At 37.2% G+C, this 57,671-nt stretch carries 64 protein-coding genes and 2 riboswitches (2 of these 66 cut by a window edge); of the genes, 44 read left to right on the forward strand and 20 right to left on the reverse strand.

The genetic code is table 11. The annotated features are described in order from the left end of the window. Positions 1-793: the 5' portion of a sigma-54 interaction domain-containing protein gene (locus M3175_RS08880; protein WP_251517961.1), read on the reverse strand. The gene continues 629 nt to the left of window position 1, outside the view; only the first 793 of its 1,422 coding nucleotides appear in the window; its start codon is at positions 791-793; its stop codon lies off the left edge, out of view. 212 nt (positions 794-1,005) lie between these two features. On the opposite strand from M3175_RS08880, the gene pruA (M3175_RS08885) reads away from it, so the two are divergent. From pruA (M3175_RS08885) to M3175_RS08930, 10 genes are all read left to right on the forward strand, one after another. Next, positions 1,006-2,550 (forward strand): L-glutamate gamma-semialdehyde dehydrogenase, encoded by a 1,545-nt coding sequence (gene pruA, locus M3175_RS08885; protein ID WP_251517964.1) that lies wholly within the window; start codon positions 1,006-1,008, stop codon positions 2,548-2,550. 17 nt (positions 2,551-2,567) lie between these two features. Next, positions 2,568-3,773: an ornithine--oxo-acid transaminase gene (locus tag M3175_RS08890; protein WP_251517967.1), complete on the forward strand. Its 1,206-nt coding sequence runs from the start codon at positions 2,568-2,570 to the stop codon at positions 3,771-3,773. Positions 3,774-3,818: 45 nt separating this feature from the next. Continuing rightward, positions 3,819-5,111 carry a Glu/Leu/Phe/Val family dehydrogenase gene (locus tag M3175_RS08895; protein WP_251518011.1) on the forward strand — a complete coding sequence of 431 codons (1,293 nt, stop codon included), beginning with the start codon at positions 3,819-3,821 and terminating at the stop codon, positions 5,109-5,111. Positions 5,112-5,194: 83 nt separating this feature from the next. Next, positions 5,195-5,452 carry a biotin/lipoyl attachment domain-containing protein gene (locus M3175_RS08900; RefSeq protein ID WP_251518055.1) on the forward strand — a complete coding sequence of 86 codons (258 nt, stop codon included), beginning with the start codon at positions 5,195-5,197 and terminating at the stop codon, positions 5,450-5,452. A 190-nt stretch (positions 5,453-5,642) separates the two neighbouring features. Then, the gene (locus tag M3175_RS08905) at positions 5,643-7,067 is read left to right on the forward strand and encodes an amino acid permease (RefSeq protein WP_251518059.1); all 1,425 of its coding nucleotides are present in this window, start codon (positions 5,643-5,645) and stop codon (positions 7,065-7,067) included. A gap of 82 nt (positions 7,068-7,149) precedes the next feature. Next, positions 7,150-7,416, forward strand: coding sequence for a DUF3949 domain-containing protein (locus tag M3175_RS08910; protein WP_251518063.1), 267 nt, complete (start codon positions 7,150-7,152; stop codon positions 7,414-7,416). A 157-nt stretch (positions 7,417-7,573) separates the two neighbouring features. Continuing rightward, a complete protein-coding gene (locus tag M3175_RS08915; protein ID WP_251518066.1) occupies positions 7,574-9,238 on the forward strand; it encodes an ATP-binding protein in 1,665 nt (554 codons plus the stop codon). Between the two features lie 30 nt (positions 9,239-9,268). Further along, positions 9,269-9,802 carry a DinB family protein gene (locus tag M3175_RS08920; protein WP_251518071.1) on the forward strand — a complete coding sequence of 178 codons (534 nt, stop codon included), beginning with the start codon at positions 9,269-9,271 and terminating at the stop codon, positions 9,800-9,802. 94 nt (positions 9,803-9,896) lie between these two features. Then, positions 9,897-10,481 (forward strand): CBO0543 family protein, encoded by a 585-nt coding sequence (locus tag M3175_RS08925; protein WP_251518074.1) that lies wholly within the window; start codon positions 9,897-9,899, stop codon positions 10,479-10,481. A gap of 181 nt (positions 10,482-10,662) precedes the next feature. Further along, complete coding sequence (locus tag M3175_RS08930; protein ID WP_251518078.1) at positions 10,663-11,403, forward strand: TerC family protein; 741 nt, start codon at positions 10,663-10,665, stop codon at positions 11,401-11,403. A gap of 56 nt (positions 11,404-11,459) precedes the next feature. On the opposite strand, the gene M3175_RS08935 is transcribed toward M3175_RS08930, so the two are convergent. Next, on the reverse strand, positions 11,460-11,765 hold the full coding sequence (locus tag M3175_RS08935) for a DUF5634 family protein (RefSeq protein ID WP_251518081.1): 306 nt from the start codon (positions 11,763-11,765) through the stop codon (positions 11,460-11,462). A 168-nt stretch (positions 11,766-11,933) separates the two neighbouring features. On the opposite strand from M3175_RS08935, the gene M3175_RS08940 reads away from it, so the two are divergent. After that, a complete protein-coding gene (locus M3175_RS08940; RefSeq protein ID WP_251518085.1) occupies positions 11,934-12,941 on the forward strand; it encodes a DUF3231 family protein in 1,008 nt (335 codons plus the stop codon). Between the two features lie 134 nt (positions 12,942-13,075). Here M3175_RS08940 and chrA read toward each other — a convergent pair whose 3' ends face one another. The 3 genes from chrA to M3175_RS08955 form a co-directional block, all read right to left on the reverse strand. Further along, positions 13,076-14,254, reverse strand: a complete 1,179-nt coding sequence (gene chrA / locus M3175_RS08945) for a chromate efflux transporter (protein WP_251518088.1) — start codon at positions 14,252-14,254, stop codon at positions 13,076-13,078. 131 nt (positions 14,255-14,385) lie between these two features. After that, a complete protein-coding gene (locus M3175_RS08950) occupies positions 14,386-15,288 on the reverse strand; it encodes an EamA family transporter (protein ID WP_251518091.1) in 903 nt (300 codons plus the stop codon). Between the two features lie 177 nt (positions 15,289-15,465). Continuing rightward, positions 15,466-16,434 carry an NAD(P)-dependent alcohol dehydrogenase gene (locus tag M3175_RS08955; RefSeq protein WP_251518095.1) on the reverse strand — a complete coding sequence of 323 codons (969 nt, stop codon included), beginning with the start codon at positions 16,432-16,434 and terminating at the stop codon, positions 15,466-15,468. 215 nt (positions 16,435-16,649) lie between these two features. On the opposite strand from M3175_RS08955, the gene M3175_RS08960 reads away from it, so the two are divergent. The 5 genes from M3175_RS08960 to M3175_RS08980 all read left to right on the forward strand — a co-directional run bounded on the left by M3175_RS08960 (position 16,650) and on the right by M3175_RS08980 (position 19,342). Continuing rightward, entirely contained in the window at positions 16,650-17,537 is an 888-nt protein-coding gene (locus M3175_RS08960) for a sulfite exporter TauE/SafE family protein (RefSeq protein WP_251518099.1), read from the forward strand. A 146-nt stretch (positions 17,538-17,683) separates the two neighbouring features. Continuing rightward, positions 17,684-18,139 (forward strand): RrF2 family transcriptional regulator, encoded by a 456-nt coding sequence (locus M3175_RS08965; RefSeq protein ID WP_251518102.1) that lies wholly within the window; start codon positions 17,684-17,686, stop codon positions 18,137-18,139. Further along, positions 18,117-18,302 carry a YezD family protein gene (locus tag M3175_RS08970; RefSeq protein WP_251518105.1) on the forward strand — a complete coding sequence of 62 codons (186 nt, stop codon included), beginning with the start codon at positions 18,117-18,119 and terminating at the stop codon, positions 18,300-18,302. Before M3175_RS08965 ends, M3175_RS08970 begins: the two co-directional genes overlap by 23 nt. A gap of 177 nt (positions 18,303-18,479) precedes the next feature. After that, the gene (locus M3175_RS08975) at positions 18,480-18,644 is read left to right on the forward strand and encodes a Fur-regulated basic protein FbpA (protein ID WP_251518108.1); all 165 of its coding nucleotides are present in this window, start codon (positions 18,480-18,482) and stop codon (positions 18,642-18,644) included. Positions 18,645-18,760: 116 nt separating this feature from the next. Next, entirely contained in the window at positions 18,761-19,342 is a 582-nt protein-coding gene (locus M3175_RS08980) for a DUF6944 family repetitive protein (RefSeq protein ID WP_251518111.1), read from the forward strand. 19 nt (positions 19,343-19,361) lie between these two features. Here the strand turns inward: M3175_RS08980 and M3175_RS08985 are convergent, their stop codons facing one another. Next, positions 19,362-19,967 (reverse strand): LysE family translocator, encoded by a 606-nt coding sequence (locus M3175_RS08985; protein ID WP_251518113.1) that lies wholly within the window; start codon positions 19,965-19,967, stop codon positions 19,362-19,364. A 487-nt stretch (positions 19,968-20,454) separates the two neighbouring features. Continuing rightward, positions 20,455-21,180: a MurR/RpiR family transcriptional regulator gene (locus tag M3175_RS08990; protein WP_251518115.1), complete on the reverse strand. Its 726-nt coding sequence runs from the start codon at positions 21,178-21,180 to the stop codon at positions 20,455-20,457. 203 nt (positions 21,181-21,383) lie between these two features. On the opposite strand from M3175_RS08990, the gene M3175_RS08995 reads away from it, so the two are divergent. The 5 genes from M3175_RS08995 to M3175_RS09015 all read left to right on the forward strand — a co-directional run bounded on the left by M3175_RS08995 (position 21,384) and on the right by M3175_RS09015 (position 28,086). Then, complete coding sequence (locus M3175_RS08995) at positions 21,384-22,838, forward strand: glycoside hydrolase family 1 protein (RefSeq protein ID WP_251518117.1); 1,455 nt, start codon at positions 21,384-21,386, stop codon at positions 22,836-22,838. 133 nt (positions 22,839-22,971) lie between these two features. Next, a complete protein-coding gene (locus M3175_RS09000; RefSeq protein ID WP_251518119.1) occupies positions 22,972-23,967 on the forward strand; it encodes a LacI family DNA-binding transcriptional regulator in 996 nt (331 codons plus the stop codon). 142 nt (positions 23,968-24,109) lie between these two features. After that, complete coding sequence (locus M3175_RS09005; protein WP_251518121.1) at positions 24,110-25,558, forward strand: sucrose-specific PTS transporter subunit IIBC; 1,449 nt, start codon at positions 24,110-24,112, stop codon at positions 25,556-25,558. A gap of 66 nt (positions 25,559-25,624) precedes the next feature. Next, positions 25,625-27,103 carry a glycoside hydrolase family 32 protein gene (locus M3175_RS09010; RefSeq protein ID WP_251518123.1) on the forward strand — a complete coding sequence of 493 codons (1,479 nt, stop codon included), beginning with the start codon at positions 25,625-25,627 and terminating at the stop codon, positions 27,101-27,103. 14 nt (positions 27,104-27,117) lie between these two features. Continuing rightward, a complete protein-coding gene (locus tag M3175_RS09015) occupies positions 27,118-28,086 on the forward strand; it encodes a carbohydrate kinase family protein (protein WP_251518126.1) in 969 nt (322 codons plus the stop codon). A 46-nt stretch (positions 28,087-28,132) separates the two neighbouring features. Here M3175_RS09015 and map read toward each other — a convergent pair whose 3' ends face one another. Further along, positions 28,133-28,876, reverse strand: coding sequence for a type I methionyl aminopeptidase (gene map / locus M3175_RS09020; RefSeq protein ID WP_251518129.1), 744 nt, complete (start codon positions 28,874-28,876; stop codon positions 28,133-28,135). A gap of 184 nt (positions 28,877-29,060) precedes the next feature. Between map and M3175_RS09025 the strand changes: the two genes are divergently transcribed. Together M3175_RS09025 and yoyE are read left to right on the forward strand one after the other, a co-directional pair. Then, positions 29,061-30,044: a ketoacyl-ACP synthase III gene (locus M3175_RS09025; protein WP_251518132.1), complete on the forward strand. Its 984-nt coding sequence runs from the start codon at positions 29,061-29,063 to the stop codon at positions 30,042-30,044. Between the two features lie 144 nt (positions 30,045-30,188). Then, positions 30,189-30,317, forward strand: coding sequence for a protein YoyE (yoyE, locus tag M3175_RS24875; protein ID WP_276131208.1), 129 nt, complete (start codon positions 30,189-30,191; stop codon positions 30,315-30,317). A 69-nt stretch (positions 30,318-30,386) separates the two neighbouring features. Here the strand turns inward: yoyE and M3175_RS09030 are convergent, their stop codons facing one another. Further along, a complete protein-coding gene (locus M3175_RS09030; RefSeq protein WP_251518136.1) occupies positions 30,387-30,818 on the reverse strand; it encodes a DUF2383 domain-containing protein in 432 nt (143 codons plus the stop codon). A 131-nt stretch (positions 30,819-30,949) separates the two neighbouring features. Continuing rightward, entirely contained in the window at positions 30,950-31,156 is a 207-nt protein-coding gene (locus tag M3175_RS09035; protein WP_251518139.1) for a hypothetical protein, read from the reverse strand. 131 nt (positions 31,157-31,287) lie between these two features. Here M3175_RS09035 and M3175_RS09040 point away from each other — a divergent pair, with 131 nt between their 5' ends. Both M3175_RS09040 and M3175_RS09045 read left to right on the forward strand, forming a co-directional pair. Continuing rightward, on the forward strand, positions 31,288-31,953 hold the full coding sequence (locus tag M3175_RS09040; RefSeq protein ID WP_251518142.1) for a serine/threonine protein kinase: 666 nt from the start codon (positions 31,288-31,290) through the stop codon (positions 31,951-31,953). Positions 31,954-32,068: 115 nt separating this feature from the next. Then, a riboswitch (purine riboswitch) is annotated at positions 32,069-32,168 on the forward strand. 42 nt (positions 32,169-32,210) lie between these two features. Continuing rightward, a complete protein-coding gene (locus tag M3175_RS09045; RefSeq protein WP_251518144.1) occupies positions 32,211-33,500 on the forward strand; it encodes an NCS2 family permease in 1,290 nt (429 codons plus the stop codon). Between the two features lie 104 nt (positions 33,501-33,604). Here M3175_RS09045 and M3175_RS09050 read toward each other — a convergent pair whose 3' ends face one another. Then, the gene (locus M3175_RS09050) at positions 33,605-33,751 is read right to left on the reverse strand and encodes a hypothetical protein (RefSeq protein WP_251518146.1); all 147 of its coding nucleotides are present in this window, start codon (positions 33,749-33,751) and stop codon (positions 33,605-33,607) included. A gap of 145 nt (positions 33,752-33,896) precedes the next feature. Between M3175_RS09050 and M3175_RS09055 the strand changes: the two genes are divergently transcribed. The 6 genes from M3175_RS09055 to M3175_RS09080 all read left to right on the forward strand — a co-directional run bounded on the left by M3175_RS09055 (position 33,897) and on the right by M3175_RS09080 (position 38,071). After that, entirely contained in the window at positions 33,897-34,403 is a 507-nt protein-coding gene (locus tag M3175_RS09055) for a CBO0543 family protein (protein ID WP_251518148.1), read from the forward strand. A 221-nt stretch (positions 34,404-34,624) separates the two neighbouring features. Continuing rightward, positions 34,625-35,572 carry a ring-cleaving dioxygenase gene (locus M3175_RS09060; RefSeq protein WP_251518150.1) on the forward strand — a complete coding sequence of 316 codons (948 nt, stop codon included), beginning with the start codon at positions 34,625-34,627 and terminating at the stop codon, positions 35,570-35,572. A 4-nt stretch (positions 35,573-35,576) separates the two neighbouring features. Further along, a complete protein-coding gene (locus tag M3175_RS09065) occupies positions 35,577-36,185 on the forward strand; it encodes a flavin reductase family protein (protein WP_251518153.1) in 609 nt (202 codons plus the stop codon). 19 nt (positions 36,186-36,204) lie between these two features. Then, complete coding sequence (locus M3175_RS09070; protein ID WP_251518156.1) at positions 36,205-37,152, forward strand: ring-cleaving dioxygenase; 948 nt, start codon at positions 36,205-36,207, stop codon at positions 37,150-37,152. Further along, complete coding sequence (locus M3175_RS09075) at positions 37,149-37,751, forward strand: alpha/beta hydrolase (protein ID WP_251518158.1); 603 nt, start codon at positions 37,149-37,151, stop codon at positions 37,749-37,751. The genes M3175_RS09070 and M3175_RS09075 overlap by 4 nt, the downstream gene beginning before the upstream one ends. A gap of 56 nt (positions 37,752-37,807) precedes the next feature. Beyond that, positions 37,808-38,071: a hypothetical protein gene (locus M3175_RS09080; protein ID WP_251518160.1), complete on the forward strand. Its 264-nt coding sequence runs from the start codon at positions 37,808-37,810 to the stop codon at positions 38,069-38,071. 86 nt (positions 38,072-38,157) lie between these two features. On the opposite strand, the gene M3175_RS09085 is transcribed toward M3175_RS09080, so the two are convergent. Continuing rightward, complete coding sequence (locus M3175_RS09085; RefSeq protein WP_251518162.1) at positions 38,158-38,619, reverse strand: DinB family protein; 462 nt, start codon at positions 38,617-38,619, stop codon at positions 38,158-38,160. A gap of 207 nt (positions 38,620-38,826) precedes the next feature. On the opposite strand from M3175_RS09085, the gene M3175_RS09090 reads away from it, so the two are divergent. Beyond that, positions 38,827-39,312 (forward strand): tetratricopeptide repeat protein, encoded by a 486-nt coding sequence (locus M3175_RS09090; RefSeq protein WP_251518164.1) that lies wholly within the window; start codon positions 38,827-38,829, stop codon positions 39,310-39,312. Between the two features lie 21 nt (positions 39,313-39,333). On the opposite strand, the gene M3175_RS09095 is transcribed toward M3175_RS09090, so the two are convergent. Both M3175_RS09095 and M3175_RS09100 read right to left on the reverse strand, forming a co-directional pair. Then, positions 39,334-39,489, reverse strand: coding sequence for a hypothetical protein (locus tag M3175_RS09095; protein ID WP_251518166.1), 156 nt, complete (start codon positions 39,487-39,489; stop codon positions 39,334-39,336). 611 nt (positions 39,490-40,100) lie between these two features. Beyond that, a complete protein-coding gene (locus M3175_RS09100) occupies positions 40,101-41,648 on the reverse strand; it encodes a sigma-54 interaction domain-containing protein (protein WP_251518168.1) in 1,548 nt (515 codons plus the stop codon). 168 nt (positions 41,649-41,816) lie between these two features. Between M3175_RS09100 and pruA (M3175_RS09105) the strand changes: the two genes are divergently transcribed. Continuing rightward, complete coding sequence (pruA, locus tag M3175_RS09105; protein ID WP_251518170.1) at positions 41,817-43,361, forward strand: L-glutamate gamma-semialdehyde dehydrogenase; 1,545 nt, start codon at positions 41,817-41,819, stop codon at positions 43,359-43,361. Positions 43,362-43,422: 61 nt separating this feature from the next. Beyond that, positions 43,423-44,337, forward strand: coding sequence for a proline dehydrogenase family protein (locus M3175_RS09110; RefSeq protein WP_251518173.1), 915 nt, complete (start codon positions 43,423-43,425; stop codon positions 44,335-44,337). A gap of 33 nt (positions 44,338-44,370) precedes the next feature. Here M3175_RS09110 and M3175_RS09115 read toward each other — a convergent pair whose 3' ends face one another. Beyond that, the gene (locus M3175_RS09115) at positions 44,371-44,721 is read right to left on the reverse strand and encodes a helix-turn-helix domain-containing protein (protein WP_251518175.1); all 351 of its coding nucleotides are present in this window, start codon (positions 44,719-44,721) and stop codon (positions 44,371-44,373) included. A gap of 176 nt (positions 44,722-44,897) precedes the next feature. Between M3175_RS09115 and M3175_RS09120 the strand changes: the two genes are divergently transcribed. The 3 genes from M3175_RS09120 to M3175_RS09130 all read left to right on the forward strand — a co-directional run bounded on the left by M3175_RS09120 (position 44,898) and on the right by M3175_RS09130 (position 47,546). Next, positions 44,898-45,902 (forward strand): asparaginase, encoded by a 1,005-nt coding sequence (locus M3175_RS09120; protein ID WP_251518177.1) that lies wholly within the window; start codon positions 44,898-44,900, stop codon positions 45,900-45,902. Continuing rightward, positions 45,899-46,744, forward strand: coding sequence for a YitT family protein (locus M3175_RS09125; RefSeq protein ID WP_251518179.1), 846 nt, complete (start codon positions 45,899-45,901; stop codon positions 46,742-46,744). Before M3175_RS09120 ends, M3175_RS09125 begins: the two co-directional genes overlap by 4 nt. A 223-nt stretch (positions 46,745-46,967) precedes the next feature. Then, a complete protein-coding gene (locus tag M3175_RS09130; protein ID WP_251518182.1) occupies positions 46,968-47,546 on the forward strand; it encodes a cell wall hydrolase in 579 nt (192 codons plus the stop codon). 27 nt (positions 47,547-47,573) lie between these two features. Here the strand turns inward: M3175_RS09130 and M3175_RS09135 are convergent, their stop codons facing one another. Further along, positions 47,574-48,401, reverse strand: a complete 828-nt coding sequence (locus M3175_RS09135) for an STAS domain-containing protein (RefSeq protein WP_251518184.1) — start codon at positions 48,399-48,401, stop codon at positions 47,574-47,576. Between the two features lie 197 nt (positions 48,402-48,598). Further along, a riboswitch (cyclic di-GMP riboswitch) is annotated at positions 48,599-48,686 on the forward strand. A 118-nt stretch (positions 48,687-48,804) separates the two neighbouring features. On the opposite strand from M3175_RS09135, the gene M3175_RS09140 reads away from it, so the two are divergent. Both M3175_RS09140 and M3175_RS09145 read left to right on the forward strand, forming a co-directional pair. Further along, entirely contained in the window at positions 48,805-49,674 is an 870-nt protein-coding gene (locus M3175_RS09140; RefSeq protein WP_251518186.1) for an NAD(P)-dependent oxidoreductase, read from the forward strand. Positions 49,675-49,970: 296 nt separating this feature from the next. Further along, a complete protein-coding gene (locus tag M3175_RS09145) occupies positions 49,971-50,567 on the forward strand; it encodes a cell wall hydrolase (RefSeq protein ID WP_251518188.1) in 597 nt (198 codons plus the stop codon). Between the two features lie 42 nt (positions 50,568-50,609). Here the strand turns inward: M3175_RS09145 and M3175_RS09150 are convergent, their stop codons facing one another. Together M3175_RS09150 and M3175_RS24880 are read right to left on the reverse strand one after the other, a co-directional pair. Next, positions 50,610-52,346 (reverse strand): sensor domain-containing diguanylate cyclase, encoded by a 1,737-nt coding sequence (locus M3175_RS09150; protein ID WP_251518191.1) that lies wholly within the window; start codon positions 52,344-52,346, stop codon positions 50,610-50,612. 161 nt (positions 52,347-52,507) lie between these two features. Beyond that, positions 52,508-52,639 carry a hypothetical protein gene (locus M3175_RS24880; protein WP_285852229.1) on the reverse strand — a complete coding sequence of 44 codons (132 nt, stop codon included), beginning with the start codon at positions 52,637-52,639 and terminating at the stop codon, positions 52,508-52,510. Between the two features lie 127 nt (positions 52,640-52,766). Here M3175_RS24880 and M3175_RS24885 point away from each other — a divergent pair, with 127 nt between their 5' ends. Together M3175_RS24885 and M3175_RS09155 are read left to right on the forward strand one after the other, a co-directional pair. Continuing rightward, positions 52,767-52,895, forward strand: a complete 129-nt coding sequence (locus M3175_RS24885; RefSeq protein ID WP_285852230.1) for a hypothetical protein — start codon at positions 52,767-52,769, stop codon at positions 52,893-52,895. A gap of 110 nt (positions 52,896-53,005) precedes the next feature. Further along, positions 53,006-53,614, forward strand: a complete 609-nt coding sequence (locus tag M3175_RS09155) for a LysE/ArgO family amino acid transporter (RefSeq protein ID WP_251518640.1) — start codon at positions 53,006-53,008, stop codon at positions 53,612-53,614. A gap of 126 nt (positions 53,615-53,740) precedes the next feature. Here the strand turns inward: M3175_RS09155 and M3175_RS09160 are convergent, their stop codons facing one another. Continuing rightward, positions 53,741-54,022: a hypothetical protein gene (locus M3175_RS09160; protein ID WP_251518193.1), complete on the reverse strand. Its 282-nt coding sequence runs from the start codon at positions 54,020-54,022 to the stop codon at positions 53,741-53,743. Positions 54,023-54,076: 54 nt separating this feature from the next. Further along, positions 54,077-54,703: a DUF2238 domain-containing protein gene (locus tag M3175_RS09165; RefSeq protein ID WP_371321679.1), complete on the reverse strand. Its 627-nt coding sequence runs from the start codon at positions 54,701-54,703 to the stop codon at positions 54,077-54,079. A 145-nt stretch (positions 54,704-54,848) separates the two neighbouring features. On the opposite strand from M3175_RS09165, the gene M3175_RS09170 reads away from it, so the two are divergent. From M3175_RS09170 to M3175_RS09180, 3 genes are all read left to right on the forward strand, one after another. Next, positions 54,849-55,418: a CBO0543 family protein gene (locus tag M3175_RS09170; RefSeq protein ID WP_251518198.1), complete on the forward strand. Its 570-nt coding sequence runs from the start codon at positions 54,849-54,851 to the stop codon at positions 55,416-55,418. 50 nt (positions 55,419-55,468) lie between these two features. Then, positions 55,469-55,837 carry a hypothetical protein gene (locus M3175_RS09175; protein ID WP_251518199.1) on the forward strand — a complete coding sequence of 123 codons (369 nt, stop codon included), beginning with the start codon at positions 55,469-55,471 and terminating at the stop codon, positions 55,835-55,837. A 92-nt stretch (positions 55,838-55,929) separates the two neighbouring features. Continuing rightward, on the forward strand, positions 55,930-57,671 hold the 5' portion of the coding sequence (locus M3175_RS09180; protein WP_251518200.1) for a sensor domain-containing protein. The gene runs 523 nt beyond the window's last position; the window shows 1,742 of its 2,265 coding nt (coding positions 1-1,742); its start codon is at positions 55,930-55,932; its stop codon lies beyond the right edge, outside the window.

Below are 57,671 nucleotides of genomic sequence, written 5' to 3' on the forward strand. Positions count from 1 at the left end.
GTAATACTCGTAATAATTTGGCTTGAAGATTGAGATTTAAGGAGTTGATTTCATCCAGTAATAATGTCCCGCCATTTGCTTGCTCAAATAACCCTGGTGAGTCAACAGCACCTGTAAATGCTCCACGCTTTGTTCCAAATAGTAGACTTTCTATTAAATTATCAGGTAGGGCGGCACAGTTTTGTGAAATAAAAGGAGCCGAAAATCGGTTGCTTGCATTATGGATGCTTTGCGCAAACAGCTCCTTTCCCGTTCCGGTTTCTCCAACAATTAATACATAGGATGAGGTTCGTGCAGCACGTTTCGCAAATTCAATGACTTCTTTAATCGCAGGACTATTGCCGATAATATGATCAAACGTAAACCGAGTCGTCCCTTTCGTATTCATATTTCCTTTGATAAGACGCTCTAGTTTCGTGACATCATTAGCAATTTCAACGGCCCCTTGAATTTTATCGCCTTTAAAAATAGGGAATGTATTGTTGATCGTCGTAATTTCACGACCTTTGTTGTTGAAGTATGTTTGTTTGACATTCGTGGTCTCTTTGCCTTCTTGAAGTGCTTGTACAAGAGTACTAGATTGATCGTCTTTAAACATAAACACATCTAGTAAATTTTTATCAATAACGTCGTGGAAATCCATTGATTCCATCTGCATCATTTTCTTGTTATAGATAATCGTCTTACCGGTTTCATCCACAGCGTGAACGCCAACCTCTACCTCGTCCAAAATTCTCTCATATAAATTATTAAGATATTGTAGATACGATAATGATTTCTTTGAATTCTCCATGAGCGTTCTCCCTTGATTTAGTCTCATTACCAACTATTTAATCAAAACAAACTTCATAACGCAAAATATTTTTTGCTATTTGTGACAAAAAATCGAAAATAGTGCAAAAAATCATTGCATCCATATAAAGAGAAACCTTTATATGACGCAAAAATAATAGTTGGCACGGAACTTGCAATAAACATGTTGAAGAATCAAAAGGGGGAAAAAGTATGAAACCTTATACACATGAACCATTTACCAATTTTTCGATTGAAAAGAATAAACAAGAATTTCAAGAAGCACTAGCTCATGTTCAAACACAATTAGGAAAAGATTACCCTGTAATCATTGGAGATGAAGAAATTACAACGGAGGAGAAAATCGTTTCATTGAATCCTGCGAGTAAGGAAGAAATAATTGGTACCGTTTCTATGGCCAATCAAGAGCTTGCGGAAAAAGCGATGCAGGCTGCTCTTACAGCATTTGAAAGCTGGAAAAAGTGGAAACCTGAGCACCGTGCAAACATATTGTTCCGTGCTGCTGCAATCATGCGCCGACGTAAACATGAATTTTCTAGTTATCTAGTAAAAGAAGCAGGGAAACCCTGGAACGAAGCGGATGCGGACACAGCTGAAGCGATTGATTTTCTTGAGTATTACGGTCGTCAAATGCTGAAGTTGAAGAACGGAATGGATGTGCAAAGTCGAGAAGGTGAGTACAATCAATTTCACTATATTCCACTTGGAGTAGGAGTCATTATCTCACCGTTTAATTTTCCGCTTGCCATTATGGCAGGAACGACGGTTGCAGCCATTGTCACAGGAAATACGGTGTTATTAAAACCAGCTAATTCAACACCAGTTATTGCGGCAAAATTTGTAGAGTTAATGTTTGAGGCGGGATTGCCAAAGGGAGTGTTGAATTACGTACCTGGTAGTGGCGCGCAAATTGGAGATTATCTTGTTGATCATCCGAAAACTCGCTTTGTTTCGTTCACTGGCTCTCGTGAAGTGGGCTGCCGAATCAACGAGCGTGCAGCCAAAGTTCATCCTGGACAAATTTGGATCAAGCGAGTGATTGCTGAAATGGGTGGAAAAGACACGGTAGTCGTTGATAAAGAGGCGGATTTAGATCTTGCTGCTGCTTCAATTGTTTACTCGGCATTTGGTTTTTCAGGACAAAAATGCTCAGCAGGATCTCGAGCGGTAGTTCATCAAGATGTGTATGAGGAAGTGCTAGAGAAAGCTGTTGCCTTAACTGGTCAGTTGACTGTCGGGAGTCCAGAATTACAAGAAACCTACATGGGACCTGTTATTGATGAAAAAGCATTCAAAAAAATCATGGAGTATATCGAAATCGGTAAACAAGAGGGCATGCTAATGGCCGGTGGTGAAGGAGATGATTCTAAAGGTTTCTTCATTAAGCCAACAATTTTTGCCGATGTAGATGAAAAGGCACGATTAATGCAAGAAGAGATTTTTGGACCCGTTCTAGCATTCTGTAAAGCTCGTGACTTTGACCATATGATGGAGGTCGCAAATAACACGGATTACGGACTAACTGGTGCTCTTATCTCTAACAATCGTGAGCATATCGAACGAGCTAGAGAAGAATTTCATGTGGGTAATCTTTATTTCAACCGAGGCTGTACAGGTGCGATCGTTGGCTATCAACCTTTTGGTGGATTTAATATGTCAGGTACTGATTCAAAAGCTGGTGGACCTGACTATTTACTATTGCATATGCAAGCAAAAACAACATCAGAAACTCTATAAAACAAGGAGGTAACACAATGAATCAATTAACTTCTAAAACTACTACAATTATTGAGCAAACTCAAAAATTTGGAGCAAACAACTATCATCCGCTACCAATCGTTATTGAAAAAGCAGAAGGGGTATGGGTGGAAAATCCAGAAGGCGATCGCTATATGGATATGTTGAGTGCTTACTCTGCTGTGAATCAAGGGCATCGTCATTCGAAAATTATCCAAGCCCTGAAGGATCAAGCGGATAAAGTCACTCTAACGTCACGTGCCTTTCATAATGATCAGTTAGGCCCTTGGTATGAAAAGATTTGTAAGGTAACGAAAAAAGATATGGCACTCCCGATGAATACAGGAGCAGAAGCAGTAGAAACTGCCCTAAAAGCTGCTCGTCGCTGGGGCTACGATGTGAAAGGGATTGCTGAAAATCAAGCAGAAATCATTGCTTGCACAGGTAACTTTCATGGAAGAACTCTTGGAGCGGTGTCTCTATCATCAGATCCGGAGTATAAGCGTGGCTTTGGTCCACTTTTACCAGGAATTACGTTAATTCCTTACGGTGATCTAGAGGCTCTAAAGGGAGCTATTACTCCAAATACTGCCGCATTCTTAATGGAACCAATTCAAGGAGAAGCGGGAATTCTTTTACCACCAGAAGGATTCTTAAAGGCTGCTTCGGACTTATGTAAAGAACATAATGTATTGTTTATTGCAGACGAAATCCAAGTTGGCCTTGCACGTACAGGTAAAATGTTTGCATGTGATTGGGAGGAAGTAGACCCAGATATCCTAATTTTAGGGAAAGCACTTGGTGGGGGAGTATTCCCGATCTCTTGTGTGGTCGCAAACTCTGATGTTCTAGGAGTATTCAATCCAGGTTCACATGGATCAACATTTGGAGGAAATCCTCTTGCTTGTGCCGTTTCGCTTGCTTCTCTAGAAGTTATTGAGGAAGAAAAATTAGCGGAGCGATCTTTAGAATTAGGGGAGTATTTCCTGAATCAGCTAAAAACGATCAACAATCCGAAGATAAAAGAAATTAGAGGGAAAGGGTTGTTTATCGGTGTGGAACTTACTGAAGCTGCTAGACCTTACTGTGAACAATTAAAAGAAGCTGGTTTGTTATGTAAGGAAACCCATGAAACAGTGATTCGTTTTGCACCACCATTAATCATAACAAAGGAAGAAATTGATTGGGCGTTTGAAAAAATTCAAAACGTGTTAGGTTCTTAATGTCATTCGTTAACCAATATTACTAAATCGACGAGGGGTAGAACTATGCCTAATAAAACTGTGGTAAATGCAATCGAAAAGGATCAACAAAAGGAACAAGAATCACTTAACTTGTTTTACTCAACACAAACGGTTATTCAAAAAGCCTTAAATAAGCTAGGATATACGCACGAAATGTATGAATTGTTAAAAGATCCAATCAGAATGTTAACGGTTCGTATTCCAGTCCGTATGGATGATGGGACGGTTCAAATTTTTACGGGATACCGTTCACAACACAATGATGCCGTAGGACCGACGAAAGGTGGCGTACGTTTTCATCCGGAAGTTGATGAGGAAGAGGTAAAGGCACTATCGATCTGGATGAGCTTGAAATGTGGGATCACGGATCTTCCTTATGGAGGAGGAAAAGGTGGAATTATTTGTGATCCCCGAAAGATGTCCTTCAGAGAACTTGAGAGATTAAGTCGTGGGTATGTTCGGGCAATCAGCCAAATTGTTGGACCAACAAAGGATATTCCTGCACCTGATGTGTACACAAATTCACAAATTATGGCTTGGATGATGGATGAGTATAGCCGTTTGCGCGAGTTTGATTCTCCCGGTTTTATCACAGGAAAACCAATCGTATTAGGGGGATCTAAGGGTAGAGAAACAGCAACTGCCCGAGGAGTGACGATTTGTGTAGAAGAAGCGGTAAAGAAGAAAGGCTTTGCGTTACAAGGAGCAAGAGTGGTTATTCAAGGGTTTGGAAATGCAGGAAGCTATTTAGCAAAATTTATGCACGATGCCGGGGCAAAGGTGATTGCAGTTTCAGATGTATACGGAGGGGTTCACGATCCAAATGGACTTGATATCGATTATCTCCTTGATCGACGCGATAGTTTTGGAACTTTTTCTAAAATCTTTGAAAACACGATAAGCAATTCAGAGTTATTAGAGCTAGACTGTGACATCTTAGTACCTGCAGCAATTTCAAATCAAATCACTGCTCATAATGCAGCCAATATTAAAGCCAAAATTGTGGTCGAGGCAGCTAATGGTCCTACCACCCTTGAAGCAACAACCATTTTAACAGAACGTGGAATATTGTTAGTGCCAGATATTTTGGCAAGTGCCGGAGGAGTTACGGTTTCCTACTTTGAATGGGTGCAAAATAATCAAGGCTATTATTGGTCAGAGGAAGAGGTTGATGAAAAACTGTCTAAAGTGATGATCCATTCCTTTGAAAATATATATCAAACAGCTGAGCTCCATCATGTAGATATGCGTTTAGCAGCATATATGGTGGGAATTAAAAAGATGGCAGAAGCGGCTAGATTCCGTGGTTGGGTATAAGATAAGCCGTATTTACTAAGGTTACTGAACCTATATTAGGCAGCCCTGTAAGTAAAAAAGATTTATAAAAGGAGTGAACCTAGTTGCTAGGTAAAGTATATGAATTTATTTATAGTCCTTGTTCCGGTACGATCGAGAGGGTTCTTACAGGGGAAAGTAACCATGTGTATGAATGGGAAAAGTTATTTGTTATTAAAAAGAATAACGGCAGTACAGAGGAAATATGTATTGGGATTAGTGGTCATATCACTTCTTTATATGTGAAAGAAGGCGAAGTTGTAAATCCTTTGACTGTCCTAGCTACCATTCAAGATGATTTAATAATAACCGGATCTGATTAGAAATGAAAACTCTTTCCGATCAAACGGAAAGAGTTTTTTGCATCCCTGATGCAAAAATTAATTTTAAATGCAAAAATAATTGGCATAACATGTTCGAAAAAAGTTCACAATTAAAGCTTTTTTATGTTGGCATGAAATTTGCATTGTAGAATATGTAAGCGCATACTTGCGAGGGGAAAAGGGGGATATAATGAATTTACCTGAAAACAACACTTCACATGAATTAAAAAGAACAATGAAGACTCGTCACTTATTTATGATCTCACTAGGAGGGGTAATAGGATCAGGGTTGTTCTTAGGGTCTGGCTACACGATTAGCGAAGCGGGTCCGATGGGGGCAATACTATCTTATTTAGTGGGTGGACTTATTATGTTTTTAACCATGCTGTGCCTTGGTGAGTTATCTGTTGCCATGCCAGTATCAGGCTCCTTTCAAACATACACGACCAAATTTATCGGACCAGGTACGGGATTTGCCCTTGGTTGGTTATATTGGCTCGGGTGGTCTGTAACGGTTGCGTTGGAATTCCTGGCAGCTGGGCAGTTGATGGAAAGATGGTTTCCAGATGTTCCGGTTTGGATATGGAGTGGGATTTTTGCTGTCGTCTTGTTCTCCTTGAATGCATTATCGGCTAGAGCTTTTGCGGAAGCAGAATTCTGGTTTTCTAGTATTAAAATATTAGCTATTCTACTTTTTATTGTGTTTGGTGGAGCAGCCTTGTTCGGATTCATCGATTTAACAGGTGGACAAGAAGCACCGTTTTTATCTAATTTTACGGCTCATGGCTTGCTTCCGAACGGATTTTCCGCGTTAATTATTACGATGATTGCTGTTAACTTTTCCTTTCAGGGTACAGAATTGATTGGGATTGCTGCTGGAGAAAGTGAAAACCCAGAGAAAACCATCCCTAAATCGATCAAGCAAACGGTTTGGAGAACTCTTGTATTCTTTGTCCTGGCGATTTTTGTAGTTGCTGGATTAATTCCGATGGAAAAAGCAGGAGTGATTGAGAGTCCTTTTGTTGTTGTATTTGATAGCATCGGAATTCCGTATGCGGCAGATATTATGAATTTTGTTATTCTAACAGCCTTACTGTCAGTTGGAAATTCAGGTTTGTATGCGGCTACTCGTATGTTATATGCCATGTCAAAAGAAAAAATGGCAAGTCCTGTATTAACAAAAGTAAACAAAAAGGGTGTACCGATGAATGCATTGATTTTAACAATGGGGATTTCTCTATTGTCACTGCTTTCAGGATTTTTCGCAGCAGAGACGGTGTTTGTTTGGTTACTTTCAATTGCTGGACTCGGTGCACAAGTCGGATGGATTTCAATTACAGCTTCTCAAATTGCTTTCCGTAGAAAATATATTAAAGACGGAGGTAGGCTAGAGGATCTAAAATTTAAAACACCGTTTTTCCCGGTACTTCCAATCATCGCGCTTACATTAAATATTATTGTACTTGCTAGCTTAGCGTTTGATTCTGAGCAACGATTGGCTCTTTATCTAGGCGTTCCGTTTGTCCTTGCGTGCTACTTGATTTATCACTTCAAGATAAAAGCACAACATGAAAATAAGGAAGAAGCAAATTACCAAGTACGAAAAGTACAATAACCATACAAACAAGATCATTCTTGAAACCTTTCCGGCTCCTTACGCGTATATAGTCGTAAGGAGCCGGAAAGGGGAAAGTGTGATGAGTGGATACGTAGGTGTTGGAATTATCGGTGCTTATATTTTATTAACCTTATTACTAGTACCAGTGCAGTATAAGTATATAAAACAATTAAAAGAGACTCAGAAAAGAAACAGGGAAAGAGGAGTTTCTGTAGAAGACCACTATGATCAAATGAGCTTTGAAACACAGCAGTTACACTTTAATGCGCAAGGAAATCTCTTGTTTATAGGGGCTAATCTATTGGCAACTCTTTTTTACAATTTGAAGACTAGAGGGAAGAAGTAATATAGCTTTATCAATGTAGATTATGTGCTGCCATTTATGGCAGTTTTTTTGATATAGAGAATTACTTTTTAATTAGTTTGTACTATTCATAATATTAGAAATGAAAAAATCCATTTTTTGCATTATACTTATCTTACTACGTATAGGTGAGGTATTTATGGAAAATAAAATTGTACCTTTAACGAATTTGATAGACTTAAAAAATCATGGACATATATTGTATACATACAATAAGGTTGATCATTATATTGAAAATGCTATCTCATATATCGTATCGGGGATTGACCAAGGTCATCACATCATTATCATTGAAAGCAAAGATACATATGAACAAATGAAGGTAATATTAAAAGGGATGTTATCGCAGGATGCACTGGACTGCATTTATTTTCTTGATAATTATGAATTTTATCGACTATATGATGATTTTCATTGCGACTTAATTGTCAGTCATTTTTCAGATGTCATTGCTCATTTTCAAGAAAAACATATGACCGTAAGAACGTGGGCGAATGTTTGTTGGAACAATGAAAGGGAAATTGAGTTGAAACTCGAGAGTTTTGAAAAAAATGCTGATCAATGTGTTCGCCATTCCAATCTAATATCGGTCTGCGCATATAACGGGAACAAAATTACCGCCTCTCTCCAAAACAGCATGCTAAAATCCCACGAGTACATTATGACCGATCATGAATTAGTAAAATCTTATTTTTACAAAAATAATTCCGTTCCTTTACCTTCATTAACTATCGCAAAAGAAACCCAACTAGAGGAAAAATTAATTGCAACAAAGCACCAATTGCAATCTTTTATCTTTCAAAATTTAGATCCTGTTGTCATCATTGATAAGTGGGACAAAGTCATTACAGTAAATGCAGCATTTCAGTCAACCTTTGGTTTCACCGCAATGGAAGTGTTAGGTCTAGATGCAAGTGAACTTCCTATCCTACCAGATGATAGAAAATTCGAAGTGATACTTAATAGAAGTTTTACTGTTCTCGGCGAAAAGGTAAAAGGGTATGAAACAATAAGAAAAACAAAGGATGGCAAAGTGCTTCAGGTACAGTTGTCTTGTTTCCCATTGCTTGATGAAAAGAATGAGTTAGATGGCTGGGCTGTAATCATTCGGGATATTACCGAAAGAAAGCAAGCTCAGGAGTTATTAATTAAGTCAGAAAAATTGTCCATTGCTGGAGAGCTAGCAGCGGGCATTGCTCATGAGATTCGGAATCCAATTACTTCTGTGAAAGGATTCCTTCAGTTGATGCAATCAAGTAACTTTGAAAAGCAGATTTATTATGACATTATGTCATCTGAAATTACTCGAATTGAGCAAATTCTTAGTGAACTTCTTATGTTAGCAAAACCGCAAGCCGTTCATTTTGCTCGCAAGGATGTAAGGGTCCTTATACGAGATGTAGTTACGTTATTAGGACCTCAAGCAACGCTAAATAATGTTCAAATCATCATCGATTTCAAAACGGAAGTAGCACAGATTATGTGTGAGGAAAATCAGATTAAGCAAGTTTGCATTAATTTTATTAAAAATGCAATAGATGCGATGCCGAATGGAGGAAATTTAACTATACAGTTGCTTTCTAGTGCAAATGAGGAGTTAATTATTCGTTTTATAGACGAAGGTAATGGAATTCCTGATGAACTAATCTCAAAGCTTGGTCAACCATTTTATACGACAAAGGAAAAAGGGACAGGCCTCGGGTTCATGGTGAGTAAAAGGATTGTAGAGAATCATCAAGGTACTGTTAACATATTTAGTGAAGTAGGAAAAGGGACAACCATTGAAGTGAAATTACCTAACTAAATTTCCTGTAACATGGAGAGGAGAACAAAAATGAAACAAATGCTAAAGTCAAATGAATATGCATCTTATTATTCCACATATGTAGACTTAGTACCTGAAGGAGATATAATTAGCATCTTAATGCAACAAATGGAAGAGACAACTGCCGTTCTTAAGGACTTAACAGAACAGCAGGCTCATTTTTCATATGGAGAAGGAAAGTGGAGTATCAAAGAAGTGGTCGGACATATTGCAGATACAGAACGAATCATGGGGTATAGGCTATTATCTTTTGCACGTGGCGAAAAAGCTGAACTACCAGGATATGATGATAATGAATACGTAAGAAATGCTAGGTTCAATGCTATATCCCTACAAGAATTACTTGAAAACTTTCACATAACTCGGAAATCTACCTTACAGTTAATAAAAAGCCTTTCGAATGAAGCTTTTTTACGAAGAGGAAACGCTAATGGTTCAGAGGTTTCCGTACGGGCGTTAGTGTACATTATAGCAGGTCATGAACTACATCACCGTAATCTTATTAAGGAGCGCTATTTTGGTTCAAAGGAATTTCCTAAATAATATATTTCCGAGTGGTATATCGCGTTTCTTAGGATACGATAGGTCAAAATGGGTAAGGATACAATTAAGATTGTATTTTTAAAGGATGATTTAATTGTCTAATACCCGTCTTGAACAATTCGATAAAGCCGTACAAATGAGAGAAGATTCTACTGATTTTTTAATTCATATTTGGAAAGAGTATCATTTGTACTCAACGTTGGAGTACTGGATTATGGCGTCAATACTTGTTTTTCCATTAATAATATTATTTTTAAAAATTGATAAAAGTAAAATCTTTTTAATTGGGTTTTACGGGTATAGTGTTCATGTTGTTCTTGCTTATGGTGATATATATGGAATGAATGAAGGTTTTTGGCACTATCCTTTTCAATTATTGCCTGCTTTGCCGAGTTTATCAGTTGATGCCAGTATTGTCCCTGTAGGATGTATGCTTATGTATCAATGGACGCTAAATCATAAAAAGAACTACTATGTTTATGCAATACTAACAGCAGGTGCCTTTGCGCTTGTATTCAAACCATTACTTGTTGGCCTTGGATTATTTAAATTGTATGGAAATATCAATTTTATACATTTATTTGTGGGGTACATTTTAATCCTACTTATGGCAAAATTTATGACGAATGTATTTTTATGGACTCAAAAAAAATATGGACCTCCAACCAACACATACTAAAAATACCTTTACAAAAAGTAAAGGTATTTTTATGTGGGAAAGTATGTAAAAGAAGGAATAATGTACCTCTATGTAGAAATAGTTAAACTTGTGTTTCTGCAAACAATAAAAGAAGAGGAAAGGGAAGTTTATCATCCGCTAGAAAAAGTAGTGGAACTGTTAAAATAGGGGGATTTAGTTAATGGAAGTATCATTACTGTTACAATATGGTTGGGTTTTGCTTATTTTGATTGTTCTTGAAGGATTATTATCTGCTGATAATGCCCTGGTTTTAGCTATTATGGCAAAGCATTTACCTGAAGAACAACAGAAAAAAGCGATAAATATTGGATTGCTTTTAGCTTTCGTATTTAGAATAGGGGCCATTTTTATCATTTCGTACCTATTCCATGTATGGCAAGTACAAGCCATTGGAGCAGCGTACTTAATCTATATTGCATTAAAGCATTTGTTCACGAAACATGAGCGTGAAAAAGATGCGAAGGGGAAAAGTTACCGTGCAACTGTAGCATCAATTGCTTTAGCCGATATTGCTTTTGCAGTGGATTCTATATTAGCTGCCGTTGCTCTTGTTCTTGCACTACCAGACACACCACTAGGAGATATTGGTGGAATGGATGCAGCTCAATTCATCGTTATTTTATTGGGTGCGATTGCTGGGTTAATTGTTATTCGATTTGCTGCAGCATTCTTTGTTAGAATCTTAACAGAACGTCCAAGCCTGGAGCGTGCTGCCATGCTACTAGTTGGTTGGGTAGGAATCAAGCTACTCATGCACACTCTTGCCCATCCATCGGTTCATATCATTTCACATGATTTTGTTGAAGGGCCGATTTGGAATACAATCTTCTGGTCAGTCATGTTATTAATCGCGCTCGGTGGTTGGTTCATGTCAGGTAAACAAAAAGCAGTTGGTCACTAAAGTAAAGGTGCATGAATCCTAATTGGGATTTGTGCACCTTTTACATTAATTAAGTATTAGTGCAAGTGGTGAAATGCTTCTTCAATGTTCTCATATCCTTTTTTATCATTGAAATTAGGTTCATCTGTTTCAATGGTCCATTCGTTAGTAATGAGTTCAAATTTCCCATTATGATTCGCCTTGTATGTTTGATGGAGCATGTACGTTCCACCATTTTGATTAATGGTATAGCCAAAATAATATTCTCCATTTGGCCCTTGCTCTTCAAATACACCTATATCTTCTAACTGATATGTATCCATCAACGAGTGAAAAGATTGTTGTAATGTGTTCATAATCTCCTCACGTGTACCATATTTCATTATTTATCATCCTTTCATGGTGTTTGTAAAATAAATCCTCTATCAGTAGTAATATCCTACAAAGTTCAATTTATTAGAAAAAAAGAGAAATAACGAACCTTTCCTAATAAAACCAATAGTTGTTTGGAAAGATAAATAATAACTCAAATATAAAGGGTGTTATTTGGAATGGATGACAAGACAAAAATCCGACTAACGGCAGCAGAGATGGCGGTGTTATGGACTCAATATATAAATGATACAGCTTCCATTTGTGTAAATAGTTATTTTTTAGAAAAAGTAGAGGATCATGAAGTCAAACCCGTTATTGAGTTTGCTCTCAACGGTTCGAAACAAAATATTTCTTTATTAAAGGAATTGTTTATAAAGGAAAGCTTTCCCATTCCGACTGGTTTTACTGAAAAAGATGTACACGTAAACGCCCCAAGACTATTTTCAGATACTTATTTTTTAATGTACTTAAGAAATATGTCTGTTCTGGGAATGGCAGCAGGAGGGTTAGCACTAGGGATTGCCACGAGACCAGAGGTAGTTCAATTTTTTAAAAGAGTTTTAAAAATGTCAGTCAGATTACAAGATTTAACACGTGATTTAATGCTAAAGCAGGGTACGTATGTCCGCCCACCATTTATTTCCACACCAGATAAAGTAGATTTTGTTGAAAGGCAGAGCTTCTTAACTGGCTTTTTGGGAGAAAAAAGGGCACTTGTGGCACAAGAAATTACAATGTTATTTAATAATATCCAAACAAATGCGATTGGAAAAACCTTAATTACTGGCTTTGCTCAAACAGCTCAATCAAGAGAGGTAAAAGAATTCTTTATAAGAGGAAAACGAATTGCTCAAAAGCATATCGACATTTTTAGTGACATATTAAAAAAGGAAGATTTACCTGCCCCGATGACATGGGATACGGCTCTTTCGGATTCGACTATACCTGTTTTCTCTGAAAAACTTATGATGTTTCACGTTTCTGGTATGATTGCGGCTGGTATAGGAAATTATGGTGCTTCCATGTCTGGGAGTCCTCGTAGAGATTTAGGACTAAAATATGCGTCGCTTATTCCGGAGATCGCCCTGTATGCAGAGGATGGAGCCAATATCATGATAAAGCATGGCTGGTTAGAGGAACCTCCTCAATCGGACAATAGAGAGAAATTAATAAATGGGGAGTAAAAAAGACCAATTGCAGGACCATAGATGTGGTCTTTTGTTCGTATTATTTGCTACTTTTTTCAAAGTGAAAAAAGATATTTGTGACCCATTTGGATATAAAAAAGGACCAGCGGGTAGCTTAGTCCTTTGATGAGTTATATAAATGTCATAAGTGCTCCACCAACTACACCTGTCACAACAATGATCCATGGAGGTAGCTTCCAATATACGAGCATACTGAATAAAATAGCCGCAAATGCAAAATCAATCGGAGCTAAAATAGAACTTGTCCAAATAGGCTGGTAGAAAGCGGATATTAGAATTCCTACCACCGCAGCATTTACTCCCATTAACGCCCCTTTTATTTTAGGATTACGACGTAAAGAATCCCAAAAAGGTAATGCTCCCAGCACCAGAAGAAAGGCAGGTAAGAAGATGGCGAAAGTGGCTAATAACCCACCTTGCCAACCGCTTATCACTGTTCCTAAATACGCAGCAAAGGTAAAGAGGGGACCAGGTACTGCTTGTGTAGCTCCATAACCAGCTAAAAATGCCTCATCTGACAACATTCCAGTAGGAACAAATTCTCGTTCTAGTAATGGTAAAACCACATGCCCGCCTCCAAATACTAGGGAACCTGATCGATAAAAACTATCAAACAAAGCTACCCAATGAAGGGATGTGGCCTCTCTTAAAATGGGTAGCAATAGCAAGAGGATGAAAAAAAGTAATAAAGAAATGATTCCAAAACGACGACTGATTGGAAATGCCATCTTTTGTTCATGTGTATCTATTTGTTGCCTGTAAAGAAAAAATCCTAGAATTCCTGCAATGGCGATTACTCCCACCTGAGTAAAGGCTGTTTGCCAAAGAAGAGTGACGATAAGTGCAAATAGTGCAAGTGCTTTTCTTTTTTTATCAGGAGTTAAATTGCTTGCCATACCTAAGATGGCATGTGCAACAACTGCCACAGCAACAATTTTTAATCCGTGTATCCAACCTGCTTCACCCACTTCAAATCCACGAAGTAAAAGAGCAAATACCATAAGGGCCACAACTGAGGGAAAAGTAAAACCGATAAATGAAACAATTCCTCCAAGTACCCCAGCTCTCATGACACCAATTCCAATCCCCACTTGGCTACTAGCTGGACCAGGTAGGAATTGACAAAGTGCAACTAAATCAGCGTAACTTTTTTCATCTAGCCACTTTCTTTTGCGAATATATTCATTGTGGAAATAACCTAAATGGGCGATTGGCCCCCCAAAGGATGTTAATCCTAATTTGGTAGACACAAGTAGAATTTCCAATAATGATTTCAGCTGATTCACCATATCACCTCTAAAGCTAATCTTTTATTTTATAAAGTTGTCCAAGTGAATTATTCTGGACTATTCTAAAATATCATTAATACCCGGTATTTCTGTTTATAACACGTATTATTTACAAAAAATTTATAAAAACTTTACAAAATCTTTACATTGTTCAAGGGTTTTGTTGCTTGATAGGTTACAATTTGTGGATAGGCAATGCCAGACAAAATAATTAAAACACCTAACCATTGTACCCATGTTACCTGTTCTTGAAGTACCCATACTGAAGCGATTACAGCAACTGGGAGTTCTCCAGCACTAAGAATACTAGCGAGCGCGGGACTAATCTTAGGTGCTCCAAGAGAAAACAGGATTATGGGAATAACTGTTCCGAAGGCACCTAAAAGGAAGCTGTAAAACCATATATCGTGTCCGAATGAAGAAAATAACACTTTAGGTGTGAAAATGGTTAGTAGTACTAATAAACCCCCAGTAGAAATATAGAAACTACGAGTAATTAAAGGGAGTTGTGTTTCTACTTTTCCACTTAATAAAATAAATAAAGACATCATAAACGCAGCAAGTAGACCAAAAATCAATCCTACCGTATCTATTTCCTTAACAGTTCCTCCAACCACTCCACCTGCTAAAATAGTGCCTGATATTAATAATAGGAGAGATAGTAGAGTTGATTTAGAAGGCCATTTTTTGGTTATTATTGAATGAATCAATATACCTATCCATGTAAATTGAAAAAGTAAAATGATCGCTATTGAGGCTGGAATAGTTTGTAAGCAATAGTAGTAAAAAACACCAGTCAATGCAGTACATGCACCCACTATGGCCAGACGTATAAACTGTTTCAAACTTATTTTTTGTCTTGAGAAAATAATCATTAGGATAAACATAATTCCCCATCCAAAACCATATTGCCCAGTGGTTACTTCTCGAAAGGTAAACCCTTCTTTGTAAGCCAATTTCACAAAGGTTGATAATATACCGAAGGAACATGCTCCTAGAAAAACATAAACAGAATTCAGGACCAAACGTAACAAGTTAGAACCCCTCCTAAAAATATAAAGAACCCATCTTTATTGTTTTAGTTTCCAGAAAACAATAAAAATGGGTTCTATGAGTTAACAAAATTATACTTTTTTTATAGCGATTGTGACAAGGGATATACTTCTATTTTTATAGATTCTGATGAGGAAATAAGCTTTTAATCATTCATGTCAAACTGTGATTACCACTTTACCTTGTGCATGACCTTCAGAGAAATAATTGAAAGCATCTGCAATCTCACTTAATTTATATGTTCTATCAATAACTGGTATTATACTACCTGTTTCAAGTAGTTCTTTAACATAGATTAAGTCTTTTTGATTGGCTCTCTGTAGTATGTTTCCGATCTTTTTACTTCCGATGATTGATGTCCAGGGTGCTTGTATCATGGTTTGAAATAACTGTTCTCCTGAACCTCCGACGTGAAGAAAGAGGCCATTTGGGTTCAATGCTCTCTTATAAACGGATAAGGGTTGGCCTCCATTCACACCTAATATCAAGTCATACTTTTCCTGTGTTTGGGAGAAATTCTCTTTCTGATAATCAATGACATGGTCAGCACCAATTGAAAGTAAAATGTTTACATTTCTCGTACTACACAACCCCGTCACTTTAGCACCCAGGGATTTTGCTATTTGTACAGCAAATGTTCCTACACCACCAGATGCCCCATATATCAACACTTTTTGTCCAGGTTGAATTTTCCCTTTATTCCGTAGTGCTTGCAAAGCAGTAACTCCAGCCATAGGAACTGCCGCTGCTTCCTCAAAGGACAGGTTTTTTGGTTTTAATGCCAAAGCGTCTTCTGGAACGCACACATATTCTGCAAAGCCACCCCAGCCATAGGCAGATAGGTCACCGAACACTTCATCTCCTAGTTGGAATTGGTTCACTCCCTTGCCTATGGATTCAACTTCACCTGCAATGTCGCCTCCAGGGATAGGGTATTTGGGTTTAAATAAACCAAAAGCCAATCGAGCTAAATAGGGTTCACCTTTTAAAAGAACGAGGTTTCCATAATTTACGGAAGAGGCATGTATTTTCACTAACACTTCCTTGTCCTTAGGAACAGGCTTATCTACCTCTTTTAATAAAAGTACATCGGAGCTTCCATACTTTGTACAAACTACTGCCTGCATGTAAATTCCTCCTATTAATCAATCAAACCCAGATAAATTTTCTAACACTTAAAGATATTCCAGGTTAGAGGTATTAAAAACCAAGGCAGTTCTTTTTAACAAACAAATGGATTAAAATAAAAAAATCCAATTTTTTTAAATTCCTAGTTTACAGGTAGGGATAATGTGGATTATAGTATAGAAACAAAGTTATTTAAGAAGTTGGAGGCTATGAAATGAAAAAGTTAATGGTATTTACGTTTATTGGTTTATTAGCACAGCTAATAGATGGGGCATTAGGAATGGCATACGGGGTGACGTCCTCATCCATGTTACTTGCGTTTAGTATTGCACCAGCAGTTGCATCCGCATCGGTTCATTTAGCAGAAGTGGTGACAACGGCTGCATCTGGAGCTTCACACATTAAATTTGGGAATGTTGATAAACAAACAGTACTCAGACTCGTCATACCAGGATCGATTGGAGCATTTTTAGGGGCTACATTTTTGAGTAATATTCCTGGTGACCTTGCAAAACCCTATATTTCTATTTTTTTACTTGCCCTTGGTGTATATGTTTTGGCTAGATTCTTATTTATGTTTAAAGTTGGAGAACAGAAAAATAATATTGGTTTATCAAGAAAAAAATCCATCCCTCTAGGATTGATCGCGGGTTTTGCTGATGCGACTGGTGGAGGAGGCTGGGGTCCCATTGCAACTCCTGTTTTGCTTTCTCAAAAAGGAATCAGTGCACGTAAAGTAGTTGGTACAGTTGATACAAGTGAATTTGCCATTGCCGTATCTGCTACTCTTGGATTTTTAATCTCCCTTGGTTGGGAACAAGTAAACTGGCTGTGGGTTGGAGGATTAATGATTGGTGGATTAATTGCTGCACCGATTGCTGCCTGGTTAGTACAAAAAATCCATGCACAATTAATGGGTGTGCTTGTAGGAGGGTTTATTATCCTAGTTAACTCTAGAACTCTTGTGACAACATGGATTGATCAAACAAGTGTTTATCCATTCGTTTACGCAGGTATTGCTGGTATCTGGATTGCTTCGATTGTATATATCGTATTAAAAATCAAAAATACAAATTCGAATGCAAGTGAAGTACTAAATTAAGTTTTGCGCCCCCATTAAAAATTAACGTAATTCATTTCTATATGCAAAAGTCGACTGGTTTAATCAACAATTAAAATTTTATGGTAAAATGTTGACTAGAATACTCGACTTTTCATTGAATGAGGGAAAAATAGGGGGCGAACTAAATGAAGGTTTCAAGTAAGGGAGAATATGCATTAAGAGCATTACTAGTTCTAGGGGAACTTCATGGAAAAGTGGTATCGATTCAAGAAATTTCAGATAAAACTTTAGTCACTGTAAGTTATTTAGAACAAATTTTATTAAAGCTTAAAAAATTAGGGTATTTAGAAAGTAAAAGAGGTACAAATGGCGGATATATCCTAAAACGGGAGACAAGGGACATAAACATTGGTGAAGTCATTCGGGTGTTAGAGGGACCACTTTCCCCTATGGGATGTGCATCCATTACGAAATACGAACCATGTCAATTAGAACCTTCTTGTCAACTAAAACCACTCTGGTCGCTTGTTAGAGATACGATCGCGTATGTGTTAGATCAAACCACTTTAGAGGACTTATTGGAGAATCGGATAGCTTTGAACAAAGGGGATGATTTTCTTGCTTTCAAAAGGACAAATTGATGAGCAAGTATTAGAAAAAGTGAAGATTTTACTCGAGAACTTAGAATATGGAACAGTACAAATAACTGTACATGACTCTCAAGTGACTCAAATCGATAAAATAGAAAAACACCGTTTACCATTACAAGCAAGAGGCAAAACACAACAAAAACATGCAAGATAAAAAAATAAATACATGCCAATCGGACAACCGAAGGCTCCTATTAGTTATCTGTTCATGAACATGGACCGTTGCTAAGGGGGCTTTTTTTTGTCGGATATAAAAAAACAGTTTGGTTTTCCAATAGTACAGTAGTAAGACTTGTTGGTAACTGAATAGACTAAACTGGAGGTATTGAGGATGTCAAAACAATTAAGATTGGCTGTAGAAAAGAGAAAGAATTATTTAATTAATTACTTAATCAAAGCAGGAATCTACAAGAAGAACGAGCAACATTTATTTGAGTTAACACTTACAGACTTAGAGCTAGAGTATAAAAAATGGAACAGAAATTGTAAGGAATAAGTGTGGACCTTCGTTAGATGAAGGTCTTTTTTATGTTGTATCAATATGACAAATTTTTGGGTAGCACGCCTATAAGATTTGAATATAATTTAACATACAACGGTAAGGAGTATGTTATGGACGATCAGGTCAAAGAATTATTTGGTGCGGTAATAACTGCAATAGGGACAATACTTTCAGCAATAGCAAGTATACCTACACAGTCCACTAGAATCACAGATTTATATAAAGGCTTAGATATTGTCGGTAATACACTTCAAGGTTCGGGCAATGCAATTCAAGCTGATGCACAAAGCCCCTCACTCGAGAAACTAGGTAATGAGATTCAAGCTATAGGAAATAGTACAGTTGTTGCTGGACTTATTTTGAAGGTTGAAGAAGAAACAGAAGAAAAATTAGTGATCACGGGCAATTTATTACAAGCACTAGGTGGTGGTGTAGCATTAGCTGAGGAAGTTGAGGACCCAACTGCTTCTGGTCAAATTTACAATATATATGGGAACCTACTCCAATCTACAGGGAATTCACTTCAAGCAATTGGTGGATCTATCAACTTAAAAGAAAAGCGAGAGTCGGAATCTGGTTCGTCTGGTGATGTAATTATCTTTACTGGAAGTTGGATTCAAGCAGTTGGTTCAGTAATCTCGATATTTGGTGCTCTTCCGGAAGAAAGCAAACGGGGTGTTCCTTCTCCTTAACACCCCATAAGTTCTTATACTACCTACTTAAAAGAAGTAATTTTATCCCCAACCCAGCAAAAATAGTTCCCTTAAAGTAATTAATAATGTTTGATACTAAAGCATTTCCACTCAATTTGTCTCTTAATCGCGAAGAGAATAATGACACAATAAAAAAGACAATAAAGGTTTCAATAATGAAGATAATGCCTAAGAAAAAGATTTGAAACGATTCATCCCCCGTACCTACATGCACAAATTGTGGTAAAAAAGTCAAAAAGAAAATGGGCATTTTTGGGTTAGCAATATTCGTTATAAAACCTTTTCTAAAAAAGCCCTTTAATTGAGTACCGTCCGGGTCCAATTGAGTAGATTCACTTTTTTCACGAAACGATTGAATCGCTAAGAATAGTAAATAAACAGCTCCGCCATATTTTATTACCTCGAAAACAAAGGGTGATTTTTGAACGATAATGGACAAGCCAAACGCAGCAAGTAATGTATGAATAAATGTCCCCGTTAAGGAACCTAAAATCGTACGGATTCCTGCTTTAATACCTGATGAAATACTTTGTGTAAGAACAAATATCATATCGGGACCAGGTATTAGAATGATAGATAATGACATGCAAATATAGAAAAACATCGTCCTACTCCTTCAATTTATTATTTTTACATATTAAAACATAGAAAAAGAAAATCTCTCAAGAGACTCTACTAATGTGTTAGCAGTCTACCAAACTAAAGAATGACTAGTATTTATATGTTTGTTCATTTAGAGGAAGTGGTTTTTTGATGAATAAATTAAATAAAAAAAGTTGATGAAGATCAAAAGTTGAAAAAGAAGGGAGGGAAGTGATCTTCATAAGGCTGATGAAGATCACAAGTTGATAAAGAAGGGGGAGTAATGATCTTCATAAGGCTGATGAAGATCACAAGTTGATAAAGAAGGGGGAGTAATGATCTTCATAAGAATAATGAAGATCAAAAGTTGATAAAAATCAGTTTGTAACGACCTTCATAAGTTAGGTAAAGCCCGAAAGTCAGAAAAGGAGGGTATGAAGCGGTCATAATAAAGCGGATTATGACCAAAAATCAGTTTGGTTAGCCGTGAGATTGGTTTTAATAATGGTTTAGCTTTGTTGCCTATGTACTTCACGTGCGAGAGATTCTAGAATATACACGACGGGCACTTGAGTGGTAATATTTGCTTTTTCATAAATTTCTTCCGTCACGTAATAGGCAATGTTTACATCAGATATTTTGGCAATCGTTGAACGTGTATTATTTGTGATGCTAATAATGGTACTTCCTTCTTGTTTCAATTGGTTCAAGTGTTCAATCGTAAAATAGTTTTCACCCGACACCGATAATGCGATCGTCACGCTTTTATCGTGGTGTTTGGAGTGAAGCTGTAAAAAAGGATCCTTTATATAAAGTGAGAATTTACCCAAACTAGAGAAGTATCTGGCTCCATATTCAGCAACAATACCTGAGCTGCCGCTCCCGATAAAAATAACATGATCGATTTCTGCAATCAGTTTTGCAGCCTCTTTAATTTTATTTTCTAAGTCTCCATTTAATGTCCGTTCGAAAAATTCAACTACTGAATGGTCTGAATACTTTAGTGTGGCTTTTTTCTCCTCACCTAAATGCATTTTAAGCTTAACTTTAAACTCTGAAAAACCTTCGCAATTAAGTTTACGACAAAAACGTAGTATGGTTGCTGTCGATACATGTGTTTCATCGGCTAATTCACGTATTCTCATATAAGCAACTTTCTCACTATGTTGGCAAACATAATTATATATTGATGTTTCTAATTCATTGAATGATTTAATGACCTCATTTGTAAACATAAAAGGAACCTCTCCTTAGAAATCGCAACTTTCTAATCATACATGTATTAATGTAACATAGTGTTACAACTTTGTAACGTATAACAACCGTTGTTATTAAAAACTAGATACTCCACAATTATTTACTATCATACCAATTAAAATTACTATATTCCTATAGACTAACTAATAACATTTTAGAGAATAGGCTAGGAGGAACAATCATGAAAAACAATCAATTCCCAGAAGGTTTTTTATGGGGTGGAGCTACGGCTGCAAACCAATTAGAAGGTGCATACAACGAAGGTGGTAAAGGATTATCTATCTTTGATATGGTACAATTTGTCCCAAAAGAAGAACGTGGTAATGATATAGAGATGGACGTAAAAAGTAAAAAGGAACTAGAAGATCTTTTAGCGGGTAAAGGTGGAGATAACTTCCCTAAACGTCGTGGAATCGACTTCTACCATCGTTATGAAGAAGATATTGCTTTGTTTGCAGAAATGGGCTTTAAAACATTCCGTATGTCTATCTCTTGGCCTCGTATATTTCCAAACGGTGATGATAGAGAGCCAAATGAAGAAGGACTAGCTTTCTATGACAAGGTTTTTGATGAGCTATTGAAGTATGGAATTGAGCCACTTGTAACTTTATCACATTACGAAATTCCACTTAGCTTAGTACAAAATTACAATGGTTGGGCAGATCGTCGAGTAGTTGAATTCTTTGTTCATTATGCAGAAACGGTGTTCAATCGTTATAAAAGCAAAGTAAAATACTGGTTAACTTTTAACGAAATCAATATCTCTACACTTTCACCGTATATCGGAAGCGGAATCTTAATCGATGAAGTAGAACATAAGGAACAAACGGTATATCAAGCACTACATCATCAATTTGTTGCTAGCGCAAGAGCTGTTAAAGCTTGTCATGAAATTATTCCTGAAGCTATGATTGGATGTATGTTAGCTCGTATGGAAGTATATCCAGAGACATGTAGTCCTGATGATGTTTTAGAAGCACAAAAAGAAGATCAAATGAACTTATTCTTCACTGATGTTCAAGTTCGTGGATATTATCCAAGCTATATGCTGAGCTATTTTGAAGAAAATGATATTAAAATTAACATGCTTCCTGGAGACGAAGAAATTTTATTACAACATCCTGTTGACTTCCTATCATTCAGCTACTACATGTCTATGGTTGCTAGTGGGGCACCAGGTAAGAAAAAGGAAAAAGGAAATTTCTTTAGCGGAGTGAAAAACCCTTACTTAGAGTCATCGGATTGGGGATGGCAAATCGATCCAAAGGGCTTGCGTATTACATTAAAGAAAATGTACGATCGCTATCAGGTACCTCTATTTATAGTTGAGAATGGTCTTGGCGCTTACGATAAAGTAGAAGAAGATGGTTCTATCAATGATGATTACCGAATTGATTATATGCGTGCTCATATTGAACAAATGAAAGAAGCCATCAAAGAAGGTGTTGATCTTATTGGTTACACAAGCTGGGGCTGCATTGATTTAATTAGTGCTGGTACGTCAGAAATGTCTAAACGTTATGGTTTCATTTACGTAGACCAAGACGATTACGGCAATGGTACACTAGCAAGAAGCAAGAAGAAATCGTTTAATTGGTACAAAAAGGTGATTGCTTCCAATGGGGAAGAACTATAAAAAGATTTTTATGAAGACATCTCATTTACTGGGATGTCTTTTTTGGTGAGGTAGTTTCTGTCGTACTCTATATTTGAAATATTCTTGATTAAAGAGGATAATTACATAGAAGAATTTATAACGGAGTGACAATATGACAACAATTGCAGATATTGCTCGTATGGCTGGTGTGGCGAAAAGTACCGTTTCGCGATATTTGAACGGTGGGTCGATTGGTGATGCGACAAAACTAAAAATAGAGAGAGTGATAAACGAGACGGGGTATGTTCCGAATACATTTGCTCAAAGTTTAAAAGCAAAGAAGACAAGTATTGTTGGAACCGTTGTTCCTCGGTTAGATTCTTTTGCTTCTGCAAGAACACTTATTGGGATTGATGAACAACTCCGTGAAGCTGGTTGCCAAATGGTCATCTCGAATACAAGTCAAGATGAAGAAAGAGAAATAGAAAGTCTTTATAGCTTTGCAAGACAAAAGGTTGCAGGAATTATTTTGTTGGCGACTAAAATAACCGATCAGCATCTAGAAGCTTTTGAAAAAATTGAGATACCGATCATTCTCGTAGGTCAACAGCATCAAGATGTATACAGTATTATTCATCAAGATTACGAAGCAGCAAAAGCAATGGGGAAACATGTTTTGGAAAAAGGCCATAGAAAAATAGCTTATTTAGGTGTAACACCAAAAGATATTTCTGTTGGTATACAACGGAGAGATGGCTTCAAAGATGCTGTTTCAGGTATGGAAGAGTGCGAGGTCAAATATTATCAGACAGGATTTGGGATGGGTGAAGCCCTCGAGCAAGCGACACGTATTATTGAAGATTTTCAGCCATCAATTATCGTTTGTGCAACAGATAATATTGCCCTAGGTGCTTGTAAAGCAGCCTTTATAAAGGGGTTAGATATACCAAAGGATTTATCTGTTACGGGATTTGGTGGATATGAGGTCACAGAGTACATTCATCCAAGCCTTACGACTGTCAAATATGAGTTTAAAAATGCGGGGAAAATAGCTGCGCAGAAAATGCTTAAATTAATTGAAGGGGAACAAATAGAAAAAATTACATACACAAATTTTGAATTAATTTCTCGTGGAAGCGTTGACAGTTTCATTAAACATGAATTATAATCAACTCATCGGAACCGGTTCCAAAGCAATGAACTTAGGAACCGGTGAATTAATACTTAAGAAAGGAACCGGTTCCAAAAAGGCGATATTTTTTTATTGAAGTTTGGAATCGGTTCCACATTTGAATAAGGAGGAAATACCAATGAATTATTTATTAATTGCTGAAGAGATTCTTAAAGCTATTGGTGGCAAGGAAAATGTTTCAGCTGCGGCACACTGTGCAACAAGACTTCGACTAGTGTTAGAGGATGAGAGTTTAGTAGATACAAATGTACTTGAAGAAATGGATGTTGTAAAGGGAACGTTCTCAACTGGAGGTCAGTATCAGATTATCCTCGGTTCCGGTACAGTAAATGAAGTTTATAAAGAGTTTACTAGGTTAACAAATATTGAAGAAATGTCTACGAGCGACGTAAAGGATGCTGGATCGAAGAAAATGAATCCGCTTCAACGTTTTGTAAAGATGCTCTCTGATATCTTTGTTCCTATTATCCCAGCGATTGTAGCCGGTGGTTTATTAATGGGGATTAACAATCTATTAACGGCTCAAGACTTATTTATCGCTGGAAAATCTCTTGTCGAAGCAAAGCCTGAACTTGCTGACTTAGCCGCACTTATTAATACGTTTGCGAATGCTGCATTTGTTTTCTTACCGATTTTAATTGGATTTTCAGCAACAAAACGATTTGGTGGCAATCAGTATTTAGGGGCAGCTCTTGGAATGCTGATGGTTCACCCAGACTTATTGAATGGGTATGGTTATGGAGATGCCTTGTTAAATGGCACGATTCCGGTTTGGAACATTCTTGGCTTAGAAATCGAAAAGGTCGGATATCAGGGTAGTGTTCTACCAGTTCTTGCAGCATCGTTTATTTTAGCAAAGATTGAAAACGGTTTACGCAAAGTGATTCCATCTGCATTAGATAACTTATTAACGCCATTATTAACTATATTTGTAACAGGTCTTTTAACATTCACGGCTGTTGGCCCTATAACACGTTCGGCAGGGAACTTACTAACTGACGGCTTAATTTGGTTGTATGATACCACTGGTTTTATCGGGGGAGCAATTTTTGGACTTCTATATGCGCCAATTGTTATCACAGGTATGCACCACAGCTTTATTGCAGTAGAAACACAACTTCTTGCAGATATGGCTAAAACAGGCGGTTCTTTTATCTTCGTTATTGCTGCCATGTCAAATATTGCTCAAGGTGCATCAACACTGGCGGTCCTTTTAATTACGAAAAATGCCAAGACAAAAGGTGTTGCTTCAGCAGCAGGTATCTCAGCCTTACTCGGAATTACGGAACCTGCTATGTTCGGAGTGAATTTAAAGCTGCGTTTTCCATTTATCGGTGCCATTATCGGAGCAGCGGTAGGGTCAGCGTTTGTAACACTATTTAAAGTAAAAGCTGTCGCTCTTGGTGCGGCAGGTCTTCCTGGCATTATCTCAATTAAGCCAGGATCCATTATCTCTTATACTATCGGTATGGCAATTGCCTTTGCAGTAGCCTTTGCTATGACCTATGTATTAGGGAAGCGTGAGGAAAAGAAAGAAAAAAAGAAAAACGGGCTTAAAGCAGCTTAAGACTGAAAAATGAGGAGGGAGAATCGCAATTTTGATTCCCCTCTGTTTGCATAAGGAGAGACTAACATGGAATGGACAAAAGAACGAAGATATCGAAGGTTGGAAGAAGTAAGTCAGGAAGAAGTATATGAGTTGGAACAAAGAGTGCATAGTTCAATATGGCGACAAACTTTCCATATACAACCGAATACTGGATTATTAAACGATCCAAACGGTTTTTCCTACTTTAACGGAGAATATCATTTATTTTATCAGTGGTTCCCTTTAGGACCGGTTCACGGGTTGAAATATTGGTATCATGTGAAATCAAAGGACTTGGTGAACTGGGAAGATGCAGGAATTGGGATCAAGCCAGGTGACTATTTTGATAGTCATGGAGCTTACTCAGGGAGTGCCATCGAACATGAGGGGAAGTTATATTTACTTTATACAGGAAACACGCGTGATAATGATTGGGGAAGGAATCCATATCAATGTTTAGCTGTGATGAATCATGATGGGGAAATAACAAAGCTTCCTCCGGTTATCTCTGAGGTACCAGAAGGATATACCGATCATTTTCGTGATCCGAAAATATGGAAAAAAGACGATCAGTTTTTTATGGTGATTGGAGCTCAAAGAACAAATGAAACAGGGTGTATAGTCCTTTATCAATCAAATGATTTATTGAGTTGGTCCTTTAAAGGTGAAATGAAAACAGAGCTTCCACAATTCGGTTATATGTGGGAATGCCCCGATTATTTTGAACTGGGAGATCAAGGAATTCTAGTTTTTTCACCACAAGGAATTGCTCCAAATGGTGATTTATATCAAAATATTTATCAATCTGGATACTTGATAGGAAATCAACTTGATGTGGAGACTGGTTTATTTTCCCATGGAGACTTTCAAGAACTGGATCGTGGCTTTGATTTCTACGCACCACAATCGATGGAGGATCATAAGGGGAGACGGATCTTAGTTGGATGGGTTGGTCTTCCGGAAATCGACTATCCGACGGATGCACATGGTTGGGCTCATTGTTTATCCTTACCAAGAGAGTTAACCGAAAAAAACGGGAAGCTACTTCAAAATCCAGTGAAGGAATTGGAAGGGTTAAGAAAAAATGAAAAACATTTGGAGGAAATCCTTCATGATGAAGGAAAATCCTATGCTGGTTTCACCGGTATGACGTACGAGCTAATCACTGAATTTCATAACCATGATGCAAAAACCTTTGGAATTGAATTTCGAACAGGAAAAAATGAAAAAACAATCATTATTTATGATACGATAGAAAAGAAGCTAGTCCTCGACCGGACACTTTCTGGAACATCCTTCGCCACGTCTTATGGGACAGTGAGAAAATGTACGTTGGACAGCAAGAAAATTAAACTTCAGATGTTTGTTGATGTATCCTCAGTTGAGATTTTTGTTAATGATGGAGAAGAAGTTTTTACAAGTAGAATCTTTCCTAGCCAAGAGAGTGAAGGAATCCGCTTTTTTGCTACAGGAGGGAAGGTTTCTTTTCAGGCAAAGAAATGGGAATTACAAAAAAATCAGTAGAAAGAGGTAGGAAAATGGGGAAGTTATTTTCTATCGGAGAAGTATTAATTGATTTTATCCCTTTGGAAAAAGGAAAAGCCTTGAAGGATGTTATTTCTTTTGAACGTGCACCAGGAGGGGCTCCAGCTAACGTAGCAGCAGCCGTGGCCAAATATGGTGGATCCTCTTCTATGATCACTAAACTTGGAGTAGATGCGTTTGGTGACTTTTTAGTGGAAAAGTTGGAAGAAGCCGGCGTAGAGACAGAAAAGATCAGCCGGACGACAGAGGCCAATACAGGTCTTGCCTTTGTATCTCTTCGACTAGATGGAGAGAGAGATTTTTCTTTTTACCGTAATCCATCCGCTGACTTACTATTAGATGAAGCAGAAATTGATGAAGAGTGGTTTAATGAGGGGGACATTCTCCACTTTTGTTCGGTTGATTTAGTTGAAAGCCCAATGAAACGCGCGCATACCAAAGCGATTCGGGCGATGAAGGCAAAAGGCGGCCTTATTAGTTTTGATCCCAATGTACGACTTCCACTCTGGAAGGATGCAGAAGAATGCAAAAATACCATTCTGGAGTTTATTCCGGAAGCACATCTCGTCAAAATTTCCGATGAAGAGCTCGAATTCATAACTGGAATAGCTGACGAAAAAACGGCTATTTCTTCTCTATTTCAAGGAGAGGTAAAAGCAATCATTTATACCAAGGGAGCCAGCGGTGCAGAACTTTATGTAAATGGCAAAAAGTTTGAATCGCATGGCTTTAAGGCAAATGTACAAGATACAACAGGTGCTGGAGATGCTTTTATTGGTGGATTCTTATACAAGCTTTTAGAAAATAACACTAGCATTGAAGAAATAGCACAACTATTAGAGACAAAAGCAGAGGAATTTCTTACATTTGCGAATGCAAGTGGGGCATTAACTACAGAAGGCAAGGGAGCGATTTCTGCTCTTCCTACAGTAGAGGAAATTAATAAACTAATCCATAAATAGCGAAAAGGAACTTGCGTGAATATAGCAAGTTCCTTTTCTTATCAAATCATCGAGTAATCACGATTGGTCCGTTCTTAGAAAGAATGATTGTATGTTCACATTGAGCGACAAAGCTTTTTTCTGTGACGTACGTCCAGTCATCACCTTCGTTTTGGAATACTTCCTCTTCTTGTGTTGAGATAAATGGTTCAAAAGCGATTACCATACCATCTTTTAACAGTTCGTCATCCCAGGTTTCATTGTAATTATAGATATGATCAGGGGCTTCATGAATTCTCCGTCCAATGCCATGACCAGTGAGATTTTTAATAACCGTTAATCCATTCTTTCTGGCTACAGACATTACCGCTTTACCGAGTCCACTCTTCTTTGAACCAGGTTTTGCTTTCTTTAAGCCCATTTCGAATGCCTCTTTTGCAGTTTCGCATAGCTTCGTAAGAATAGGGTCTCCTTCACCTACAACAAAGGAAATACCTGTATCGGCAAAATATCCATTTTTAGAGCCCGACACATCAATGTTTACAATATCTCCTTCTTGTATCACACGCTTTCCCGGGATTCCATGCGCCACTTCTTCATTCACACTTATACAAGTATAGCCAGGAAAGTTATATTCACCTTTAGGTGCAGAAATAGCTCCGTGCTCTTCAAAAAGTACACCAGCCATATCATCAAGCTCTTGTGTAGAAATACCTGGAACTGTCTTTTGTACCAATTCCTCACGGATCAAGGAAACAATTCTCCCGATCTCCTTCAATCCATTCATATCTTCTTCTGTTTTTGCAATCATAATAAATCCCCTTCAACAAAAATTAAATAAAAGTTCGATTGTTCTAGAATACCCTTTTCTTGCGGGAAAATCCACTTTTACTAATCGGAAGCCCAGTGAAAAAAATTCTCTAAAAATACATAAAATTAGCACCAGATACTAATAGTTAGTTATAATGGGGTTATACTATTAATGAGGTGAAGCAATGAACAATTCGAGAGCACAGATCACTGCCATTGGTTCGTATGTACCCGAGAAAATATTAACGAATGATGATCTAGAGCGGATGGTTGATACAGACAATGAATGGATCATCCAACGAACTGGTATAAAAGAAAGAAGAATTGCAAACGAACAGGAGTTTACAAGTGATATTTGTGTGAAAGCAGTAGAAAATCTAATCGAAAAAAATAACAAGACTGTTCATGATGTAGATATGATTATTGTATGTACCATGACTCCAGATTTTAAAACTCCTAGCGTCGCTGCTTTAGTCCAAGCAAAGTTAGGAATTCCACACACTGGAGCAATTGATCTAAATGCGGCATGTGCAGGTTTTGCCTATGGTTTACACGTTGCCAATGGTTTAATTACTGCTGGTTTGAATAAAAAGGTTTTGGTTATTGGTGCAGAAACGATGTCAAAGATCACTGATTTTACTGATAGAACCACCTGCGTATTATTTGGTGATGGTGGGGGAGCGGTTCTTGTGGAATATAATGAACACAGTCCAAGTTTCCTTTCTTCACATTTAGGTTCGCAAGGGGAACTAGGGAAGAATTTATACTGTACAGATTTATCTGAGAGTATAAACGGAGAAAGCCTAACGGCAACAGGAAACATTACACAAAATGGGCGGGAAGTATATAAATGGGCTGTTAACACAGTTCCCAAGGGGATGTTGTCAGTATTAGAAAAGACAGAAATAAGCTTGCAAGAAATTGATTGGTTTGTGCCTCACAGTGCGAATCTTAGAATCATTGAATCCATTTGTGAAAGAAGCAAATTTCCAATAGAAAAAACGCTAAAAAGTTTAGAGGAATATGGCAATACCTCTGCAGCAACGATCCCTCTAGCATTGGATAAAGGGGTAATGGAGGGAAAAATAAAGCGTGGAGACAAAATTTTATTATACGGCTTCGGTGGAGGATTAACTCACGCTGGGGTGTTATTAGAGTGGAAGATTTAACAGTTTCTAGTTCGGGACGTTAATCTTAGAAGCCATGTAATTTACATGAATGCTTTATTTTTATTGAGGGAAGATATGTTGTAGGATATCCAATCCTATTTGAGCACATGCTTAAGAAAATAAAAGCAGCATGGAGGGATCATCATGGGAAAAAAACATCGTGCACAAGCGAATCGTCCGAAAAAAAATAACCATATACCTGCTGAAGCAATTGTTGCTGAACACGAAGCACATGCAAAAGAAAATTCTGCAAAAGGTAGAAAAAATACGTAGGGAGGCAATCGCCTCCCTTAATAATTACTAGTACCAGCATTCAAAAGACCATCTCGTAAAATAGATGGTCTACTGTTGTAGTAATTGTCTTAAAAAGTCTGCATGTCTTCGATTTGTATCAATTACTCCTTCAACGATTTGTCTGCTTTCAGGATCTAAATCTCCTCTTACAAGTTCTTCTGAATAGTGTACACCGTAATCATCTACACCTTTTAAGGCATCCTCAAGGATATCTTTAGGTTCCTCTGAGAGCATCATTCGATGGAGATAACCTTGCATGGCTCCTGTGATCCCTTCGCTATCAGCTGGTACACCACTTAAATTTTGAATCCGTTCGGCAAGTATTTGGGCATTGTGCTTTGTTTCCTGTTGCATCGACTGAAAATGTCTTTTTAGTTCCTCATCATCAACCTTTTCAATATAGTGTTCCATCGAGCGAATCCCCATGTAAGTTCCCTTAAGTAGGGCATTTAGTTCTGCAATTACTGTCTCATTTTTCACAAAAGCACATCCTTTCATTCTATTTTTAGAAGTTCCTTATGAAATATTCATATTTTTTCTAAAAAGGATAACTTATCCTTATCAACGAATTTGTGTGCTTTTTTTAGAATATATTTTAATGAGTGTGGCAACTAGCTCCACTTCTTAATGCGTTCAATATTGTCTAAATAGTGGGAGACAATGTCTGTAAACGAATAGCGAGAATCCCCAATTAGGTATTCAATTGAGTTTTCATCTCCGATGTCATTATTTCTTGTGTGACTGAATCGTGGCTTCACATGGTTATTTTGAATTAATGCTTTAGCGAGCTCAATGGCTAATTTTTTATTTTCGTTCATTCAAACCACCTCCAAGATAATAAATACCTATTAACGGGTTGTCCATTATATGACAAATCATAATATTTTATTAACTAGAATGATTGTGATAATCTAGCTAAATAGATTTCAAGATAGATAGGGGGCTGAATATGGAAAAAGAATGTGAAATTGTTGATGAGCTCCTGTCTCATATTACGATTTCTTCAAATCCAAATAATCAACCCGTTTCGATTCATGGGAATGTAAAAGAATTGAAGTGTATTGGTGTTGGTACGGATGCAGCTGTTTTTCAATATATTCATGCGCCAGCCTATGCATATAAACTGTTTGCTAATGATAAATTAGAAAAAATTCAGATGGAAGCAAAGGTGTATGAGAAATTAGGATCTTCTCCTTATTTTTCGACCTGTTATGAAGCCAGAGACCGTTATCTTGTCGTAAGTTATGAGTCCGGCATCACACTTTACGAATGTCTTCAACAGGGGATTCATATACCATCAAAGGTAATTCGAGAGGTGGATATAGCGAGAGCTTACGCAAGAAAGAAGGGATTAAATCCTCGAGACATTCATTTGAAAAATATTCTGTTACAAGATGGCAAAGCGAAAATCATTGATGTATCTGAATATTTATTACCTGGAGATGACGCTCGTTGGGAGCATTTAAAAAGAGGATACGAGGAGTATTATCGGTTAATAGATGGAAAATCGATTCCAGCATGGTTGTTAGAAACGGTTAGAAAAAGCTATAACAATCGACAATCCACAAGCATTGAAGATTTTTTTAAAGATGTATTAAAGTTGAAGTGGTTTTAAGAGGAAGCCGAGGGCTTTCTCTTTTTTTTGAAGTAGTTTAAAAGGAATTTTTGTGAAGTACGAGTAAAATACGAACAATTAGTGTTTACGTATGTTAAAAGTTCGTATATAATACTTTTTGTTGTGATATATCATTCGTATATTCTTAGAAATATGGTCTAAGAGTCTCTACTAGGAACCGTTAATTCCTAACTACGAATGGGTAGGAGAAGTCTACCCATTTATAGTTAGGAATTTTTTATATTTTAGGAGGATTTATGGAACGCTTTTTTCAGTTAAAGGAACTAGGAACAAATATAAAAACAGAGATTCTCGCAGGTATCACTACCTTCTTAACGATGGTGTATATCATTTTTGTAAACCCTGCAATTCTTTCAGCGGCAGGAGTACCTTTTAACCAAGTGTTTGTAGCAACAATTGCCTCAGCTGTGATTGGTACGTTAATCATGGCTCTATTTGCAAAGTATCCTATCGCCATTGCCCCAGGGATGGGGATGAATGCATACTTTACAAGTGTAGTAGCAGTACATGGAATTAGCTATCAAGTGGTTTTTGGAGCTGTGTTTTTAGCAGGTGTGTTATTTTTATTATTATCCTTTACGAAGTTGCGAGAAACATTAATACATTCCATTCCAGCTTCTTTAAAATATGGAATTACATCAGGAATTGGTCTTTTTATTGCTTTTATTGGATTAAAAATGGCGGGAATTGTCGTTGCAAATCCAGGTAATTTAGTGGCTTTTGGGGATCTTCATCAACCGGTAACGATTTTATCTATCGTTGGATTGTTCGTAACTCTTATTTTGATTGCACGTAAAGTAAATGGTGCATTGTTTATTGGGATGCTTGTCACAGCTGTGATTGGTTACGTTACAGGTGATTTAAAGTTTGATGGAGTGGTTGCACCTCCACCACCAATTGTCTTTTTTGATATTGATATCATAGGTGTTTTTACAAACGGATTGTATACCGTTGTTTTTGCCTTTTTACTTGTTACGATTTTTGATACAACTGGAACGATGATTGGGGTAGCGGAACAAGCTGGACTGATGAAAAACGGAAATTTGCCAAAGGTAAAATCTGCACTTATGGCAGATGCGGTAGCAACAACAGTAGGATCAACATTAGGAACAAGTCCATCAAGTGCGTATATTGAGTCATCAACTGGGGTGGCTGCTGGCGGTCGTTCCGGATTAACCTCAATGGTAGTGGCCATTCTGTTTTTATTGGCATTATTCTTTTCGCCAATCGTGTCTGCGATTTCATCACTACCTGCGATAACAGCTCCTACCTTAATTATCGTTGGCTGTTATATGATGGAGGGGTTATCAAAAATCAATTGGAAAATCTTTGATGAAGCTTTTCCTGCGTTTGCCATCATTCTCACGATGCCATTGACAGCGAGTATTGCGACGGGGATATCCATTGGATTTATTACGTATCCATTAATGAAATTGGTAAGTGGCAAAGGTAAAGAAGTTCATCCGATCTTATATGTTTTTGGAGTAATCTTTATTTTGCAAATGATTTTCTTTCCATCCCATTAATCGCGTAAATGAGTTGCTTAGGCTACTCATTAGGTGTTTCTAGTGAAAAGGACGTTGAAACGGTTGTTTAACGTCCTTTTTTTAATCGAAAGAAAATACGCTCTTTACACATCTGAAGAATCATCATAATCATATCGGAAACCATCTTTTTGTGCTGAGGTGTTTTGCTCAGTGTCCATTTCGTTTTTATTTTGTAACTCTTGTTCAACATCGGCTGCCGAAGAGTTACGCTTGTTTTCCTTTCCATTCATCGAATTTTACCTCCCTTACTCAATGTTTCTTCCCATATTGTTTCTGTAATTCGCACTCTTATTCAGTTTAGGAAACATAAAATCTGTACATTAAAGGTGTTTCTTTAGGTTAAACTGTGAACAAACACATGAGAGGATAGTGTGTATGCACGTTACTATTGCGATACTAACGATCTTGGCAGCGCTGAGGTGGGGGAAAGGGAAAAACTGGAGTGATTATCATCCCAGTATGTTATTTATTTCCACTGGCGGTTTGTTGTATGAATATATCGTTCAAGACAATACATTGTGGAAATTTCATCCTGATATTCTCTATGGTCATGAAATGGTTGTCATTATTTATGCAATTAGCACCATGCCTTTAAGTATCTTTTTATTTCTATCCCACTTTCCTGAGAAATGGCTTCAACGTGTCCTTTACATATTGGTTTGGTCCGGAATTTACATTTTTGTTGAATGGATACTGCACATGTTTGACAGAATTTCGTATCAAAATGGGTGGACGCTATTCTATTCATTTCTATTTGATCTTGTGATGTTTTCTGTGATTGCTTTACATCACAATAAACCCCTTCATGCATACATTTTATCTGTGTTTATTATTATTTTCTTAATTGCACAGTTTGATATCCCATTTAAATTTGCAAAATAGCCAGAGTTGTTTGGACGTTCGTTCAATATATCTTTGGCTTTTTATGTTTGCTTAAATTATTGACTTATCAAAATATCTATTTTATAATATCTTTAAATCGAGATATTTAATTTCAAATCATTTTCAGTGTATTATCTCAGTTTCGAGACATAAAAGTAATATAAGATTTTTTCATTAGGTAAAAATATTAGTAGCAATCTGACCAATAGGAGTGGATAATAATGGTTAAAAATACGATGGGAATACACCATATTACAGCAATAGTCGGACATCCTCAAGAAAATGTGGATTTTTACGCAGGTGTTTTAGGGCTTCGATTAGTTAAACAAACGGTGAACTTTGACGACCCGGGAACATATCATCTCTATTTTGGAAATGAAGGGGGAAAACCAGGAACCATTATTACCTTTTTTCCGTGGGCAGGTGCTCGTCAGGGGGTAATTGGGGACGGGCAAGTGGGGGTTACTTCATATGTCGTACCTAAAGGTGCTATTCAGTTTTGGGAAGCAAGATTAGAGAAGTTTAACATCCCTTTTACCAAGCTTGAACGCTTTGGGGAAAAATATCTAGAGTTTGATGATCCTCATGGTTTACATCTAGAGATAGTTGAAAGAGAAGCAGGAGAATTGAATGGTTGGGAATTTGGAGGAATTACACCAGAGTATGCGATAAAAGGATTTGGAGGAGCAACTTTATTATCCACTCAACCGAACAAAACAGCAGACCTATTAGAAAAAGTAATGGGACTTGAAAAAGTAGGTGAGGAAGGAGATATTGTTCGTTTCCAGTCTACTGCAGACATCGGAAACATCATTGATTTAAAACGAACATCGATTGGGCGTGGGCAAATGGGTGTAGGTACGGTTCATCATATTGCATGGAGAGCAGCGGATGATGCCGATCAATTGGACTGGAAAAAGCACGTGGAAGCAAATGGGTATGGTGTAACACCTGTTCAAGATCGAAATTACTTTAACGCAATCTACTTTAGAGAACATGGAGAAATCTTATTTGAAATTGCAACAGATCCTCCTGGATTTGCTCATGATGAGTCTGTAGAAACAATGGGAGAAAAGCTTATGTTGCCAAGCCAATATGAGACTCATCGTCATCAAATAGAACAAGTTCTGCTTCCGTTTGAAGTAAGAGAGTTAAGACGAGAGGATTGATTATATGCTTGCCATTGATCCATCAGCGTTGTCCGAAAGAGACAATTACAAGCTGTTAATTGGTAGTATTATCCCAAGACCGATTGCATTTGTTACCTCAATATCGGAAACGGGAGTGCTAAACGGTGCTCCTTTCAGCTACTTTAACATTGTATCCTCCAATCCTCCTTTGATTTCCTTATCTATCCAGAGATCGGGTGGGAAACAAAAGGACACAGCAAGAAACATTTTTCAGACTAGGGAATTTGTTATCCATGTGGTTGATGAAGAAAATGTACAGAAAATTAATCTAACTGCAGCAACTCTTCCACCGGATGAAAGTGAAATTGACCTAGCTCAATTAACTCCAGTGAACAGTGTGAAAGTTGCTGTACCAGGAATAAATGAGGCGAAAATCCGGTTCGAGTGTAAGTTAGAGCAGTCACTTGAATTAGGTGGAGGAGATATTCCTGGGTGTGATTTAATCATTGGAAAAATTGTTCACTGTCATATTGATCCAGCCATTTACCACGAGGGGAAGATTGATCCAAGAGGCCTAGGAGCAGTAAGTCGGCTTGCCGGAGATAATTATGCCAAAATAGGTGACATTTTTTCGATTGAAAGACCAAAATAACAAAGCGGGTGGAGAAAACATGTTAAAAACAGTAGGGATCCATCACATAACAGCCATGGTAAATGACGCTCAGCGTAATATAGATTTCTACGCAGGAGTGTTAGGTTTAAGACTTGTGAAAAAAACTGTTAATTTTGATCGTCCGGAAGTCTATCACCTCTATTTTGGAAATAACTCAGGACAACCTGGAACGGTAATTACTTTTTTTCCTTGGGATTGTCAGCTAAAAGGGAGAATTGGTACCGGACAGGTTGGTGTCACCAGTTATATTGTGCCGGAGAACTCTTTCTCCTTTTGGGAGGATCGTTTGAAATCGTTTGGAGTTCGTTTTATTAAAACGAACCGATTTAAAGAAACGTATTTAAGCTTTCAAGATCCGGATGGATTGGAGATTGAATTGGTACAGAGATCAAACGGTCCCCGAAATGAGTGGAATATAGACGGTATAGGGCCAGAGGTGGCCATAAAAGGATTTGGAGGCGCCACTCTTTTGTCTGCAAAACCCCATAAGACGTCGGATGTATTAGAAAATATTCTTGGACTTACATGCATGGGACAGGAAGAAAGCTTTTTAAGGTTTCAGTCAGTGGGAGAACTAGGAAATACAATCGATATTAAATTATCTCCTTCTGTTCGAGGTTTAATGGGGGCAGGAACCGTTCACCATCTTGCTTGGAGAGCTAGAGATGAAAAGGAACATCAAAAATGGAAAGATTTACTAGTGGAAAAAGAGTATTACCCAACTGACATTCTTGATAGAAATTATTTTCAAGCGATATATTTTCATGAAGAAGGTGGCATTCTTTTTGAAATAGCCACTGACCCGCCAGGCTTTACCGTAGATGAACCCCAAATCGAACTTGGTCAGAAATTAATGTTACCGTCTTGGTTAGAGTCAAAAAGAAAAGAACTAGAAAATACGTTACCACCCGTTGAGGTTACAATGTTGAAAGGAGAAAAACGATGAAACATATTTATCAAAAGGGGAAAGACCCACTAAAACCACTTTTGTTATTGCTTCATGGTACAGGGGGAAATGAATTAGATTTACTACCTATAGCTGGAATGATTGACGATTCTGCAGGTGTCTTAAGTGTGAGAGGTAATATTCTAGAGAATGGAATGCCGCGATTTTTTAGACGATTAGCAGAAGGAGTATTTGATATTGAAGATTTAATCTTCCGTACAAAAGAATTAAATGATTTTCTCGATGAAGCGGCAGAGAAATATGAATTTGATCGTAACAACATCGTAGCCATAGGGTATTCAAATGGTGCGAACATTGCAGCAAGTCTGTTATTTCACTATGCAAATGCCTTGAAGGCTGCCGTGTTACACCATCCAATGGTCCCTCTGAGAGGAATTGAACTTCCTAACTTGGAAGGAACATCGGTGTTTATCGGTGCAGGGACCAATGATCCTATTTGTTCACCGGAGGAATCAACCGAGCTTCAAAAGCTATTAGAAGGTGCGAACGCAAAAGTCCAGCTTCATTGGGAGAACCGAGGGCACCAACTTACCGCCGATGAAGTAGAAGCAGCAGCTGAATGGTATCGAAAATTATAAAATACAAGCGTTATTTTCAGGGTAAACTAACATATCTATCTTTGAGGAGTGAAGATATGTTTTTGAATGGCTCTATTATTGACGGTATCTTTGATTCTTCTGTAAATGAATTTACTTTACAGAGAGTGAAAAACTTTGATACCCAATCCGTTCTTAATGAAACGCAATTAAATAATATTTATCAATACCTAATCGTACATGGGGATAATGAGGACGGACAAATCATTACCCTTTATGATCAAATGCCCCTACGTCTTTCAAAAGAGGAAAGTAGCCAATTAATTGGTGATATAGAGAAAGTGATGGCTATGTATCACTAAAGGATACCATTGAGTGGGTAAGTTATGAAAAATTTTAAACAAAGACCGCGTACATTTCTTCGGAAATGTTGCGGTCTTAACTTATTTCATAGAAACTTCTTTATATCTAAAATCGTTTGCATATGTAAGCCTTCATGAAAGATCGTGCGAATGAGTACTTGTTCAATCGTATGCATTCCCATCTCAGTTGGTGTAAATTCTTCTTCTAATCTTTCTTTATACATTTCTTTAATCTTTACAGGTTGTTCTCTTAGTAATTCCTTTAACTCTTGGAAAGAAGGAGTGTCCTTTTCAAAACTGACTGGACTTGATCCGTATCCAAACCATGATTGAAATTGCTCAGGCACGACGCCTACTTTTTCTTTTGTAAGCGCTTGAATCCATAGGAACTGATCTAGATAAATATGGCCAAGATTCCAACGAATATTATTCTTAAATCCTTCAGGTATGACTTCCGCTTGTACTTCTGATACATCCTTTAAAACTCCCAACACCTCACTTCGATAGCTTTCTAATTGAGTGAACAAAACCTCATGACGTGGATTCATTTTACATACCCCCTTATTTTGATAGGTAATTATTCGATAAAATGGGCAATTATCCTTCCGAAAAAAGAAAGTTGATGGTAGGGATATGCTATAATTGTAATATATTTCATTTTAGTAGATTAGCAATATAATAAATAAACGAGAAACACTTTTTCTTTTTGAAGGATTAGGATGTATGCGCCTACAATTTAGTTTGGGAGTGTTTTAATGAGAAAAGATCTGACCGAGGCAATTGAACTTAGAAAAGTTGGAGAACTGAAAAAATCGAATCAAATATTATTGAAGTTAGCGGAAGAATACCCTGAGAATCCTGTCATTTCCTACCAATGTGCCTGGAGTTTTGATGTAATGGGGGAAGAAGCAAAAGCTGTTCCTTATTATGAAACGGCAATTGAAAAAGGATTGTCGGGTGCTGATTTAGAGGAGTCATATATTGGATTGGGCAGTACATATCGGACACTCGGAGAATACGAGAAATCAAAGGACATCTTTTTAAAAGGCAGTTCAATATTTCCTAACAGTCAGGCAATGAGAGTGTTCTATTCGATGACATTGTACAACTTACAAAAACATACAGTTGCAATGGAAAACCTCCTCAAATGTTTAATTGAGACGACAGAAGACAAAGAGATATTACGTTACAAAAGGGCAATTGGGTTTTATGCAGATAAGCTTGATCAAGTCTGGGAATGAAAATAACCTCAAGGGATGAGGTTATTTTCTGTTCGCTTGACGTCCACTTTTTTTCTGACTTTGTGATTTTGAGTTTCCGATTTGAAAATCATCGCCTAGCTCTACATCATTATGCTTATCCTGCTTTTCAATTTGTTCTCTAGTTTGATCTTTGTTTTGATTTCCTTGATTAGACATCTTACTCAACTCACTCTCATGTAGTATCGGTAGTAGTATGTGCAAGGTTGGAAGAATTATTAAATGAAAAATTACGGAGGTAACGCCATGGAAAAGCCAATAAAAAACGAGATTGGTGCCGTATTTATCCCTGTTTGAGACATTGAAAAGTCCGACATTCTACACGGGTATTATTTTAATATCAAAGATCCAGGCGGAAATATACTTATGATTTGTGAGTGTTAACGGAGGATAAACAGTGCGAAGTGAAAAAGGAATGATTCAGTAATCAAGTATTAGGGCAGATTTCAACTGATAAATTTAATGTGTAAGTCAAGCTAATTTGAGGTGATGGGGATGCATGAAGAAGTGGGAAGATGTAAGAAATGCGGGAAGACGATTTACTGCTTGGATGGTTTTCTCAATGGGGTAGTGGATACGAATGGTGGGATTGAATGCTTTTCGTGTTCAGAAGAGAAGGAGAGGATGTAAGAAGATCATGATTGCTACGTCTAATATTAACTTTTGAAAAACTAGTTCTCGTTAGGAGAGTTGGTTTTTTCAGTATTTGATTTTACCGATGTTTCTGTAAAATAGAGGTGCTTAGGAAGATCTTAGCACCTCAAAAGAAATTACAATCCATATTTCTTCATCTTATTATATAAAGTCACACGGGACCATCCAAGCATTTTTGCGGCAGCTGATTTATTTCCATATGTTTGATGAAGTACTTGAGCAATTTTTGACCGTTCATCCTCAAACGTTTCTTCACGTAACACATTGACGGTAGGCTGTGCCTTGCTTTTAAAAAGGGCGGTTGGCAGTTCGGCCACGGTGATTATATTGTCATCAGCCAAAATCATCATTCGTTCCACCGTGTTTTTGAGCTGACGGATATTTCCGTTCCATGGGTAATGCATGAATGTGACCATTACCTCTGGTACAACATCAGGGACAGGCTTGTCGTATTTGGCAGAGAACTCTTTTAAAAATAATTGGACGAGCTCAGGTAAATCCTCAATTCGCTCGCGTAAAGGAGGGAGAGGTACGACAACGACATTTAGACGGTAGTAGAGATCTTCACGGAATAAACCTTCTTCAACCATTTTCTCTAAGTCTCGATTGGTTGCAGCAATAATTCTTACATCAATGGGTATTGGTTCATTCCCACCCACACGATAGTATTGCTTTTCTTGTAATACACGAAGTAGTTTCACTTGTAACTCAAGTGGAAGCTCACCAATTTCATCTAAAAACAAAGTTCCATTCTTCGCAGCACCAATTTTTCCAAGTTTTCCTTCCTTTACAGCGCCCGTAAATGCACCTTTTTCATATCCAAACAGTTCACTTTCAAAAAGGGCTGCAGGGATTGCTCCACAGTTCAAGTCGACAAACGGTCCCTCAGCACGTGTACTTGCTTTATGAATGGCTTGTGCAAATAATTCTTTTCCCACCCCACTTTCACCTGTAATCATGACGGTAGCGTCTGTGCGAGCTACTTTTTTTGCAAGGGTAATAGACGTATTTAGGGCTTGACTGCGTCCTTTAATTTTATAAAAAGGGTCATCAATTTCATTCGGCTCAATTTGACTTTCCAAATCTTGAATATACGCAGCAGTGGTTGTTAACTCATCATTTAGTTTTACGATGTCGGTAATATTCCGTTCTACCGAAATTCCACCGATAATCTCTCCGTTACTGATCAAAGGAAGAGAGTTAATAAGCACGTGTACATCCTGTTTTGGCTGGTTATAATGTCGAGTAACAGTAGATCCATCGGTTAATGTCTTCATGAGGACAACTGATTCTTTTTGGAAAAAATTTGTAATAGGGTATCCGATGATGGCTTCAGCAGCTGTTTCGTAAAGTTCTTCTGCCTTTGGATTCCAGGCGACAACGTGACCCGATTGATCGACGATCGTAATGGCATCATCGACCGCCTTTAATAGTGTTTCGTATACATTGGACAAGTTTTTCCATTCTTGAAAGACGACTTCAAAAAGTGCAGACTTCGGAACAACAAAGGCTGGAGCACCAGTATCATCTACTAAAAGAACATCTTCTAAAACTTTTACATCTGACAAACGAGCATGTAGAGGGTAGGTTTGCATTTCTTCTATATAAATGGCCCCGTCAATTGGCTGGGAAAAAGTTTGAAGCAAAATATTTTTATTTATCATACAATCACCTTTACTACTGTTAATGTGGTTTACAAAATTGTAAAGACTTTACACTTATTTTACGATTTTGTAAACAATCTGTACACATAATTTTCACATTTTCATGCGTTTTTAAGTTGGCACGCTTCTTGCATACTATTAATTATACAAGCAAAGAGGAGGATGTTTATGTATAACTACAAACATGAACCGTTTACAAATTTTTCACTTGAGGACAACCAACAAGCTTTTATGAAAGCTTTAGAATTAGTAAATTCACAATTAGGAAAAGAATACCCCCTAACCATTGGTGGAAAGAAGATCACAACCGATTCAAAAATCACTTCTTATAACCCTGCAAACAAAGAAGAAGTTGTAGGGGTTGTTTCTAAGGCAAGCAAAGAAATCGCTGAAGAAGCCATGCAGGCAGCGTTAACAGCATTTGAAACTTGGAAAAATGTAGAGCCAGCGACTCGAGCCAATGTGTTATTCCGTGCGGCTAACATCATGCGTCGACGTAAGCATGAATTTTCTGCCTATCTAGTAAAGGAAGCAGGAAAGCCGTGGAAAGAAGCGGATGCTGATACAGCTGAAGCAATCGACTTCTTGGAGTTTTACGGAAGACAAATGAATCAGCTTTCTGCTGGTGTACCCGTTCAAAGCCGTGACGGAGAGTTTAACCAATACAATTATATTCCACTTGGTGTAGGTGTCATTATTTCTCCATTTAATTTCCCGTTAGCAATCATGGCTGGTACAACCGTAGCGGCAATCGTGGCAGGAAACTCTGTTTTACTAAAGCCAGCTAATAACACGCCTGTAGTGGCAGCTAAGTTTGTGGAATTAATGGAAGAAGCAGGACTACCAGAAGGCGTTCTTAACTTTGTTCCTGGAAGTGGAGCAGAAATTGGTGACTACCTAGTGGATCATCCAAAAACTCGTTTTGTTTCCTTCACAGGCTCTCGAGAAGTAGGTTGCCGAATTTATGAACGTGCTGCTAAAGTACAACCAGGTCAAATTTGGTTAAAGCGTGTGATCGCTGAGATGGGTGGTAAAGACACAGTTGTAGTAGATAAAGATGCTGATTTAGACTTAGCTGCAACGTCCATCGTGTACTCTGCGTTTGGTTTCTCAGGTCAAAAATGTTCAGCTGGTTCACGTGCGGTGATCCATGAGGATGTATACGACGTTGTATTAGAAAAAGCAGTCGCACTTACAAAGACTTTATCACTTGGAAACCCAGAAGATGTGAACACATACATGGGACCAGTGATCGATAAAGCAGCTTACGATAAAATTATGAGCTATATTGCGGTAGGAAAAGAAGAAGGTCGCATTGCTGCAGGTGGAAATGGTGATGATTCGAAGGGATACTTTATCGAACCAACCATTGTAGCGGATGTGAAGGAAAAGGACCGCCTGATGCAAGAAGAGATTTTTGGACCGGTAGTGGCGTTCTGTAAAGCGCGTGACTTCGACCATATGATGACTATTGCTAACAACACAGACTACGGTTTAACAGGAGCTCTTATTTCTAATAATCGTGCCCATATCGAAAGAGCGAGAAAAGAGTTCCACGTAGGAAACCTTTACTTTAACCGTACGTGTACAGGAGCCATCGTAGGTTACCAGCCATTTGGTGGGTTCAATATGTCAGGAACGGACTCAAAAGCAGGCGGACCAGACTACCTGGTATTACACATGCAAGCGAAAACAACTTCTGAAATGTTCTAATTGAATTTTCACTCGGGCTGCACAACATGTGCAGCCTCAGAGTTTATGGGGGAGAAAGAGAATGATAGAGGCGATTTCAAAAAATTTCTTTTTAAAAGTGTCGCAAAACAAGTCGATGAACAAAGCAGCTAGAAAATGGGGTCTTCGCTTTGGGGCTAGCCAAGTTGTTGCTGGAGAAACGATTGAAACAGCGATTGCAGCGGTAAAAAAGTTAAATAAAAATGGAATCGTTGCCACACTGGATCATCTTGGTGAGTTTGTATCGAATAAAGCAGAAGCTAGTGAAGCAACTGATTATTGTGTTCGTACGTTACATGCGATGGCATCTGCGAAGGTAGATGGCAATCTTTCCGTAAAAATGACACAATTAGGTTTAGACATCGATAAACAATTTTGCTTAAACAATATGAGAAAAATTGTCTCCACGGCAAAACAATACAACAACTTCGTTCGTATTGACATGGAGGATTCAACACGTACTCAAATTACACTAGATATTTTAAAAGAATTACGCAAAGAGTATGACAATGTGGGCACGGTTATTCAAGCGTATTTGTATCGATCGGAGCAAGACGTGAAAGAATTAGCGGGAGTTCCGCTTCGCCTTGTAAAAGGAGCATACAAAGAGCCTGCAGAAGTCGCTTATCAGGACAAATCTGACGTGGACAAGAACTATATGACGATCATTAAAGAGCATTTGAAAAGTGGTAGCTACACGGCAATTGCCAGCCATGACCATAACATCATTTCAAAGGTAAAGGAATTTACCAAACAAGAAAACATTCCTACTACTCAATTTGAATTCCAATTTTTATATGGTTTCCGAAATGAACTTCAGCAAAGCCTAGTTAAGGAAGGATACAAAGTTCGTGTGTATGTTCCATTTGGGGATGACTGGTTCGGCTACTTTATGCGTCGCTTGGCAGAAAGACCACAAAATATTGCCTTTGCTTTTAAAGGCTTCTTTTTTAAATAAAGTGTAATAAGAAGAGAAGCGTGAATGGTGGATTCAGGCTTCTTTTTTAATGAAAGTTTCCTTTTTTGAAAGCTCTCTTTTTATACGTGTAAAGGCGATAAAATCAATAAGTTCTTCATTAGATAACGATACTCCATCAAGTGTGAGTGAGATTGATTCCTCATCAATTGATTTGGTTAACTCTAACGATTGCTCACTTCGTCCAAGAATATGGTCCACACTTGTTTCGAATAAGTCGGCGATGTCAGACAATGCCTGCAAAGATGGTTCTCTATAACCATACTCATATCCCGCATATGTACTTTTGGCGATTTCTAGACGATCTGCCGTTTCCTGCATCGACCACTTTCTACTTTTCCTCAAAGTTACTAATCGAGATAACACGATTCATTCTTCCTCCAATGACTTTTTGTTTTGTACATTATAGCATGTTAGTAATGACAAGAATACAAAAATGTGCGCGAATCGAAAACATATATTGCTTTATTTAATGAATTAATTATAATAAGCTTATAATAAATTGCAAATCGCGTACATATACGTAGAGGAGAAGAGAAACCATGAAAAAAATATTACTGCTCGCAACTGGTGGGACCATAGCATCGTTAGAGGGAAAGGACGGATTGGTACCAGGACTAGCCCCGGTGGACCTCCTAAGCTATTCTTCAGATGTATCCTTAGCAGCTGATGTGACTTGTGAGATTTTAATGAATAGAGACAGTACGAATATGCAGCCGGAGCACTGGATTGAAATGGCTATTAAAATTGCAGATAACTACGATCAATATGATGGTTTTGTGATTACACATGGAACTGACACACTCGGATATACATCCTCTGCTTTATCCTATATGCTACAGGGATTAAATAAACCTGTTGTTGTAACAGGCTCTCAAGTTCCAATTAGTTTCAAAAGAACAGATGCGATTAAAAATCTTAACGACGCTATCTGCTTTGCTTGTGAAAACGTTGGTGGTGTTTATGTCGTTTTCGATGGTCGAGTAATCATTGGTACAAGAGCAGTGAAAATGAGAACGAAAAGCTTCGATGCGTTTGAAAGTATTAATCATCCTTACGTAGCACAAGTAAGAGAGAACAAGGTAACGTATTACTGGCGACCTGAGCAAACGATACAGTCATTAAAACTAGATGTTAGTCTTTGCCCAGATGTGTTCGTTCTTACCTTACATCCTGGTACAAAGCCAGAGATTTTTGATTATTTAAAAGGCTTGTATAAGGGAATTATCATTGAAAGCTACGGAAACGGCGGAGTTCCTTTCGAGGAAAGAAGCTTGTTGCCTAAGATAAAAGAACTAACAGAAGCAGGTGTAGCAGTTCTCATCTCTACTCAGTGTTTAGAAGAAGGTGGAGACCTGTATTTATATGAAGTCGGACGGAAAGTAAGTCAGTATCATGTGATTGTCTCTGGAGATATGAATAAAGAAGCAATCGTACCGAAACTAATGTGGGCCTTGGGTCAAACGAATGATCTGTCTCAAGTAAAAGAAATGATGGAAACGCCAATTTCGTATGATCTATCTGTTGAGTGGGGTCAAGAAGAGTGAGACAAGCCTATCGTATATTTAGTTTACATCTAGGGATTGCTCTAGTAGCTATTAATATTCACTTTTTTCTAGCGCCTAATCAATTCGCTGCCGGTGGGCTAGGTGGTTTAACCATTGTGATGCATCACTTTTTTCCTAACGTTTCAATAGGCTTATTAATGTTATGCTTTAATGTGGTGTTGTTTGGATTAGGATTCATGTTTCTTGGTTTTAGCTTTGGTTTAAAGACAATTTATTCAAGCTTTATGTTATCGTTTATGGTTTGGTTGTTTGGGGAAGTGGCTCCTATGGCTGAGCCACTTAGTGAAGATAAACTGATTCAACTGATGGTCGGTGTATTAGTTGCTGCACTTGGACTGGTCATCGTGATGAATGAGGGAGCTTCAACCGGAGGAATGGACCTGATCGGCATGATATTGAATAAGTATTTTTCGATTGATATAGGTAAAGCCGTATTGTTTTCCGATATGATCATCGTGCTATTGTCGATTGTTGCCTTTGGTGTGGAAAATGGTTTATATGCACTGTTTGGAATTGTGTTAAGAGGCGTTGTTATCGATTATTTAATTCAACAGTTTAGTTTAACGAAGGAAGTTGTCATTATTAGCTATAAATGCGATTTAATTAAGAACTTTATAATTGAAACTCTAGGCCGTAGCGCCACTGTGCATGAAGCAAAAGGTGTTTTTAGCAACGAGCAAAAGGAAGTTATTACAATAGTCCTAAAACGAAGCGAATTTCATTCATTGAAAAAATATATTAATGAAATCGACAAACGAGCTTTTATTAGTGTACATAATATGAGTGAGGTCGTCGGAAATGGATTTAAGAGTATGGTTTAGGTGGAAAGATCTCATGTTACATTCCTGAAATATATGTAATAAACAAAAAAGCAATCATTTTTTCCTTAAGTAAACCTGGTAATTACACCCATCATATTGGTGGATAAAGCCCGGTTTATCAATATATTGTGTCAATAAAAATGATTTGTCCAATAATTGGAACATGCACGGGTATATTACATCTGGTAACCTTCTTGTTAACGAAAGCAAGGAGGTATTTTTTATGAACATTCTAAAAAAACTACTTGTTCTCTCTACTCTATCGTTCACATTGGTTGGGTTTGAAACTACTTCGAGCGCAGCTGAACCAACTCTTTCAGTGAAAAGTGGAGAAACATCTTGGAAAGTAGTAAATAAAACTGATCAATCTGCTCTTGAATTAATGAAAGAAAATCATGATAAATTTCCAACATTATATGAAAAGGAAATTGATGTTACAGATCAGGAAAAGGAATTGATGGCCCGACTTGTAACTGCGGAAGCAAAAGGTGAACCGTACGAAGGGAAAGTGGCAGTGGCAGAGGTGATTATTAACCGTGTAGAGCATAAGCAGTTCCCTGACACTGTCAAAGAGGTTGTATATGAGCAGGTGTCTGGTACGTATGCATTTTCTCCCGTTCAAAATGGTGAGATTAACAAACCAGCAGATGAAGAATCAATGGAAGCTGTAGAAGAAGCTCTAGTTGACAAAGAGAATGATTCAGAGGCTATCTATTTTTATAATCCCGAAATTGCAACGGATACATGGATTTTATCAAGACAAGTCACAGAAACAATAGGAAACCATCGATTTGCAATTTAGAAACCAGGGGGATTTCCTCCTGGTTTTTTATTGAACAAAATATTGCCTTAATGCTTGTTGTAAGGTGCCTAATGTTTTTGTCTTCTTATAGAAGGCTGCAACATCTAAATGTATCATCTTTTTCACAACTTCGGCACGTAAACCGGTGATAATCGATTGACAACCCATCATGGAAGTGCCGTCGATAATTTTCATCAGATGATCAATAACGTCAGGTTCCATATCGCCAATGCCTGATAAATCAAGAATTAAGGTTTGAATACGAAGTCTTCCAATCTCTGTTAGAACCTTTTCTTCTAATATTGCCGTTCGGAAGGAGTCTACCGTCCCAATTAAGGGTAAAATGCAAACTGAAGAAGTGATCGGAATAATAGGAACTGATAAATTTTCAACTAGTTGTCTTTGTGCAACAATCAGAGAATCTTTGTATTTTGAATAACTTATAAAGAATGTGTTCAGAAACTGGTCGACTTGATTATTAATTTGTAACTCGAGCTGAAAGAATTCATCTAGCTGATATTTGTTGGAAAGAGTATTAAACGATTGAATAAATTTCCAAAGTGTTCGTCGAATGGCTTGAATCCATTCTAGTTTGAAAGATAATTCAATTGAATGGGTAGCCCATACAATTCCTTCTTGCTTGGCAAAAGCTTTCAGTTCATCCTCATTGCCATCGATAATGTCGATTACTAATTTTTGAGCATTCGAAACTAAGTTAATATTACCGATTCTTAGTATTTCATCAATCCGACCTTTTACATTTACAGCCTCGACAAGAAGTGAATTCTTAAATTTTTCTTTATTTTCTTCAATAAAGTCTTTTAAATCAAAAGAAACTTGATATGTAAATTCCATGAGATGTTCCCCCTTTTACATTTCCCCAAGAACTGATACCCGTAAAATGTATTTGATAAACATGTTTAACCAAAAAAACTAATCATCTAATTAATAGGGAAAAAGGATGAATGTGAACAAAAAAACAGTGACTTTTATCATAGTTATCGACTGTTTTCGACAAATCATCTATAATATCTTTGCTAAAATAAAAATAAAATTGAAAAAGGCAAACTCATTGAAAGGTGGGGACGCAAAGCTACGGGTCTAAGGTTCTAAAGGAACTATGATGGCTGAGTTGCCAAGGGAAAATCGGAAGACCTATATCCCTTTGGGTGTAGGTCTTTTCTGTATGTCATAAAGTATGGACCATACACTTTTACATCACAAAAAAAATAAATTTTTAAAATAAGGAGTGAAATCATTGAAGGTTGGATTTATTGGCTTGGGCAGTATGGGGTTCCCGATGGCGGAAAATCTTTTGAAAAATGGCTATGAATTAGTGGTTTACAATCGGACGAAAAATAAATGCCAAGACCTAGCCACAAAAGGAGCCATTATAGCAAACACTCCTGCTGAAACAGCTAGACAAACGGACATCGTACTTACTATACTATCTGACGATACAGCTTTGGAGAACGTCGTTTTTGGTGATGAAGGAATACTTAAGGGGTTAAAACCAGGAGGCATTCATGTGTCCATCAGTACCATCAGTGTGCACTTGGCAAGGAAACTAACGGATGACCATGAAAAAGCCCGTCAACATTTTGTATCTTCCACTGTTTTAGGTCGTCCTGAAGCCGCTGCAGAAACTGCATTACGCTTTATAGTTGCAGGTCCAGAAGAAGCAAGGAAGAAAGTAATACCCATCCTTCAAATTTTGGGACAAGATGTTTTTACTGTTGGTGATCAAGGGTATCTATCAAATGTGGCTAAGCTGGGAAATAACTTCTTACTTGTTTCTATGTTAGAGTCCTTATCAGAAATTTTCGTTATGGTGGAGAAACATGGAGTTGAACCAAAGCAGTTTTTAGAAATGATTAATTCTCTGTTTGCATCACCAGTTTATAATGCTTATGGAAAAATGATTTTAAATGAACAGTTTGATCCAGCTGGCTTTAAGCTGAAGCTTGGGTTAAAAGATGTAAACTTAATGATTGATGCAGCAAATGAGGTATCAACGGAGTTACCAATTGCCACCTTAGCGCAATCTCATTATAGTTATGCGATTGAAAAAGGCTGGGGAGACTTAGATTGGGCAGCTATCCAGAAGGTATTAAGGGCTATAAATTAAGTAGAGTCACTCGGCTCTACTTTTTTTATTTTGTAGAGATAAATTTGAACGATCTGTAGGTATTTTCCTAAAAAAGTTTGTCATCATTCAGTAATAAGTTTGTAATATCACCCTAATCAAGAAAAAAACGAATAAAACATACTGGTAATTATACCCTTTTTAATGCTTGTGAACCGTTGACACGATTGCTATTGGAAATATTAACAAGTTGTAGGGAGATTTTGGTTCATGAAACGGTATGTTACATCTGGTAATCTACTAGTTGTTCGAGAAAACAGCAATTGGAGGTATAAGCTATGAAAATGCTAAAAAAATTACTAGTAATCTCAACTCTATCGTTTACATTGGTTGGATTCGGAACAGCAGCAGGTGCTGCAACTCAAACACATGTAGTACAAAAAGGAGACACGTTCTGGAATATCGGTTCTAGGTATGGTGTTTCTGTTCTTAAGTTAATGAATCAAAATAACAAAACGACATCACTATTATATCCAGGTGAAAAGCTAGTGATTCCGGCAACTACTTTGTCAGCAGCTGATAAGGATTTATTAGCGAGACTTGTAAGCGCGGAAGCAAAAGGGGAATCTTATGCAGGAAAAGTAGCTGTTGCGACAGTTATTTTAAATCGTGTGAACCACCCTGATTTTCCAAACACAGTAAGTGAAGTTATTTATCAAATTGACCAAGGTTATTATGCGTTTACACCGGTTCAAAATGGAACCATCAACCAAGCGGCAGATGAAGAATCAAAGCGTGCAGTTGACGAGGCGCTAGCATTCCAAGGACAGGGACAAGGTTCATTATACTTTTATAATCCACAAACAGCAGCTAGTAACTGGGTGTTTTCTCGTGAAACAACGATTACGATTGGAAACCATAGATTTGCGAAATAAAAAATAGCAAGAGGGGAGTGGCCCTCTTGCGTACTTATTTTTCTACCCGTAAATAGCCAATTGATCTCTACCGTTGTTCTTTGCATAATACAGCGAATGATCAGCATGTAAAATCATTTCATTCACATACTTATACTCTTGAAAATCATTGCTACATAACCCGATACTAATGGTTAAATAGATCGAATGACCGTTCTCTAACATAAAGGGTGATGTTCGATGAAGCTCGATTAGTTCCTCAGCGATTTGTGAAGCACTATGATGATCTAATTGGTTTAAAAAGACAATAAATTCCTCTCCGCCGTATCGACCGACGATTCCGTAGTTCTTGCAAATATTATGGATTTGATTAGCAACAAATACAATGGCTTGATCTCCGATGGTATGACCATAGGTATCATTAATATTTTTAAAGTGATCAATATCTATTAGCATAAGGGAAACAGGTTCGTTGGAAACATTGGCTAGAGACAGTGTTTCTTGGGACGATTCCAAAAAATATTTACGATTTAGTAACTTGGTTAAATGGTCATACATGGCAAATTGCTTTAACGTTTGAACGTTTCTTGTTTCTAGTTCTTTTTCTAATGTAATACGTTTTATTTTATCTGCTAACCCTAATGATAGGACCATTACTTCTACTAAAACCCCTATTTTTGGTGCGTATAATGTAACTGCATTTAAAGGCAAGAGCTGATAAGCAGCGCATATATTTAATAGAACACCCACGAGTAATAGTGCCCAAGCTGCAACGAAATATTTTGATTCTCTAGAAGTGAATCTCACCTTCAAAGCGATTATCAAAATGAACATGACCGCTATGGTCGCAATAATCGTACTAACCATCGTTGCCGTTCTAATACTGAGTACAAAAGGAAGTATGATGGCTACGGCACAAAAAATATTAAAAATAGTAATATTTTTGTATAATAACGGAGCGTTCGTTTTTAACTGAAGAAAGTGCTTCGCAAACTGCAAAGAAAATAGCGATGTCCAAACGATAAAAAACGAATTTGACCTCAATGCCCACCACGGATAATCCCCCCAAAGCCACTGAAACGCAAAGCCATCCCAGATCGACTGCATCAGGGTAAATCCCATTATAAATAAAATGTAATACAAATAATTTTTCTCTTTTAGGGAGAGAAATAAAAAACTATTGTAAATAATCATGGCCAACATGATTCCATAGAAAACACCATGAAGCGTTTGAAATTCATAATTTTTAGCAGAAAAAGCATTCGGATCCCAAATAGATACAGGAGCTTGAAAAAAGCTATCGGATTGTATTTTAAGTAAATAGGTTGAAGATGTGTTAGGTTGTAAATGCAGGGCAAAAACAAGATTATGATGTTTAATGGTTCTATTCTCATAAGGTAGGCTATACCCGATTGTTTCTTGTTCGACAAACTTATTATTTTCCAAAGAGTATAATGTTACAGAGCTTAAATGAGGCTTTTTCAATTCTAATAACAGATCTCTTTTGAAAGCAAAAGAACTAGATAATGGTATCTTTAACCAATAAGTGGCATCTGACACATCCCCAGCCACTTTCGCCTGATCTATCGGAATAAACTGGTCTTGTTTGCTTAGTATGTCCTGTTCAGATAAGTGGTCTTGATCAATAAAAATAGTTAACCTATCTGATACGTCTAATTCTTTTATCTGTGAGGGAATAACAATACTGCTATTTGAAGCATAAGTAATTTGGTGATATGACATAAATGCAAAAAGACTGATGATAAACACAATCAAGCTTTTAGTAGAAAAACATTTCATAGAAAAGACCCCAGTATTTGTATGTATAGTATTCTAACATTATATCACGATTACATCGAAGTCCTATCGAATTAAATATGTTATTATCTGGGAGATCTTTACTCTTGGGAACGTTTATTGATAATATAAAAAAGGCAGGAACCAATTCCTGCCTTTTTGTGTTATTTTTGTTTTTTCTGCTGGCTCTTCATTTTATTACTTGTTAATTCTGCAGCATATTCCTCCTGCGACATTCCTCGCTTTGCACTTTCAGACTCAATCTTTCTTGTCTTGTTATCATTGCGATTTGGCATAGTAACACCTCCCTTTAAACATAGATATTTTGTTCAAAGTTTTTACTTCTATTCAAAGGTGAATACGTACGAAAAAAATAAGTAAACTAAAACCGTATTCCCAATCAAAGATAAGGAAGGTGACAAGATGGCGAAAAATAAAGATAAGCAATTTAAAAATAATAAAAATGCTTTACCGAAAGCGACTGTGGAATTTTCGTCTGAAAATGGGTTGGAAAGAAAAGCGTTGAAGGCATTGAAGAATGTGAATAAGTAAAAATGAAAAAGTCGAATTCCGTTATTTTAGGAAATCGGCTTTTCCAATTAGTGCTGACTCATCCAACTATTTCATATAAACTATATGAAATAACAGCAGGAGGAGTTATCATGTTTGAAGCAATTATTCATGGTTTTATTTTAGCATTTGGATTAATCTTGCCTTTAGGTGTTCAAAATGTTTTTGTTTTTAACCAAGGCGCCACACAGACTCGACTTTTAGGCGCGTTACCAGTCATTATTACAGCCGCTATTTGTGATACGTTACTTATTTCTTTAGCGGTCTTAGGAGTATCTGTTGTGGTTCTTGAATTTGATTGGTTAAGAATGCTTTTACTTGTTGCAGGCATTATTTTTCTCATTTATATGGGATTTGTTACTTGGAATAGTAAGTCAACTATGAATGAAGGAGAGAGTAGAATATCGTTTTCTCCGAAAAAACAAGTTATTTTTGCAATGAGTGTTTCTTTACTAAATCCTCATGCCATTTTAGATACAATTGGAGTGATCGGAACAAGCTCCTTAGCCTATTTAGGGGTGGAGAAACTAGCGTTTGCCGTTTCTTGCATACTTGTCTCATGGTTGTGGTTCCTTAGCTTAGGAATTGTCGGAAGAATGACAGGAAGGCTTGATCATTCTGGTCGCTTCTTATTGATTTTGAATAAAATCTCAGCAATCGTCATGTGGGGAACAGCTGTTTATATTGGTGTTACCCTATAAATATGTTTAAAACAAGATCAAAAAAGCATCGGAATTTAGGTCCATGCTTTTTTATTTGCCTCCATTCACCATCTGTGAATACTGGGTGAAATTTGGCATATTTCAGTTGTTTTTATTAAAGATGCTTCATGTATGATTGATCAAAAAGAACATATTTGTACCAAGAAAAAAGAACAAACATAAAAGAAGAGGTTTAGTAATCTTAAAAAACCCACTGATTATATTCACAGGATATTTTAGAAACCCTTTTCTTACAAGTAAGTTATCAATAAAGGTAGCAAAATAACTTTTTATTAAAAATACCAGTAACCAATCTTTTATTGGAGGTTTTCTTATTAAGTTAATAAACAATCCCAAACTGATGACTAGTAAAGCTTTCAAGATATTCATCTCTAATTTATTCTTCATCTCATGTCCTCCTTACTCAGAATGTATAACCAAAGGAAAAAATTAGATGAGTGGTTATCCATCCGTCTTTTTCCTCAAGTATTTGTTATGAATACGAGTAAGGAGTACCAAAGCAATGATGGAGCCTGATAAGGTCAGAGACATATCCCACTGAGAATCCCATATATCACCTTGAGTTCCTAAAAAATCCCTCGATGCCTTTCCTCCATGGGTGATGACGGAGACTAGCCACTCTATAATTTCATATAAGGATGCAATTGCAAGGGCAACACTTAGGGATAGGAAAGCTAACCATTTTCCGTTTGACAGTGGTGAAGTTCGGACTAAGATTTCCCTAATTACAATGACTAAAAGTCCCTTAAGAAAATGACCAAACCGATCATAGTGATTCCTCTCAAAATGAAAATCATCTTTAATCCAATTAAAAAGGGGGACTTCAGAGTATGTATAGTGCCCTCCTATAAACGTGAAAATGGACAGAATAGCAATTATTAAATAAGAAAGGGTCGTTAGTTGAAATTTTTTATAGACAGCTATCACAACAAGGAGTCCAATAACCGCAGGGAGTACCTCCAAGGTCCATATTCTATATCCAACAGGTTTAATGGCAGACCAAGTGAATATAGCAATAACAATTAGTAGCAAAGTAAGATGAATCTTTGTACCAGTCTTTTTCCTCAACATTTTCACCTCCACATTTAGTATTTACAATCAATTATAGGTAAATGCAGTCATATAGGTTCGTGATTAGAACATAAAAAAGGAAATGTATATATTTTACAGGTGAAAAACAAACTAAACTCAAAAATTACTAAAGGGGATTACCATGGCTAATCAGAGTAATCATATTGAGAAGATAAAAGACAAGCAGTTAGACTTTACCGATTCACTGGCTATATATTGGCGTGAGTATTCGAGCTTTGATACTTGGCAGTTTTGGGTTTGTTTGGCAGCTTTAGTTGTGCCCCTAATCGTCCTATATTTTAAAATTGACCGGTCAAAAGCACTTCTTCTTGGTTTCTATGGTTATAGTGTTCATATATTTTTTACATATGAAGACATTTTTGGTGCGAATAAAACGTATTGGTTTTATCCTTATAAAATCTTGCCGATATTATCCGCTAATCTCGCACTAGATGTCTCGTTAGTTCCGGTAACGTACATGTTAGTCTATCAATGGATCATAAGGAATAATAAAAATTACTATCTATATATGCTTGCCGTTTCTGCTTTTTTTGCGTTTCTATTTAAACCATTTTGTGAGGCAATAGGCTTGTTTCAGCTAGACAGGGGAGCCAATTATTTTCATATATTTTTAGCAAAGTTTCTAGTAGCTGTTATTGCAAAAAAGATTACTGATCTCTTTGTTCATTTTGAAAAGAAGGCTAAAATTTAAAAAAAGGGTAGGTAAGCAGAAAAATCTGTAACCTACCTTTTTTTATTGTCTTGAGGGATGTAAAAATCTCAAAACATGCATACGAGCTAGGCTTGGGAGCTCATTCGTTCTCAGTTGAAGCAGTGGACAAAGCTGGTAATCGTTCGAGTCAATCCATCAACATTTTGGTGATTGTTGATTATGATCGATTACCAAGCTTGACCGACCAATTCCTGGTTACGAATGGAAGCACTGAAGACCTTAGCTCCTTTGAATCAAAACTGATGTCAGCTAAACAGTCAGAAGAAAAAGGTAATACATCTGCTCACAACGGTCAGCTTCAAGCATTTATGAACCAAGTGAAAGCGCAAAGTGGCAAAGCGTTTACAGAAGAACAAGCTAAAGTATTAAGAGAACTTGCAGAATCTATGGTGAAGTAATTTGAAGCTGGATGGACCTGTTATAGGTCTATCCAGTTTTTTGCATTATTAAGGAGTGAATACAAATAATAGAAAAAATGCATTTGGTATTTGTGAAGGGAAATGGTGTCTGCATGTGGAAGGATTGGGGAGTAGCAAAGAAAGCAGCATTAAACTTTGTCATTATTTATATCACCATAAGCAGCTTATGGGTTTTATTATCTGACTATATTTTTAAAAGAAACCTAAATTATATCCCTGAATGGATGAATACGTCAAAGGGTTTAGCTTTTATCATATTAAGCGGTATTGTTTTTTATAATTTATTAAAAAAAATGATCAAAGATATTATTAAAGATGAGCGTTATTACAGGCTCATCGTAGAAAATGCTTCTGATTTAATAGTGGTAATTGATCAGAAGGGCAAATTGGAGTACATCTCTCCGTCCCTTCAATCTATTGTTGGCTATCACCCACAGGATTACATAGGAAAAACGGTGAAAGAAATTTTTTGCCAAGAAGAGATAACAAAATTAAGGTACAACTATATCCAAGGAAATCATAATATCCCAATAAAATATAAAATAAAGAACAAAAGTGGGAGAACCATTCTTCTTGAAGGAAAAGGTGTGTCCATCGCTGATGAAGAGGATGCAGGACGTTATATCATTCTTGTTCAAGATATTACCGAACGTGATAGAGCAGAAAGAAAACTATTGGAAAGTGAAGAAAGGTACCGAAAACTAGTTGAATTTTCTCCAGAAACGACACTTATTCATAAAAATAGAGAAATCATTTACGTGAACCAAGCAGGCTTAAAGTTAATTGGAGCTCATCAATCTGAACAGGTCATTGGGAGAGATGTGCTAGATTTTATTTATCCAGAGGACTTAAACCAGGCTATTGAAAAAATGAAGCAAGTGAAAAAGGGAATTTCAGAAATTAGTGAATATCGTATTCTTAAGCTAGATGGTACAGTGATTTTTACGGATATTATGGCGTTTTTAACTACATATGAAGGGGAAGAAGCAGTTCAGGTCATTATAAGAGATATTTCAAAACGAAAAAAGGCAGAGGAACAAGTTCAATTATTAGCATACTATGATTCATTAACCGGCATGGCCAACCGCAATCTACTATATGAGCATTTAAACGAAGTGGTAACAAGAAACGAAAAGAGCGGACATACTTTTGCTGTCATGTTTCTGGATTTAGACCGGTTTAAGATGATCAATGATACGTATGGACATAGTTTTGGAGATCTTTTATTGCAGAAAGTTTCTACAAGACTAACGAACTCTGTAGGTGAAGAAGGGAAAATCTTTCGTTATGGGGGGGATGAATTTATTATTGTCCTTGAAACGGATAAACGATCAAAAGTGTCTGAAACAGCAGAAAAAATCATTTATTTGTTAGCCTCTCCTTTTGTAATCAAAGACCGACAAATGTTCATTTCAACAAGTATCGGTATAAGTATCTATCCAAAAGATGGAGAAAATGTCGAGTCACTTATCCAAAATTCGGATATTGCTATGTACAATGCAAAGGAAAATGGAAAAAATAATTTTCAATATTACACTTCTTCACTGAATCTTAGTCATCGAAGGAGAATGGAATTAGAAACTGGTCTGCGAAATGCCATTACCAATAATGAATTGAGCCTTTATTATCAACCACAGGTAGACCTTGTATCTAATCGAATCATTGGATTAGAAGCATTAATCCGATGGAAGCACCCTGAATTTGGTTTTATCTCCCCAGCAGAATTTATCCCACTTGCTGAAGAGACAGGCCTTATTTTCACGATTGGAAAATGGGTATTAAAAACGGCTTGTACTCAGTGTAAGCAATGGAT

The sequence above is a fragment of the Robertmurraya korlensis genome (assembly GCF_023715225.1).
Taxonomy (GTDB): Bacteria; Bacillota; Bacilli; order Bacillales; family Cytobacillaceae; genus Robertmurraya_A.

Coding starts and splice junctions, on each gene's coding strand:
- pruA (WP_251517964.1), top strand. CDS start 1,006: ATGAAACCTTATACACATGAACCATTTACCAATTTTTCGATTGAAAAG.
- M3175_RS08890 (WP_251517967.1), top strand. CDS start 2,568: ATGAATCAATTAACTTCTAAAACTACTACAATTATTGAGCAAACTCAA.
- M3175_RS08895 (WP_251518011.1), top strand. CDS start 3,819: ATGCCTAATAAAACTGTGGTAAATGCAATCGAAAAGGATCAACAAAAG.
- M3175_RS08905 (WP_251518059.1), top strand. CDS start 5,643: ATGAATTTACCTGAAAACAACACTTCACATGAATTAAAAAGAACAATG.
- M3175_RS08910 (WP_251518063.1), top strand. CDS start 7,150: ATGAGTGGATACGTAGGTGTTGGAATTATCGGTGCTTATATTTTATTA.
- M3175_RS08915 (WP_251518066.1), top strand. CDS start 7,574: ATGGAAAATAAAATTGTACCTTTAACGAATTTGATAGACTTAAAAAAT.
- M3175_RS08920 (WP_251518071.1), top strand. CDS start 9,269: ATGAAACAAATGCTAAAGTCAAATGAATATGCATCTTATTATTCCACA.
- M3175_RS08930 (WP_251518078.1), top strand. CDS start 10,663: ATGGAAGTATCATTACTGTTACAATATGGTTGGGTTTTGCTTATTTTG.
- M3175_RS08935 (WP_251518081.1), bottom strand. CDS start 11,765: ATGAAATATGGTACACGTGAGGAGATTATGAACACATTACAACAATCT.
- M3175_RS08940 (WP_251518085.1), top strand. CDS start 11,934: ATGGATGACAAGACAAAAATCCGACTAACGGCAGCAGAGATGGCGGTG.
- chrA (WP_251518088.1), bottom strand. CDS start 14,254: ATGGTGAATCAGCTGAAATCATTATTGGAAATTCTACTTGTGTCTACC.
- M3175_RS08955 (WP_251518095.1), bottom strand. CDS start 16,434: ATGCAGGCAGTAGTTTGTACAAAGTATGGAAGCTCCGATGTACTTTTA.
- M3175_RS08960 (WP_251518099.1), top strand. CDS start 16,650: ATGAAAAAGTTAATGGTATTTACGTTTATTGGTTTATTAGCACAGCTA.
- M3175_RS08965 (WP_251518102.1), top strand. CDS start 17,684: ATGAAGGTTTCAAGTAAGGGAGAATATGCATTAAGAGCATTACTAGTT.
- M3175_RS08975 (WP_251518108.1), top strand. CDS start 18,480: ATGTCAAAACAATTAAGATTGGCTGTAGAAAAGAGAAAGAATTATTTA.
- M3175_RS08980 (WP_251518111.1), top strand. CDS start 18,761: ATGGACGATCAGGTCAAAGAATTATTTGGTGCGGTAATAACTGCAATA.
- M3175_RS08985 (WP_251518113.1), bottom strand. CDS start 19,967: ATGTTTTTCTATATTTGCATGTCATTATCTATCATTCTAATACCTGGT.
- M3175_RS08990 (WP_251518115.1), bottom strand. CDS start 21,180: ATGTTTACAAATGAGGTCATTAAATCATTCAATGAATTAGAAACATCA.
- M3175_RS08995 (WP_251518117.1), top strand. CDS start 21,384: ATGAAAAACAATCAATTCCCAGAAGGTTTTTTATGGGGTGGAGCTACG.
- M3175_RS09000 (WP_251518119.1), top strand. CDS start 22,972: ATGACAACAATTGCAGATATTGCTCGTATGGCTGGTGTGGCGAAAAGT.
- M3175_RS09005 (WP_251518121.1), top strand. CDS start 24,110: ATGAATTATTTATTAATTGCTGAAGAGATTCTTAAAGCTATTGGTGGC.
- M3175_RS09010 (WP_251518123.1), top strand. CDS start 25,625: ATGGAATGGACAAAAGAACGAAGATATCGAAGGTTGGAAGAAGTAAGT.
- M3175_RS09015 (WP_251518126.1), top strand. CDS start 27,118: ATGGGGAAGTTATTTTCTATCGGAGAAGTATTAATTGATTTTATCCCT.
- map (WP_251518129.1), bottom strand. CDS start 28,876: ATGATTGCAAAAACAGAAGAAGATATGAATGGATTGAAGGAGATCGGG.
- M3175_RS09025 (WP_251518132.1), top strand. CDS start 29,061: ATGAACAATTCGAGAGCACAGATCACTGCCATTGGTTCGTATGTACCC.
- yoyE (WP_276131208.1), top strand. CDS start 30,189: ATGGGAAAAAAACATCGTGCACAAGCGAATCGTCCGAAAAAAAATAAC.
- M3175_RS09035 (WP_251518139.1), bottom strand. CDS start 31,156: ATGAACGAAAATAAAAAATTAGCCATTGAGCTCGCTAAAGCATTAATT.
- M3175_RS09040 (WP_251518142.1), top strand. CDS start 31,288: ATGGAAAAAGAATGTGAAATTGTTGATGAGCTCCTGTCTCATATTACG.
- M3175_RS09045 (WP_251518144.1), top strand. CDS start 32,211: ATGGAACGCTTTTTTCAGTTAAAGGAACTAGGAACAAATATAAAAACA.
- M3175_RS09050 (WP_251518146.1), bottom strand. CDS start 33,751: ATGAATGGAAAGGAAAACAAGCGTAACTCTTCGGCAGCCGATGTTGAA.
- M3175_RS09055 (WP_251518148.1), top strand. CDS start 33,897: ATGCACGTTACTATTGCGATACTAACGATCTTGGCAGCGCTGAGGTGG.
- M3175_RS09060 (WP_251518150.1), top strand. CDS start 34,625: ATGGTTAAAAATACGATGGGAATACACCATATTACAGCAATAGTCGGA.
- M3175_RS09065 (WP_251518153.1), top strand. CDS start 35,577: ATGCTTGCCATTGATCCATCAGCGTTGTCCGAAAGAGACAATTACAAG.
- M3175_RS09070 (WP_251518156.1), top strand. CDS start 36,205: ATGTTAAAAACAGTAGGGATCCATCACATAACAGCCATGGTAAATGAC.
- M3175_RS09075 (WP_251518158.1), top strand. CDS start 37,149: ATGAAACATATTTATCAAAAGGGGAAAGACCCACTAAAACCACTTTTG.
- M3175_RS09080 (WP_251518160.1), top strand. CDS start 37,808: ATGTTTTTGAATGGCTCTATTATTGACGGTATCTTTGATTCTTCTGTA.
- M3175_RS09085 (WP_251518162.1), bottom strand. CDS start 38,619: ATGAATCCACGTCATGAGGTTTTGTTCACTCAATTAGAAAGCTATCGA.
- M3175_RS09090 (WP_251518164.1), top strand. CDS start 38,827: ATGAGAAAAGATCTGACCGAGGCAATTGAACTTAGAAAAGTTGGAGAA.
- M3175_RS09095 (WP_251518166.1), bottom strand. CDS start 39,489: ATGTCTAATCAAGGAAATCAAAACAAAGATCAAACTAGAGAACAAATT.
- M3175_RS09100 (WP_251518168.1), bottom strand. CDS start 41,648: ATGATAAATAAAAATATTTTGCTTCAAACTTTTTCCCAGCCAATTGAC.
- pruA (WP_251518170.1), top strand. CDS start 41,817: ATGTATAACTACAAACATGAACCGTTTACAAATTTTTCACTTGAGGAC.
- M3175_RS09110 (WP_251518173.1), top strand. CDS start 43,423: ATGATAGAGGCGATTTCAAAAAATTTCTTTTTAAAAGTGTCGCAAAAC.
- M3175_RS09120 (WP_251518177.1), top strand. CDS start 44,898: ATGAAAAAAATATTACTGCTCGCAACTGGTGGGACCATAGCATCGTTA.
- M3175_RS09130 (WP_251518182.1), top strand. CDS start 46,968: ATGAACATTCTAAAAAAACTACTTGTTCTCTCTACTCTATCGTTCACA.
- M3175_RS09135 (WP_251518184.1), bottom strand. CDS start 48,401: ATGGAATTTACATATCAAGTTTCTTTTGATTTAAAAGACTTTATTGAA.
- M3175_RS09145 (WP_251518188.1), top strand. CDS start 49,971: ATGAAAATGCTAAAAAAATTACTAGTAATCTCAACTCTATCGTTTACA.
- M3175_RS09150 (WP_251518191.1), bottom strand. CDS start 52,346: ATGAAATGTTTTTCTACTAAAAGCTTGATTGTGTTTATCATCAGTCTT.
- M3175_RS24880 (WP_285852229.1), bottom strand. CDS start 52,639: ATGCCAAATCGCAATGATAACAAGACAAGAAAGATTGAGTCTGAAAGT.
- M3175_RS24885 (WP_285852230.1), top strand. CDS start 52,767: ATGGCGAAAAATAAAGATAAGCAATTTAAAAATAATAAAAATGCTTTA.
- M3175_RS09155 (WP_251518640.1), top strand. CDS start 53,006: ATGTTTGAAGCAATTATTCATGGTTTTATTTTAGCATTTGGATTAATC.
- M3175_RS09160 (WP_251518193.1), bottom strand. CDS start 54,022: ATGAAGAATAAATTAGAGATGAATATCTTGAAAGCTTTACTAGTCATC.
- M3175_RS09170 (WP_251518198.1), top strand. CDS start 54,849: ATGGCTAATCAGAGTAATCATATTGAGAAGATAAAAGACAAGCAGTTA.